The organism is Streptomyces sp. DSM 41931 (assembly GCF_050271085.1).
GTDB classification, from domain to species: Bacteria; Actinomycetota; Actinomycetes; order Streptomycetales; family Streptomycetaceae; genus Streptomyces; species Streptomyces albogriseolus.
Map to the genome: position 1 here is coordinate 230,686 of NZ_CP189903.1, position 57,671 is coordinate 288,356.

Annotated in this window: 38 protein-coding genes and 1 pseudogene (2 of these 39 only partly in view); 17 read left to right on the forward strand and 22 right to left on the reverse strand. The window is 75.0% G+C overall.

Going from position 1 to position 57,671, the window contains the following annotated elements:
- The 7 genes from ACP7TJ_RS32920 to ACP7TJ_RS32950 all read right to left on the reverse strand — a co-directional run.
- Positions 1-904, reverse strand: the 5' portion of a protein-coding gene (locus ACP7TJ_RS32920) for an SDR family NAD(P)-dependent oxidoreductase (RefSeq protein ID WP_427767775.1). Its footprint begins 1,322 nt before the window's first position; only the first 904 of its 2,226 coding nucleotides appear in the window; its start codon is at positions 902-904; the stop codon falls past the left edge of the window.
- Between the two features lie 83 nt (positions 905-987).
- Positions 988-5,175 carry a beta-ketoacyl synthase N-terminal-like domain-containing protein gene (locus tag ACP7TJ_RS32925; RefSeq protein ID WP_427767778.1) on the reverse strand — a complete coding sequence of 1,396 codons (4,188 nt, stop codon included), beginning with the start codon at positions 5,173-5,175 and terminating at the stop codon, positions 988-990.
- A gap of 135 nt (positions 5,176-5,310) precedes the next feature.
- Positions 5,311-6,189 carry a thioesterase domain-containing protein gene (locus ACP7TJ_RS32930; protein WP_266404887.1) on the reverse strand — a complete coding sequence of 293 codons (879 nt, stop codon included), beginning with the start codon at positions 6,187-6,189 and terminating at the stop codon, positions 5,311-5,313.
- Positions 6,179-6,466, reverse strand: coding sequence for an acyl carrier protein (locus ACP7TJ_RS32935; RefSeq protein WP_427767781.1), 288 nt, complete (start codon positions 6,464-6,466; stop codon positions 6,179-6,181). The genes ACP7TJ_RS32930 and ACP7TJ_RS32935 overlap by 11 nt, the downstream gene beginning before the upstream one ends.
- Before the next feature lie 61 nt (positions 6,467-6,527).
- Positions 6,528-7,862 (reverse strand): NAD(P)/FAD-dependent oxidoreductase, encoded by a 1,335-nt coding sequence (locus ACP7TJ_RS32940; RefSeq protein WP_255303939.1) that lies wholly within the window; start codon positions 7,860-7,862, stop codon positions 6,528-6,530.
- Positions 7,863-8,735: 873 nt separating this feature from the next.
- On the reverse strand, positions 8,736-9,575 hold the full coding sequence (locus ACP7TJ_RS32945) for an AfsR/SARP family transcriptional regulator (RefSeq protein ID WP_167741998.1): 840 nt from the start codon (positions 9,573-9,575) through the stop codon (positions 8,736-8,738).
- 260 nt (positions 9,576-9,835) lie between these two features.
- Positions 9,836-10,501 carry a MerR family transcriptional regulator gene (locus ACP7TJ_RS32950; RefSeq protein ID WP_093767698.1) on the reverse strand — a complete coding sequence of 222 codons (666 nt, stop codon included), beginning with the start codon at positions 10,499-10,501 and terminating at the stop codon, positions 9,836-9,838.
- A 116-nt stretch (positions 10,502-10,617) separates the two neighbouring features.
- Between ACP7TJ_RS32950 and ACP7TJ_RS32955 the strand changes: the two genes are divergently transcribed.
- Together ACP7TJ_RS32955 and ACP7TJ_RS32960 are read left to right on the forward strand one after the other, a co-directional pair.
- Complete coding sequence (locus tag ACP7TJ_RS32955) at positions 10,618-11,031, forward strand: DUF3291 domain-containing protein (RefSeq protein ID WP_093767699.1); 414 nt, start codon at positions 10,618-10,620, stop codon at positions 11,029-11,031.
- Positions 11,032-11,127: 96 nt separating this feature from the next.
- Entirely contained in the window at positions 11,128-12,579 is a 1,452-nt protein-coding gene (locus ACP7TJ_RS32960; protein ID WP_244353683.1) for an MFS transporter, read from the forward strand.
- Positions 12,580-12,629: 50 nt separating this feature from the next.
- On the opposite strand, the gene ACP7TJ_RS32965 is transcribed toward ACP7TJ_RS32960, so the two are convergent.
- Positions 12,630-15,920 carry a LuxR C-terminal-related transcriptional regulator gene (locus tag ACP7TJ_RS32965; RefSeq protein WP_427767787.1) on the reverse strand — a complete coding sequence of 1,097 codons (3,291 nt, stop codon included), beginning with the start codon at positions 15,918-15,920 and terminating at the stop codon, positions 12,630-12,632.
- A 170-nt stretch (positions 15,921-16,090) separates the two neighbouring features.
- On the opposite strand from ACP7TJ_RS32965, the gene ACP7TJ_RS32970 reads away from it, so the two are divergent.
- The 3 genes from ACP7TJ_RS32970 (at position 16,091) to abc-f (ending at position 19,106) form a co-directional block, all read left to right on the forward strand.
- Complete coding sequence (locus tag ACP7TJ_RS32970) at positions 16,091-16,819, forward strand: indole-3-glycerol phosphate synthase (protein WP_093767700.1); 729 nt, start codon at positions 16,091-16,093, stop codon at positions 16,817-16,819.
- Between the two features lie 31 nt (positions 16,820-16,850).
- Positions 16,851-17,276, forward strand: coding sequence for a nuclear transport factor 2 family protein (locus ACP7TJ_RS32975; RefSeq protein WP_167742001.1), 426 nt, complete (start codon positions 16,851-16,853; stop codon positions 17,274-17,276).
- 171 nt (positions 17,277-17,447) lie between these two features.
- Complete coding sequence (gene abc-f, locus ACP7TJ_RS32980) at positions 17,448-19,106, forward strand: ribosomal protection-like ABC-F family protein (protein ID WP_427767791.1); 1,659 nt, start codon at positions 17,448-17,450, stop codon at positions 19,104-19,106.
- 168 nt (positions 19,107-19,274) lie between these two features.
- On the opposite strand, the gene ACP7TJ_RS32985 is transcribed toward abc-f, so the two are convergent.
- Complete coding sequence (locus tag ACP7TJ_RS32985) at positions 19,275-20,939, reverse strand: TlrC/CarA/OleB/SrmB family ABC-F type ribosomal protection protein (RefSeq protein ID WP_367496097.1); 1,665 nt, start codon at positions 20,937-20,939, stop codon at positions 19,275-19,277.
- Positions 20,940-21,194: 255 nt separating this feature from the next.
- Here ACP7TJ_RS32985 and ACP7TJ_RS32990 point away from each other — a divergent pair, with 255 nt between their 5' ends.
- The 3 genes from ACP7TJ_RS32990 (at position 21,195) to ACP7TJ_RS33000 (ending at position 22,367) form a co-directional block, all read left to right on the forward strand.
- The gene (locus ACP7TJ_RS32990) at positions 21,195-21,452 is read left to right on the forward strand and encodes a hypothetical protein (RefSeq protein ID WP_093764672.1); all 258 of its coding nucleotides are present in this window, start codon (positions 21,195-21,197) and stop codon (positions 21,450-21,452) included.
- Positions 21,452-21,829: a hypothetical protein gene (locus ACP7TJ_RS32995; protein ID WP_048460604.1), complete on the forward strand. Its 378-nt coding sequence runs from the start codon at positions 21,452-21,454 to the stop codon at positions 21,827-21,829. The genes ACP7TJ_RS32990 and ACP7TJ_RS32995 overlap by 1 nt, the downstream gene beginning before the upstream one ends.
- A gap of 70 nt (positions 21,830-21,899) precedes the next feature.
- Entirely contained in the window at positions 21,900-22,367 is a 468-nt protein-coding gene (locus ACP7TJ_RS33000; RefSeq protein WP_427767796.1) for a helix-turn-helix transcriptional regulator, read from the forward strand.
- Positions 22,368-22,444: 77 nt separating this feature from the next.
- Here ACP7TJ_RS33000 and ACP7TJ_RS33005 read toward each other — a convergent pair whose 3' ends face one another.
- From ACP7TJ_RS33005 to ACP7TJ_RS33015, 3 genes are read right to left on the reverse strand one after another with little or no spacing between them, the layout of a single operon-like run.
- Complete coding sequence (locus tag ACP7TJ_RS33005) at positions 22,445-22,984, reverse strand: TetR/AcrR family transcriptional regulator (protein WP_189912293.1); 540 nt, start codon at positions 22,982-22,984, stop codon at positions 22,445-22,447.
- 22 nt (positions 22,985-23,006) lie between these two features.
- A complete protein-coding gene (locus ACP7TJ_RS33010) occupies positions 23,007-23,843 on the reverse strand; it encodes an alpha/beta fold hydrolase (RefSeq protein ID WP_093764674.1) in 837 nt (278 codons plus the stop codon).
- A gap of 60 nt (positions 23,844-23,903) precedes the next feature.
- On the reverse strand, positions 23,904-24,242 hold the full coding sequence (locus tag ACP7TJ_RS33015; protein ID WP_427767799.1) for an Atu4866 domain-containing protein: 339 nt from the start codon (positions 24,240-24,242) through the stop codon (positions 23,904-23,906).
- Between the two features lie 164 nt (positions 24,243-24,406).
- Here ACP7TJ_RS33015 and ACP7TJ_RS33020 point away from each other — a divergent pair.
- A pseudogene (locus ACP7TJ_RS33020) lies at positions 24,407-24,869 on the forward strand (amidohydrolase family protein); the annotation flags it as partial.
- Positions 24,870-24,989: 120 nt separating this feature from the next.
- Here the strand turns inward: ACP7TJ_RS33020 and ACP7TJ_RS33025 are convergent.
- Both ACP7TJ_RS33025 and ACP7TJ_RS33030 read right to left on the reverse strand, forming a co-directional pair.
- Positions 24,990-26,012, reverse strand: a complete 1,023-nt coding sequence (locus tag ACP7TJ_RS33025; RefSeq protein ID WP_427767802.1) for a universal stress protein — start codon at positions 26,010-26,012, stop codon at positions 24,990-24,992.
- Complete coding sequence (locus tag ACP7TJ_RS33030) at positions 26,009-26,908, reverse strand: DMT family transporter (protein WP_367462627.1); 900 nt, start codon at positions 26,906-26,908, stop codon at positions 26,009-26,011. Before ACP7TJ_RS33030 ends, ACP7TJ_RS33025 begins: the two co-directional genes overlap by 4 nt.
- Positions 26,909-27,097: 189 nt before the next feature.
- Here ACP7TJ_RS33030 and ACP7TJ_RS33035 point away from each other — a divergent pair, with 189 nt between their 5' ends.
- Together ACP7TJ_RS33035 and proS are read left to right on the forward strand one after the other, a co-directional pair.
- The gene (locus ACP7TJ_RS33035; protein ID WP_427767805.1) at positions 27,098-27,979 is read left to right on the forward strand and encodes a LysE family transporter; all 882 of its coding nucleotides are present in this window, start codon (positions 27,098-27,100) and stop codon (positions 27,977-27,979) included.
- Between the two features lie 146 nt (positions 27,980-28,125).
- The gene (proS, locus tag ACP7TJ_RS33040) at positions 28,126-29,538 is read left to right on the forward strand and encodes a proline--tRNA ligase (protein ID WP_427767808.1); all 1,413 of its coding nucleotides are present in this window, start codon (positions 28,126-28,128) and stop codon (positions 29,536-29,538) included.
- Positions 29,539-29,575: 37 nt separating this feature from the next.
- On the opposite strand, the gene ACP7TJ_RS33045 is transcribed toward proS, so the two are convergent.
- Positions 29,576-29,878 carry a hypothetical protein gene (locus tag ACP7TJ_RS33045; protein WP_367462623.1) on the reverse strand — a complete coding sequence of 101 codons (303 nt, stop codon included), beginning with the start codon at positions 29,876-29,878 and terminating at the stop codon, positions 29,576-29,578.
- Positions 29,879-30,012: 134 nt separating this feature from the next.
- On the reverse strand, positions 30,013-30,870 hold the full coding sequence (locus tag ACP7TJ_RS33050; protein WP_427767811.1) for a MerR family transcriptional regulator: 858 nt from the start codon (positions 30,868-30,870) through the stop codon (positions 30,013-30,015).
- 190 nt (positions 30,871-31,060) lie between these two features.
- On the opposite strand from ACP7TJ_RS33050, the gene ACP7TJ_RS33055 reads away from it, so the two are divergent.
- The 4 genes from ACP7TJ_RS33055 (at position 31,061) to ACP7TJ_RS33070 (ending at position 47,342) form a co-directional block, all read left to right on the forward strand.
- A complete protein-coding gene (locus tag ACP7TJ_RS33055; RefSeq protein WP_427767814.1) occupies positions 31,061-37,354 on the forward strand; it encodes an amino acid adenylation domain-containing protein in 6,294 nt (2,097 codons plus the stop codon).
- A gap of 147 nt (positions 37,355-37,501) precedes the next feature.
- On the forward strand, positions 37,502-44,833 hold the full coding sequence (locus tag ACP7TJ_RS33060; RefSeq protein WP_427767817.1) for an amino acid adenylation domain-containing protein: 7,332 nt from the start codon (positions 37,502-37,504) through the stop codon (positions 44,831-44,833).
- Positions 44,830-46,059, forward strand: coding sequence for a cytochrome P450 (locus ACP7TJ_RS33065; RefSeq protein WP_367535001.1), 1,230 nt, complete (start codon positions 44,830-44,832; stop codon positions 46,057-46,059). The genes ACP7TJ_RS33060 and ACP7TJ_RS33065 overlap by 4 nt, the downstream gene beginning before the upstream one ends.
- 35 nt (positions 46,060-46,094) lie before the next feature.
- Positions 46,095-47,342, forward strand: a complete 1,248-nt coding sequence (locus tag ACP7TJ_RS33070) for an MFS transporter (RefSeq protein WP_093764683.1) — start codon at positions 46,095-46,097, stop codon at positions 47,340-47,342.
- Between the two features lie 17 nt (positions 47,343-47,359).
- On the opposite strand, the gene ACP7TJ_RS33075 is transcribed toward ACP7TJ_RS33070, so the two are convergent.
- The 3 genes from ACP7TJ_RS33075 to ACP7TJ_RS33085 form a co-directional block, all read right to left on the reverse strand.
- Positions 47,360-50,275 carry a helix-turn-helix transcriptional regulator gene (locus ACP7TJ_RS33075; protein WP_367549806.1) on the reverse strand — a complete coding sequence of 972 codons (2,916 nt, stop codon included), beginning with the start codon at positions 50,273-50,275 and terminating at the stop codon, positions 47,360-47,362.
- Between the two features lie 131 nt (positions 50,276-50,406).
- Positions 50,407-50,619 (reverse strand): hypothetical protein, encoded by a 213-nt coding sequence (locus ACP7TJ_RS33080; RefSeq protein ID WP_093764685.1) that lies wholly within the window; start codon positions 50,617-50,619, stop codon positions 50,407-50,409.
- A 134-nt stretch (positions 50,620-50,753) separates the two neighbouring features.
- Positions 50,754-53,888 (reverse strand): type 2 lanthipeptide synthetase LanM family protein, encoded by a 3,135-nt coding sequence (locus ACP7TJ_RS33085; RefSeq protein ID WP_427767822.1) that lies wholly within the window; start codon positions 53,886-53,888, stop codon positions 50,754-50,756.
- 435 nt (positions 53,889-54,323) lie between these two features.
- On the opposite strand from ACP7TJ_RS33085, the gene ACP7TJ_RS33090 reads away from it, so the two are divergent.
- Together ACP7TJ_RS33090 and ACP7TJ_RS33095 are read left to right on the forward strand one after the other, a co-directional pair.
- Complete coding sequence (locus ACP7TJ_RS33090; RefSeq protein ID WP_367449558.1) at positions 54,324-54,935, forward strand: response regulator transcription factor; 612 nt, start codon at positions 54,324-54,326, stop codon at positions 54,933-54,935.
- Entirely contained in the window at positions 54,932-55,576 is a 645-nt protein-coding gene (locus tag ACP7TJ_RS33095; RefSeq protein ID WP_427767825.1) for a LuxR C-terminal-related transcriptional regulator, read from the forward strand. Before ACP7TJ_RS33090 ends, ACP7TJ_RS33095 begins: the two co-directional genes overlap by 4 nt.
- A 158-nt stretch (positions 55,577-55,734) precedes the next feature.
- Here ACP7TJ_RS33095 and ACP7TJ_RS33100 read toward each other — a convergent pair whose 3' ends face one another.
- The 3 genes from ACP7TJ_RS33100 to ACP7TJ_RS33110 all read right to left on the reverse strand — a co-directional run.
- Positions 55,735-56,469, reverse strand: a complete 735-nt coding sequence (locus ACP7TJ_RS33100; protein ID WP_387585745.1) for a Type 1 glutamine amidotransferase-like domain-containing protein — start codon at positions 56,467-56,469, stop codon at positions 55,735-55,737.
- 177 nt (positions 56,470-56,646) lie between these two features.
- On the reverse strand, positions 56,647-57,411 hold the full coding sequence (locus tag ACP7TJ_RS33105) for a 4'-phosphopantetheinyl transferase family protein (protein ID WP_387585747.1): 765 nt from the start codon (positions 57,409-57,411) through the stop codon (positions 56,647-56,649).
- Between the two features lie 115 nt (positions 57,412-57,526).
- Positions 57,527-57,671 carry the 3' portion of an MbtH family protein gene (locus ACP7TJ_RS33110; RefSeq protein ID WP_024888416.1) on the reverse strand. The gene runs 107 nt beyond the window's last position, so only the last 145 of its 252 coding nucleotides appear in the window; its start codon lies off the right edge, out of view — the gene reads right to left on this strand; its stop codon occupies positions 57,527-57,529.

Genomic DNA, 57,671 nt, shown 5'->3' on the forward strand with positions numbered 1-57,671 from the left:
CGCGCACGGCGTCCGCGTTGCTGACGTCCACCGCCAGGTACTCGGCCGCGGAGCCGGCCGCCCGCAGGTCCGCCAGCGTGCCGCGGATCTCGCGGACGGCGGTCACCTCGCGGGCCATCGCCTCCACGGCGCGCGGCGACGGCTTGGCGCCCGACCGCTTCAGCTCGGCCGCCGCGGCGGCCCGCAGACCGTCCTCCGCCACCCCGGACGCCCACCCGGGCTCCTCGGTCAGCGGGGTACGGCCCAGCAGCAGCAGGCCCGTGCGGTGGCGCCGGGCGAGCCCCAGCACGCAGGACGCCGTCACCCCGCGGGCTCCGCCGGTGACCACCAGCAGATCGTCCGCGCCGGGTGCGCCGGCGCCCGGCTCGCCCGGCGACGACGGGTCCGCCTCGTCGGCCGGCGTCACGGTCAGACGTGTCCCGTCCGCCGGGCGCCCGACCTCGGTCAGCGCACGCTCGGCGTCGTACAGCTCCGCCAGGAACACCTCCGCGCAGCGCTCGGCCGGCAGCTCCGGCGCCAGGTCCAGCGCCCGGCAGAACAGCGCCGGCGCCTCGATCGCGAGGGTCTTCACCAGCCCCGTGACACCGCCCAGCGCGGCCCGCTCCACGCCCGCCGTCCCCGCCAGGCCCAGCCGGCCGTCCAGCCGGGTCACGGTGACGAACGCGGCGCGCCCCTCGCCCGCGGCCCGCTCCAGCAGCGGCTGTGTCCGGCCAGCCAGCAGCAGCGTCTCCCGCAGCGCGGCGAGCTGCGCCTCGTGCCCGCCGGCCTCGACGCAGTCGACGACCAGGTCCAGCCGCTCGGCGCCCTCGGGCGCCTCCCGGCCGGTGTGCACCGTCCAGCCCCGCGCCCGCAACGCCCCGGCCAGCGGTTCGAGCAGCTCACCCGAGCCCGCCAGCAGCGCCACCGGGTCCGCCCGGTAGGCGCCGGACAGCTCGTCCGGCTCCGGTACGGCGGTCAGCGCGGCGTGGAAGCGTCCGAGGCCGGGCGTCAGGCTTTTGGGGCGGCCACCACCTCCGGCTGTGCGGTGGCGCCGGTGGCGTCGGTGATGAAGGTGATGATGTCGTCGAGGGTGCGGAGTTCGGCGAGTTGTTCGGGGGCGGCGTCGGCGGATCCGGGGAAGCGGTCGCGGAGGGTGCCCATGATCTCGACGCGTTTGATGGAGTCGATGCCGAGGTCGGCTTCGATGTCCATGCCGGTTTCGAGCATGTCGGCGGGGTAGCCGGTCTTGGCGGCGACGCTCTCCAGGAGCACCTTGCGCACCTCGTCGGCGGAGACGGCCGCGGGGGCGGAGGCGGGTTCGGAGGCGGCCTGCGGCTGGGCGGTGGCGCCGGTGGCGTCGGTGATGAAGGTGATGATGTCGTCGAGGGTGCGGAGTTCGGCGAGTTGTTCGGGGGCGGCGTCGGCGGATCCGGGGAAGCGGTCGCGGAGGGTGCCCATGATCTCGACGCGTTTGATGGAGTCGATGCCGAGGTCGGCTTCGATGTCCATGCCGGTTTCGAGCATGTCGGCGGGGTAGCCGGTCTTGGCGGCGACGCTCTCCAGGAGCACCCTGCGCACCTCGTCGACCGACGTGGCGGCGGGCGCGGGCACGGGCGCGGAGGCCGCGGGCGCGACGGCCGGTTCCGGCGCGGCGGGGACGACCGCCGGCTCGGGCGCGACGGGCGCCGGCGCCGGGGCGGCCGCCGGGGCGAGCGCGGGCGCGTAGGCGTCGTACGAGGGGGCCGCCTCCGCGTACGCGGCATGCCCGTTCCCGCCCGCCAGGGCGTACCCGTTGCCGTTCGCGCCGGCCGGGTACCCGTTGCCGTTGGCGAGCGCGTACGCGTGGCCGTTCCCGTTCCCGTTCGCCGGGAGGAAGCCCGCGGGTCCGTCGGCCGCGGTCCGGCCGTCGGCCACCGCCACGCCGCTCTCCATCTGGGCGAGGCTGCGCAGCACCTCGCTGGCCTGGACGTGGCTCTGCCCGATCGCCAGGCTGTGCTGGGTGACCGCGGTGATGCCCGCGACGACGTTCTCGCTGGGGCCGCCGCGCCCGGTCTCCTCCAGCAGCACCCCGCTGAGCCGGTCGGCCACCCGCAGCTGGCCGTCCAGGTACTCCCGGTGCATCGACAGGTGTTCGCCCGCGACCATGCCGGTCGTGACGTATCCGGTGGTGAACGGCATGGGCTGCCCGCCGGGCGGGACTTGCGGGGCGGCCGGGTACTGCGCCGCGGCCGCCTGCCCCGCGGCGGCCGGCACCGGCGCCGGCGCGGGAGCCGCGGGCAGCGGCGCGGCGGGTGCCCCGGACGGGGCGGCGTCGGGCGCGGGGGCGTCGGCCCCGGCGGCGGACGCGACGGTGTAGCCGTTCTCAAGAGCCTGCCGGTAGGCCTCTCGGCGAGCCTCGGGCACGTGGTTCACTCCATTCAGCGGGATGGTCATCCCCTCGGCCGGCGTTGCCGGTTCGATGTCTGCGAGGTGGCGGTTGACGCGGGTCAGCGGCAGACCCAGGACGAGCAGGTGGGCCGCGAGCTGCTTGAGCGCCCGGTCGCCGTCCCCGCCGGGGCCGGCGTCGGCGCTGAGCACGACGACGTCGTCACGGCCGGCGAGGGTGGCCCGGACCAGCCCGGAGAGCACCGACCGGGGGCCGAACTCGACGAAGACGCGGTAGCCGGCGTCGTACATCTCGTTCACCCGCGGCGCGAAGTGCACCGGCGCGGCCAACTGCCCCACCAGGACCTCGCGGTTGGCGGCGATCCGCTTGCCGTAGCTCGCGCCCGGCGTGTCGGCGAACACCGGCACCTTCGGCGCCCGCACCCGGGCGGAGGCCACCGCGGCGCCGAACCTCTCGACGGCGTGCGCCACGTACCGGGTGTGGAAGGCCGCGGCGACCGGCAGCTCCCGCGCCGTGACGCCCGCCTCGGCGCACGCGGCGACGAACGCGCGGACCGCCTCGGTGCCGCCGCCGACCACGATCTGCTCGGGCGCGTTGACGTTGCACACGACGACGTCGTCGTGGCCGGCGAGCAGTTCGGTGACCCGGTCGAGCCCCGCCTTGACGGAGGCCATCGTCCCCGGGTCCTCGGCGCCCTTGGGACGGGCCGCCATGGCCGCCCCGCGGGCCCGCGACAGGCGGAAGAAGTCCTCGTCGCCGAGGCTGCCGGCCGCCCACAGGGCGGTCAGCTCGCCGTAGCTGTGACCGAGGACGCCGTCCGGGGCGAAGCCCAGCCCGGCCAGGTAGCGGTACTGTCCGGCCGCCAGCGCGCCGATCGCGGGCTGCGCGTAGTCGGTGCGGCGAAGCTCCGCCTCGTGCCGTTCACGGGTCTCGTCGTCGAAGGCGGTCGGCGCGAACACCACCCTGCCGAGCGGCTGTTCACCGGCGAAGTGCCGGGCGGCGGCGTCGAAGGCCGCGGCGACCGGCGGCACCGCGAGCGCCGCACGGGCCCCCATGCCGACGTACTGGCTGCCCTGGCCCGCGAACAGCGCGGCCACCTTGCCGCCGTCGGCCGGTGCCGCACGCCGGTAGAACGCGCCGCGCGGCAGGGAGAAGCCGGACACCTGCGGGTCCTTGCGCAGCCGCTCCGCGGCCGCCCGCCGCAGCGCCGCCGCCTCCTCGTCGTCGCGGGCCACCAGGGCCAGCCGCGCGTGCGCCGCCGGCACCGGCTCGCCCGGGTCCTGCCCGGGCTCCCGCGACTCCAGCAGTTCCAGCAGGTCCTCCGGACCGGCGGCGTGCCACACGTGCACCCGGGCCGCGGGACCCAGCACCCGCCGCTCGGCGGCGTCGCCCGGGTCGTGCTCCTCCAGCACGCAGTGGAAGTTGGTCCCGCCGAACCCGAACGACGACACCGCCGCACGGCGCCGCTCGCGGGCCGGGTCGGCGATCCACGGCTTGGCCGTGGTGGTGAGGTAGAACGGCGAGTTCGGGAAGTCCACCGCCTCGCGCGGCCGTTCCACGTTGATCGTCGGCGGCAGCGTCCGCTCGTGCAGCGCCAGCGACACCTTGATCAGGCTCGCCGCGCCGGCCGCGGCCTTGGTGTGCCCGATCTGCGACTTGACGCTGCCCACGGCGGCGAACTGCCGCTCGTCGGTCGCCGCGCCGAACACGTCGCGCAGCGCCGTCAGCTCCGTCAGGTCGCCGACCGAGGTGCCCGTGCCGTGGCACTCCACGAGACCGACCTGCTCCGGCCCGAACCCGGCGTCCTCGTACGCCCGTTGCAGCGCGACGACCTGGCCCTCGCGGCGCGGCGCGTAGATGCTCTTGAAGCGGCCGTCGCTGGAGGAGCCCACGCCCTTCAGCACGGCGTAGATCCGGTCCCCGTCCCGCTCCGCGTCCTCCAGGCGCTTCAGGGCGAGCATGCCGATGCCCTCACCGATCAGCGTGCCGTCGCTGTCCTCGTCGAACGGGCGGATGCGCCCGCTGCGGGAGAAGGCCGGCGTCTTGGAGAAGCACAGGTACATCAGGATGGTGTTCTCCGCGTCGCAGCCGCCCGTGAGCATCAGGTCGGCGCGCCCGGACACCAGCTCGGACACCGCCATGCGCACGGCCGCCAGCGAGCTCGCGCAGGCCGCGTCCACGGTGCAGTTGGTGCCGCCCAGGTCGAACCGGTTCGCGATCCGGCCCGCGACGACGTTGCCCAGCATCCCGGGGAAGGAGTTCTCCTCCCAGGGCGCGAACGCCTTGGTGAACTTGTCCGCGATCTCCTCGGCGTCCCGCTCGCTCAGCCCGCAGGACCGTACGACCTCCTTGAGCACCGGCGTCTGCAGTCGCGTGGCCAGCGGCTGGGTCAGCGAGTTGGCGCCGGTGATGCCGAGCACCACACCGGTGCGGGAGGGGTCGTACCACCCGGAGCCGGTGGCGCCCGCGTCGCGCAGCGTCTGCTTGGCCACCGTGAGGCTCAGCAGCTGCAGGACGTCGGTCACCTCGAGGGTGTTCGGCGGCAGACCGAACTCCAGCGGGTTGAAGGGCACGGTGGGGACGAAACCGCCGTGCCTGGCGTAGGTCTTGTCCGGTGCCGCCGGGTCGGGGTCGTAGTAGTCGGAGATCTTCCAGTGGGTCTCGGGAACCTCCTCGATGCAGTCGGTTCCGTCGACGACGTTGTTCCAGAACTCACCGAGATCACCGGAGCGCGGATAGAGCGCGCCCAGGCCGATGATCGCGATCGGCGTGTCGGCGAGTCTCCGGCTGGTGGTGCTGTGCTGAACCATGACGACTCCATGCCGTGGGGCAGGGTGTGGAAGGGCGTGGGCGTTGCGGGGGAGTACGGGCCGTACGTGCTGTACGGGCCGGGGGGGGGCGGACGCGGGGCCGCGGGCGCCGCGCCGCGCTGCGGCCGGGCCGCCTCAGGTCCGGCTGTCGAGGACGCGCGCGGCGGTGGTCTTCACGGCCACCGGGTCGCGCAGCATCGTGTAGTGGTCGCCGGGCGTGTGCTCGACCGTCAGATCGCCGGCGAGCTCCTCCCAGCCCAGCGGGGCCGGGGTGTCCAGCAGGCCGCGCTCCGGGCGCAGCAAGGTCACGGGGACGCGGGCCGGGCCCGGCCGGAAGCCCCGTACCAGCCGGTTGTTGCGCAGCAGTCCGTCCACGTAGGCGTCGTAGACCTTGCGCAGTCCGGGCAGTGTCGTGCCGGGCCGCAGCACGCCGTGCTCCAGCGCCTCGCCGAGCACCGCGGTCAGCGGGCCGTCCACGTCGCCGGGTCCGGCCGGGCCCGGCACGGGAGCGGTGAGCGTCCCGCCGCGCTTGGCGGCCAGATACATGCAGAACCAGGGGACCACCAGGTCCGCGCCGACCTCCTCGTCGTCGCGGGTGTAGGCGGGCACCGGGGCGATGCTGTCCAGCAGCACGGCACGGCGGGGGAGTTCGTGCGTCGCGAGATGCGCGGTCAGGGCGTGACCCACGACGCCGCCGAAGGACCAGCCCACCAGCGTCCACGGCCGGTCGAACAGCCCCTGCGCGCGCAGGGCGTCCGCCGCCTGCCGGGCCAGCTCGGGCACGGTGACGCCGGCCCGGCCGCCGCGCAGGGCGGCCTGGAAGTACTCCGGCACCTGCTCCAGGTCCACCACGTGCAGCGCGGCGTCCGGGGGCAGCACGGCCGCCAGTTCCGCGTAGTGCCCGGCCGGCAGGGCGCCCGGGTGCACGACGAGCACCCGCCGCCGCGGCGTGCCGGCCGCGGGACCGAACGCCCGGACCAGCGGCGGGGCCGGGCGACGTGCGTCAGGCCGCATGCTCCGCCTGCCTCTCGACGATGTGGCGGGACAGCTCGGCGATCGTCGGGTGGTACCACAGGGCGGTGGTCTCGAGCTCGAACCCGAGCCAGTTCTCCAGCTCCCCGGAGAGCACCAGGGCCTCCGTGGAGTCGAGGTCGAACTCGTCGAAGTACTGGTCCGGATCGACGTCGGCGGGCGGCACGCCCAGCTTGTGGGCCACCTTCTCGACGAGCCAGGCCTGGACGGCCGCGGGCGTCAGCGGCGCGGAGCTGCGCCCCTCGATGGTTTTGGACACGGTCCACCTCTCAGATGCGGTGCGTTGTGGTGAAGGAGCGGGAAAGGAGGGGGACGGCCGGTCAGCCGGCGGCCGCCCGCGCGGACCGCCGGATCGATTCGGCCGCCGCGCTCCCGGAGTCGAAGGCGGACTCGTGCGAGCCGATGATGTCCGGCCCCATCTTCCGGGAGTGGAAGTACGACCCGGCGAACCGGACGCGGGACCCGGAGTCGTTGACCGAGTGGATGTCCGCCTGCAGCCGGCGGGCCGGCAGGGAGAACACCGGGTGCCGGTAGGAGATGTCCGCGACGACGCACTCCTCGCGGATCGGCACGCCGGAGTCCAGGGTCAGGAAGTAGTCGCGGGAGGCCGTCAGGCACTGCAGGTCGTTGAGGTAGTAGTTCACCCACGACGCCTGCTGCCCGTCCACCTGCCGGCGCCCGTAGTTCCAGCTGCGCCAGCCCGCCGTGTCCTTGGGCATCACGGCGGCGTCGGTGTGCAGCGTGGCGCGGGTGGGGTGGTAGCGGACGGCCTCGAGCCGGCGCTGCCGCTCGTCGGGGTTCTCCAGCACGCGCAGCGCGTCGTCGGCGTGCGTGGCCAGCACCACGTAGTCGTACCGGCCCAACTCCGCCGCGCCCGACCGTACTTCCACCCCGTCGTCGGTCTCCCGTACGCGGGTGACCGGCGTGCCCGTCCGCAGGTCCGCGCCCGCCTCGCGCAGCACCCGCTCGACGGCCCGCAGGTAGCTGATGCTTCCCCCGGTGACCGTCCGCCACGGGGCGGTGCGTCCGCCCAGGCCCTCGGCGCCGTGCGCGTAGAAGAACGCGATCACCGTGCTCGCCGGCATCTCCCAGATCTGCTCGGCAGGAACCGACCAGGCGGCGGTGGAGATGAGCACGATGAACCCGTACCGGAAGTCGTCCGAATAGCCGTGCCGGTCCAGGTACTCGCCCAGCGGGATGTCCGCCTGCCTGCGCATGAAGTGCCGCGGCGACTCCCGCAGGAAGCGCCGCGCCTCCTGCCACAGCTGGACGAAGTCGTCCGGGTAGCGTGCCCGGATCTCCTCCTCCGGCAGCTCGAAGTCGTCGGACACGTACGTCGTCTGCGCGTCCAGGTCGAAGAAGGAGAACTTCCCCGGATGGCTCTGGGTGGCCACCCCCAGGTCCGCGAAGAACCGCGTCAGCGTGGGGTAGTGCGGTTCGTTGTACACGATGAACGCCGTGTCGAGGCCCAGCGTGCGGCCCGAGTCCTCGACCTCGATGGTGTTGGCGTGGCCTCCCAGCCGGGCTTCCGACTCGAACAACGTGACCTGTGCGTCGTCACGCAGGTGGTAGGCGGCGGAGACGCCGGCCACGCCACCTCCCACGACCGCCACTCGTGCTTTCACAGTCAGCCTCCGACCGGCATTGATGAACACGTCGTGCTGTCTCGAAACGAGACCGTCGATTCAGACAGAGGCGGCGGCGGCCTCCCGGATACACGGAATCGAAAACCGCCTGCTGCCTCGGGGATCCGCGGCTCCCGGACAACCCGGAAACCGGCCACCCGGCACCACCGGGTTACGGCCGCCGGAACTCCGCGTGGCCGGTACTCGTCGCAAAGCACCCACGCGCACGGGCCCGCCCACACGGCGCCCACACACCGCCGGGGCGGCACGCGACCGGGAAACCCACGGCGACCACCCTGGGGGACCACCGCCGTTCCGCCGCCTCGCGGCGGGGCTCGACGCGCTCGGCGGGCCTGCCGTGGCACGTCGGGGCGGTGCGCGGGCGCAGGGGTCCTTGGCGGCGCGCCGAGGGGACCGCCGCCGGTCCGACATGCTCGGCGGGCCTGCCGTGCCCTGTAGGGAGGGTGTGGGGCGGGGAGCCGTGGTGGTCGGGCGGGGAGGTCGCGGTCGGTCCGACGTGCTCAGCGGGCCTGCCACGCCTCGTAGGGACGGTGCGGGGCGGGGAGCCGTGGTCGTCGGGCGGGGAGGTCAGGGTTGGGCCGCCACCCTCGGCGGGCCTGCCGTGCCCTGTGGGGACGGTGCGGGGCGGGGCGCCTGTGGTGGCGGTCGGGGAGATCCCGGTCGTTTTCGGCGCGCTCCGCCGGACCCGCCGTCCTACGCCGGGGGGCGCTCGGGCGGGAGCCCGTGGCGGCCGGTCGCGGGGACCGCCGTGAGTCCGAGGTGCTCGGCAGGCCTGCCGAGCCACGTCGGGACGGTGTGCGGGCGCAGGGGCCCGTGGTGGCGCGTCGAGGGGGCCGCCACGGGCCCCCACCCTCGGCGGCTCCGCGGGCCCGCCCGCGGAGCCTACGCGGCGGTCCGCCCCACCAGCTCGCTCAGCTGGGCGATCGCCGACCGCAGGGCGTGCTGGTCCGACGCGATCCGCTCCACGAGGGCCCGCAGCCGGTCCAGTTCACCGCTGCCGGCGCCGCCGTCCCCGCCGGAGCGGGCGTCACCCGGGGCCGGGGGGACCGGCCGCAGGGCCCGTCCGCCGCCGGCCGGCGGCGGCGTCACGCGCGGGCCCGCCAGGGCCCGGCCCAGCTGCTCGCGGAACCGCGGGCGCGCCGGGTGCGCGAGAACCGCCTCACGCAGTTCCGGCACGATCCGCCGGTGCTGCCCGGTGAGCAGCGACAGGTCGAACACGGCCTCCAGCGCGCCGAGCCGTTCCTGCTCCAGTACGACGGCCAGCGCGTCCCCGGCGGGTCCGCGGGGGCCCGCCAGCGCGGCCCCCCGCCACCGGCTCAGCGCCTGACGGAGCAGCAGACCGGCTTCCTCGGGGTCGCTCCCGGCCAGGGCCCGCGCCCGGCGCACCCCGAGGCGGAAACGCGCGCTGTCCAGCTCCTCGGGACCCACCCGCAGCAGGTATCCCGCGTCGCGGGCCACGAGCCGGGCCGCTCCCGGGCCGCCGGGCTCCGCCCGCTCCATGGCCCGGCGCAGCCGGGAGGCGTGGGCCTGCAGGGCGTTGCCCGCCTTCTGCGGAGGCCGGCCGCCCCACAGCTCCCGCACCAGGACGGAGGCGGGGACGAGGGTGTTGGGATGCGCCAGCAGCGCCTTCAGCAGCCGCTGCTGCAGGGGGCTGGTCAGCTCCGTGGCCGCTCGCCGCCTGTCGTCGTACATCTGCAGCGGTCCGAGCATCCTGAACTGCATGGCTGCCTCCCCCGTACGGCGTGCGGGCCTGGCCCGCCCTCGACGCCGAGTCCACCACGCAGCCGGCGCCCGCGCCTGAGTGGCGGGCACTCATCACCCGGCGCCCGCGCCGCCCCGCGGCCGGGCCGAAGCTGAGTGACGTCCACTCAGGCGCGGGCGGGGGAGCCCCTGCTTTCCTGACGCCATGCCCCTGTCCCGCTCCCGCACCCCGCACCCGCGCCCGCACCCGCGCGCCGAGGCGCACGGCGCCGGCGGCCGCGTCAGCCGTTGCCGAAGCGCAGCGCCGAGTGGTGCTCCTGCGCGAGCCGCCGCAGGGCCAGCAGCGCGGGCTCCAGCAGCACGGTCAGCAGGACGGCCCGTTCGGCCTGCTGGAGCGGGTCGCCCGCGTCCCGCAGCTGGTCGAGGTCGAGCCGCGCCGCCCGGTCGGCGAGTTCGGCGTACGGGACGAGGGAGCGCCAGTCGTAGTCCACCCCGAGCGCCCGCATCGTCTCCAGCGTCTCGGCGACCACCTGCGCGGCGGGCGGGTTCGGGGACGTCTTCCAGCCCATCTCGGCGGTCAGCGCGGCCACGTCCTCGGCGGCGTCCCCCGCAGCGGCCCCGGCGCCGGCCGGTTCCGCGGCGCCGTCGCGGCGAGGCGGCCTGCCGGACCGCTCCACGGGCAGCGCGCCGAGCACCAGCCCGAGCAGCAGATGCACGTCGCCCTGCTGTTCGTCCACCGCGGCCAGGACGTCCTTGGTGGCGCTGACGGACAGCCCGCGGACCCCGATCAGGGAGCGGATCAGCCGCAGCCGGCGCACATGGTCCTCGTCGTACTCGGCCTGGTTGGCGGCGGTGGGGCGGCCCGCGGGCAGCAGACCGTCCCGCAGGTAGTACTTGATCGTGGGGATGGAGACCCCGCTGCGGCGGCTCAGCTCGGAGATACGCATCGGTCCGCTTCCTGCTCGTCCTGTTTTCCATTGTCCGTCGGATAACGGCTAGTGCCACTGTCCATAACCGACTACAATGGATAGTGCCACTCACCACTCCTGAAGGCGAGACCACGGTGCCCACACTTCCCTGGACCGTCCCGAATCCGCCCCCGCCGCACGGCACGGCGTTCGTCATGGCGTCCCGCTTCGAAGTGCGGACGCTCAAGGACGTGCCCCGCTTCTTCCTCCGCTCCCTGGCCGCCTGGAAACAGGTCCGCTCGGCCCCCGGCGCGTACGGCGCCTCGCTGATCGCGCAGCCCGCCCGCCGCGTCTTCTACACGCTGTCCGCCTGGCAGGACCGCGACGCCCTCTACGCCTACGCCAGGACCGAACCGCACCGCGGCATCATGACGTCGCTGCGCTCCACGATGCGCGCCTCCACCTTCACCTTCTGGGAAGTCGACACCACCGGCCTGCCCATCACCTGGGACGACGCCAGGCGCCGCCTGACGGAGCAGGCGCGCACCGACGCGGCGGGCGACGCCTGAGCCGCGACAAGACCTCCGGCCCGGGGCGCCCCCGTCCCCGGGCCGGACCCCCCTTCCCGAAGGCCGCACCGAGCCCCGCCTCCCCGAGGAGTCCTCTTGAGCACCGCACCGCTCAGCGCGGCCGAGCGCCGCCGCCCGCCCCTGTGGCTGTCCATCGTCGCGTGCAGCGTCCCCATGTTCATGGTCGCCCTCGACAACCTGGTCGTCTCCACGGCACTGCGCACCTTCGCCGCCGAGTTCCAGGCCGACACCACCGACCTCCAGTGGTTCGTCAACGCCTACGTCCTCAGCTTCGCCTGCCTGCTGCTGACCGGCGCCGCCCTCGGCGACCGCTTCGGCAGGCGACGCCTGTTCGTCCTCGGCATCGCCGCCTTCACCCTCGCCTCGCTCGCCTGCGCCTTCGCCGACACCAGCGGCGAGCTCATCGCCGGCCGGGCCGCCCAGGGCGTCGGCGCCGCGGCCGTGATGCCGCTGTCCCTGACGCTGCTGGCGCAGGCGGTGCCCGACCGGCTGCGCAGCCTGGCCCTCGGACTGTGGTCCGCCGTCAGCGGCCTGGCCGTCGCCCTCGGACCGGTCGTGGGCGGCGCGGTCGCCGACGGCCTCGGCTGGCAGTGGATCTTCTGGATCAACGTGCCCGTCGGCCTCGTCGCCGTCCCGCTCGCCCTCGCCGTGCTGCGCGAGAGCAGCCTGCCCGGCACCCGCATCGACCTGCTCGGCATGGCCCTCGCCACCGGCGGCCTGATCGCCGTCGTCTGGGCCATCGTCCACGGCGAGTCCGACGGCTGGACCTCCGGCACGGTCCTCGGCGCCTTCGCCGCCGGAGCCGTCCTGCTGACCGCGTTCGTCCTGTGGGAACGCCGCGCCCGGCAGCCGCTGCTGCCGCTGTCCTTCTACCGGATCCGCCCGTTCGTCCTGTCCAACGTCGTCTCCGTGGCGATGTACTTCGGCGTCTTCGGGTCGATCTTCCTGCTCGCCCAGTACCTCCAGGTCGCCCCGGAACGCAGCCCGCTTCACGCCGGCGTCCTCACCCTGGCCTGGACGCTGATGCCGATGTTCATCGCCCCGCTGGCCGGCGCGCTCACCGACCGGGTGGGCGGCGGACGGCTGATGGCGCTCGGCCTGTTCCTCCAGGCCGCCGGACTGGCCTGGCTCGCCCTGGTGGCCGGCCCGGACACCCCCTACTCCCGGCTGGTCGGCGGCATGGTGATCGCCGGGGCGGGCATGGGCTTCGCCTTCGCGCCCACGGCGGCCGTCGTCCTCGGCTCGGTCGCCAAGGAACACCACGGCAAGGCCTCCGGCGCCAACACCACCGTCCGCGAGATCGGCGGCGCTCTCGGCATCGCCGTGCTGAGCACGGTCTTCCTCCACCACGGCAGCGACCACGGCGGCCCCCAGCAGTTCGTCGACGGCCTGCGCCCCGCCGTCTGGACGGGCGTCGCCGTCGTCCTCGCCGGCGCCCTCTGCGCCCTCGCCATCCCCCGCCCCGCCCACGACACCACCCCGGAAGCGGCCGCCCCCGACCAGGACAGGACTCCGGCTCCGGCCTGACGGGAGGCCCGGGGCACCCTCCCCGCCGGAACCCTCCGGGTTCCGGCGGCTCACCCCGCGGAGCCCAGCGGCTGCGCGCACATCGCGCACCGCCCCCGCTCCTCGCCGCCCGCCGGCCGGGGACGGGGGCGCGCCGCCCGCCCGGCCTGCGCCGTCCTCCCGGCGCCCACGGCCTCCGCGTCCCCGCCCTCGGGGACCGGACGGGTCACCAGCAGCTCCGCCAGAGCGGCACGCTGCACCACGCCCAGCTTGTGGTACACGCGGTGCAGATGGTTCTCCACCGTCCGCACCGACACCACCAGCCGGTCCGCTATCTCCCGGTTGGACAGCCCGCCCGCCGCCAGCGCGGCCACCTCCCGCTCCCGGGTCGTCAGCGCCGCCGTGGCGTCCGTACCCCGCTCCCCGGGCTCCGCCCACGGCGGCAGCGCACCCCCGAACCGCGCGCACAGCTCCTGCGCCGCCGCACTCGCCAGCCGCCCCTTGCGCCGCCGCCCCGCCGCCCGGTGCACGCGGCCCGCCTGCTCGGCCGCCTCGGCCGCGGCCGGCAGCGCCGCCAGCGACCGGAACCGGCCGGCCACCGCCACCAGCGCCTCGGCGTCGCCCCGGGCCAGCGCCCGTACCTGCTCCGCCTGCAACCGCGCCTCCTCCGCCCGGCACCGCAGCGCCAGCCGCTGTACCCGGGCCGCCGACGGCGCCGCGTCCGTCGCCCGCGCCGCCAGATGCAGCGCCGCGATCGCGGCCGGCAGCCGCCCGCCCGCCTCCGCCCGGTCGGCGACCTCCAGCGCCTGCGCCGCGGCCCCCGACCGGTCCCCCGCGTGCGCGAGCACCACCGCACGTTCAAAGCCGATCGCGTCGTCCAGCACCGGCCTGCGCACCCCGGCCCGCTGCGCGGAGCGCGCCTCCGCGAGCGTCCGCAGCGCCTCACCGTTCCGCCCCGCCTCCGCCAGCGCCCCGGCCAGCAGCGCCAGCACCCACGACGGCGACGTCAGCCAGTCGTACCCCGCCCGCACCGCGCCGGCCTGCCACAGCAGCGCCGCCGCGTCCTCCGGGCGTCCGCGCCGGCGCAGCAGCCGCGCCTGGTACACCCACGCCCGCAGCTGCCCCAGCCGGCCGGCCCCCGCGGCCCCGCGGACCAGGCGGGCGACCGCCGTGCCCGCCGCCCGCAGATCGCCCTGCACCAGCGCGCAGTGCGCCGCCACCGAACGGAAGTCCAGCAGCGCCTGCTCCGGCCACGCCTCGGCCTGCCGGGCCCAGGACGCCAGCAACGCCGACGCGCCGCCCGGATCGCCGAGTTCGGCGCGGGCGAACGCCACCACCGGCAGCAGCCCGGCCACACCGGCCCCGTCGCCCGCCTCCGTCCCGCCGGACGGCCGGCCCGCCGCCCCCTCGCCCCGTCCGGCCGGGGCCGCACCCCCGCCCCCTCCGATCGGCGCCGGACCCGGCCCACCCAGGCCCGCGACCGCCTCCCCGGCCACCACCGCCCCGTCCCCTCCGGCCGGCACCCGACCCGCGTCCCCTCCGGCCGGCACCCGACCCGCGCCCCCTCCGGCCGACGCCGGACCCGGCCCACCCAGGCCCGCGACCGCCTCCCCGGCCACCACCGCCCCGTCCCCTCCGGCCGGCACCCGACCCGCGTCCCCTCCGGCCGGCACCCGACCCGCGCCCCCTCCGGCCGACGCCGGACCCGGCCCACCCAGGCCCACGACCGCCTCCCCGGCCACCACCGCCCCGTCCCCTCCGGCCGACGCCCGACCCGCGTCCCCTCCGGCCGGCACCCGACCCCCGTCCCCTCCGGCCGACGCCGGACCCGGCCCACCCAGGCCCACGACCGCCTCCCCGGCCGCCACTGCCTCCGGCAGCCGGTCGGCCAGCACGGCGAGCACCGCACGGGCGGTCAGCAGCGACCCGGCGCCCGCAGCGCCCAGCCGGTCTCGTTCCTCCTCCAGCACCGCCGCGGCCGTCTCGACGCGCCCCAGTCCGAAGGCGATGTTCGCCACCCGCGCCGCGACCGCCTCGGCCCGCCCGGCCGCGCCGCCGGGGCGACCCCGCACGGAGGCGAACACCTCCTCGGCCTCCTCGTGGCGGCCCTGCCCGGCCAGTACCTGGCCCAGCAGCAGCGCCACCTCCCCGTCCCCGCCCGCCGCCGTGCGGCCGGCCCCGCGCTCCTCACCGCCTCCGCGCTCCTCACCGCCTCCGCGCTCCTCACCGCCCTCGCGGTCCTCGTCCGTCACCAGCCGGCACAACTGCTCGGCCCGGGCGAACTCCTGACGCCGTACCGCCGTACGCGCCGCCTCCAGCAGCAGGCGCCGCTCCGGCACGAGCCCCGCCGCGACCCGCAGGGTGACCGTGCGCAGCACCTCGTCCGGGCCGGTGCGCTCACCGTCCTCGATCGCCTCGGCGGCCTGGAGCCGCAGCCGGCGCGCGGTCAGCGCGGGCATCCGCGACACGACCGTCCGGCCGGCCAGCGGCAGCGCCAGCCGCAGCCGCACCCGCCGCCCCGTCTGCTCCACCCGTACGACGCCCCGCCGGCTCAGCGCCTCTGCGGCGGACGCCAGCCCGCGCCGCGCGACGGCGTCCGCCTCCAGCGGCTCGGCGACCGCCAGCATGCCGACCAGCTCCTCCTCCCGCGCCGACAGATCCCGCAGCCACAGCAGCAGCACGTCGGCCAGCCGCCGGGGCGGGTCGCCCGCCAGGCCCGACCAGCTCCACACCTCCCGCTCCCGCCGCAACGAGCCGTCATCCAGGGCGTGTTCCACCAGCTCACGCAGGACCAGCGCATTGCCCTGCGTCGCCGACCACAGCCGCTCCAGCGAGCCGGCGTCCAGCCGGCCGCCCAGCCGGGCCCGCAGCACCGCCGCCGTCGCGGTCCGGTCGAAGGGGGCCACCTCGACCCGCTCCACCAGCTGCTCCACCCACAGCCGGTCCACGCCCACCGGATGCCGGGCGTCCTGCCGCACCGTCGCGGCCACCGCCAACTGCCCCGCCGCGGCGGTCCGGTACACCCGGTGGGCGTCCGCCTCGTCGAGCAGATGGGCGTCGTCGCAGCCGAGCACCATCCGCTGCCCGCCCCCGGACTGCCGCAGCCACCGCAGGCACTCCGCGACCGAGCCGAACGCCCGCACCCCACCGGACCCCCGCCGGCCGCCCACCCCGCCGACCGTCACCACCGTGCGCCCCGCCGCCGCGGCCTCCTCCAGCACGGCGGCCAGCAGCCGGGTCCTGCCCACACCGGAGCCTCCCGTCAGCAGCACCCCCCCGCCCTGCCGCAACGCCGCGCCCGCCGCGCCGAGTTCGCTCTCGCGTCCCGCCAGCACCCACTGCTGCCCCGTGTCGATCGGCATGTTTCTCCCCGTCCGGTGAACCGGCGTCAGCGGCACGGGTGACGGCCCACGGACACACCCGCCCGGACCCTGACTAAGCGCCCCCGCTCTCGGCCCGCTCGAGAACCCCTCGACCCCCGGGCCGCCACACACTCCACCGGCACACCAACGCCGCGCCGTACAACGGCGTCATGGACTCCGCATTCGTCGAGGCACTGCTCGGGGCGCGACGCCCGCTGGTGATGGAGATCAAACCGCGCGACGCGCACGGCGCCGACCTCGTCGCGGGCCGCACCCCCGCCGACCTCGTGGCCGCCTACGAGGAGGCGGGCGCGCCCTGCCTGTCGGTGGTGACCGGCCGCTGGTTCGGCGGCACCCCCGCCCTGCTGGGCGAGGTCGCCCGCCACGCCTCCGTGCCCCTGCTGCAGAAGGATTTCATCACCCGCCGCGCCCAGCTGACCGACGCCCGCGAGCTCGGCGCCTCCGCCGTCCTGCTCACCGCGGGCCTGCTCCCGGTGTCGGCCCTGCGCACCCTGGTCGACGCGGCGCTGCGCGAGGGGCTCACCCCGTTCGTCGAGATCACCTCCGAGGCGGAGCTGGAGCGGGTGCCCCGGCCCGGTGACTGCGTGATCGCCGTCAACAACAAGGACATCAGGGCCCGGGAACGCGATCCGGCCGACCTCTCCCGCAGTCACGCCCTGCTGCCGGCCCTGCGGGCGTCGGGCACGCCCTGCCCGGTCAGCGCCAGCGGCATCGACACGCCGTCGGCCGCGGCCGGGCTGCTCGCGGCCGGCTACCGGGGCCTGCTGATCGGCACGGCGCTCCTGCGTTCCGAGGACCTCGACGCCTGGTCCGCGGCCGGGTCCGGACTTTTGGCGGAGCGCCGAGTTCCGTCTAGGGTGGCCTGTAGTCAAACTTGAACAGCTGGACCGCACCACCCGGGAGCCCTGCGTGACCCTGCCCCAGACCGGCTACACCCCCACCGCCGAGGACCGCGCGAGCCTCGACGCCTGGTTCGAGCAGTACGACCTGCTGTGCACCAAGTGCGACGTCGAACGCATGGCGGACCAGGCGGTGTTCCCGCTCAACCTGATCAGCGACGACTCGGCGGGCAACGGCAGGTCGGCCCAGTGGGACCGCCGCCAGTTCGTCGAGACCATGGCCCACGTCATGGGCGACGGCACCCAGGAGGTCACCTTCCGCAACACCCGCACCCCGGTCTTCCTCTCCGCCTCCATGGCGGTGGTCTTCACCCACTCCGTCGTCACCGCGGGCGACCAGACCTACGAGACCGACTACGCCGACGTGCTCGTCCGCAAGGACGGCGCCTGGGCGTTCCAGACCATGATCCAGGGCGGCTGGGGCGACAACCTCTGACCGCCGGGCCCCCCGGGCCCCTCCCGCTCCGGCAGGGCCGCGTCACCCCCCGTCCGCGGCCCTGCCGGACCCTCCCTCCGCCGCACGCTCGAGAACCACTCGAGACGCGTCATCCGCATGCCGCGCACCGCGTTTGACTATGTGTGGGGGTCATCGTCAGGGAGGTTCTTGTTGCCCACGCAGATCACCGTCCGCTCGGTCTCGAAGTCGTACAACGGCCGTCTCGTCCTGGACGCGGTCTCCTGCACCCTGGCCGCGGGTGAACGTACCGGGATCATCGGGGAGAACGGTTCGGGCAAGTCGACCTTGCTCCGCCTGCTGGCGGGTGCCGAGCTGCCGGACGGCGGTGAGGTGACGGTGCGGGCGGACGGCGGCGTCGGCTACCTCCCCCAGGACGGCACCCTGCCCGCGCGTCACACGGTTCAGCAGGCGGTGGACGAGGCGCTGAGCGACCTGCGCGCGATGCAGGCCCGCATGCGCGACCTCGAAGCCGCCATGGCCGACGGCACAGGGGACAACGCCCAGGTGCTGGCCGAGTACGGCGACCTGCTGACCGCGTTCGAGTTACGAGGTGGCTACGAGGCCGACGCCCGTGTCGAACGCGCCCTGCACGGTCTGGGCCTGGCCCACCTGCCCCGTACCCGCGCGATCGGCGACCTCTCCGGAGGCGAGCAAATCCGCCTGCGCCTGGCCGCCCTCCTCGCCGCGTCTCCGGAGGTCCTGCTGCTGGACGAGCCGACCAACCACCTCGACGACCAGGCCCTGACCTGGCTCGAGGACCACCTGCGCACCCGCCGGGGCACCACGATCGCGGTCTCCCACGACCGGGTCTTCCTGGACCGCGTGGCCACCACGCTGCTGGAGGTGGACGCCGACCGCCGCACGGTCACCCGCTACGGCAACGGCTACACCGGCTACCTCGCCGAGAAGGCCGCGGCCCGCCGCCGCTGGGAGCAGGAGTACGCCCGCTGGGAATCAGACGTAGCCGCCCAGCGTGAAGCCGCCGCGGTCACCGCCCGCCGCGTCGCCCCCGGCCGGGCGATGAAGGACGGCAACAAGATGGCCTACGACCGCGCCGCGGGCCGCGTCCAGCAGTCCGTGGCCGGCCGCATCCGCAACGCGGAAGAACGCCTGCGCCGCCTTCTCGCGGACCCGGTTCCGAAACCCCCGGAGCCCCTGCGCTTCACGCTTGCCTCACCCAAGGGCGGCAGCCTGCACGGCACGGTCCTGGAAGCAACGGGCGTCACGGTGACCGGCCGCCTGGCCCCGACCGATGTGACGGTGAAGGCGGGGGAGCGCCTGCTGATCACGGGCCCGAACGGCACCGGCAAGAGCACGCTGCTGACGGTCCTGGCCGGCCGCCTCGCCCCCGACACCGGCCAGGTCACCCGCCGAGGCCGGATCGGCCACCTGCCCCAGGAACCGGCACCCGGCCGGCCGGGGGAGACGGTGCTCCAGGCGTTCGCCCGCGGCCTGCCCGGCCACCCGGACGAGCACACCGAGACCCTCCTCGCCCTGGGCCTGTTCACCCCGGACCGCCTCACCGCCCGGGTCACGGACCTGTCCACCGGCCAGCGTCAACGCCTCTCCCTGGCACGCCTGCTGAGCCGCCCGAGCGACGTCCTCCTGCTGGACGAGCCCACCAACCACCTGTCCCCCTCGCTGATCGAAGATGTGGAACAGGCCCTGGCCGACTACCCGGGCACGATCCTCCTGGTCTCCCACGACCGCCGCCTCCGCACCCACTGGACCGGCACCCACCTCCCCCTCCCACTCCACTCACCGGCTGATCCCCCGGGGAACGCGAACGGCGAACCGACCCCGGCCTGAGTGCCTCCGACACCTGCGCCAACGTCTACGACCCGGCACCGGCGGACGACGCCGGCTCCTTCTGGACCCGCGCGGCGACCAGGACGTGCACAGTCTGATCGAACGCCCGACGCCTCCGCCCGCCCACTGACCGGCCGGGCCCCTGCCGTACCGGCAGGGGCCCGCTCGTCAGCCCACCCGGACCCCCTGAACTCCCGCCTCCCGCCGCGGCAGTTCCAGCCGCTCGCCCTCGAACCGCGCCCGGAGCGAACGGTCGTGGGTGACCAGCACGATCGCCCCCGGGTATCCGCTCAGCGCCTCTTCCAGTTGCTCGACCAGCGCCGGCGACAGGTGGTTCGTCGGCTCGTCGAGCAGCAGGAGATCGGCGGGTTCCGTGACCAGCCGGGCCAGATCCACCCGTCGGCGCTGCCCGTAGGACAGCTCGCCCACGCGCGAGCGCAGGTCCGCGGGGCCGAAGAGGCCGAGGGCGAGCAGGGCGTCGGCGTGTTCGTCGGGCGAGCCCACACGGCCCAGCCCGAACGCCTCGGCCACCGTCAGGCCGGGCGGCCACGGCGTCTCGTCCTGGCGCAGGTGCCCCACCCGGCCGGGCACCCGCACCGTGCCCTCGTCCGGCCGCAGTTCACCGGCGAGCACCTTCAGCAGCGTGGTCTTCCCCGCCCCGTTGGGACCGGTGACGAGAAGCCTGCCGCCGCGGCCGAGGGTGAGCGCGTCCAGCCGCAGACGGTCGCCCACCCGCACGTCCGACAGGTGCACGGCGGGCAGGTCCGCCGGGACGGCCCCGGCACCCCCCTCCGGGACGGCGCCCGGCGCCGCCATGCGGGGTGTGAAGGCCAGCGGCTCGGGCGGCGGCGCCACCGGGTCGGCGGTCAGCCGCTGGACCCGCTCACGGGCGTTGCGGATGCGGGCCATCGCGCCGTGCGCCCGGCCGCGGGCCCGGAAGCCGCCGTGGCCGAAGTTGGCCAGCGGCGCCTTGCGCGGGATGACGCCGAGGCGGGCGGCGTGTCCGGCGGCCAGCCGCTCGTTGCGGGCCAGCTCCGAGCGCCACTCCTCGTACTCCTGGATCCGGCGGCGCCGTTCGGCCGCCTTCGCGGTGCGGTAACCGTCGTAACCGTCGCCGTAGCGGGTGACCTTCCCCTCCTCGGCCTCCAGGACCGTGGTGGTCAGGCGCTCCAGGAAGACACGGTCGTGGGTGACCGCGAGTACCGTGCCGCGGTGCGCCCGCAGCTGCGCCTCCAGCCACTCGACCGCCCGGTCGTCGAGGTCGTTGGTCGGCTCGTCCAGGAGCAGCAGCTCCGGCCGGCCGGCCAGGACCCCCGCGAGGGCGAGCCGGGAGCGCTCACCGCCGGAGAGGGTGCCCAGCGGGCGTTCGCGGCGCAGCCCGGGCAGGCCGAGGTGGTGCAGCGCGATGTCCACCCGGTGGTCGGCGTCGTACCCCTCCCGGGCCTCGTAGCGGGCGAGGAGCGCCTCGTACGCGGCGAGCGCCGCCGGGTCGTCGCCGTCCTCGAGCGCCCGCCCGGCCCGGTGCAGCTCGGCCTCCAGGGCGCGCAGGTCCGCGAGGGCCAGGTCGACGGCGTCCTGGACGGTGGCGGCCGGCGGCAGGGGGACGGACTGGGGCAGATACCCGACACCGCCGGCGGCGCTCACGGTCACCTCCCCGCCGTCGGGGCGTTCCTGACCGGCGATCAGCCGCAGCAGCGTGGACTTGCCGGCGCCGTTGTCGCCGATCAGCCCGGCCTTCTCGCCGGGTCCGAGGGTGAAGGAGACGTCGTCCAGCACGGTACGGCCGGGGTAGGCCTTGGTGACGTGGGACAGGGTGAGTTGCGGTGTGTGCACGTTGAGTTCCCTCCTGGCCGCACGGGGTGGGACCCGGGCCGGATCGGGGCGGACGGCTGCGCGGCGGGGCGCGACGACGGCGGAGCACAGCTCTACGCGGTCGGCGCCGGCGATCTCACAGGGAACCCATGTGCAGGACAGTACGCGAGGTCCGGCCCCTTGGCAAGACGATACGTATCGTTCCGTTGGAGGGGTCATGCGCACCACCCGGTCCGTCCGTCCCCAGCTCCCGGTAACACCTGTTACCATGCATCCATGGCGAAGACACAACTGGGTGCGCGCGTGGACGAGGACGTCGCGGAACTCGCGCGGAAGCGCGCCGCCGACCTGGGAATGAGCGTCGGGGACTACCTCGCCCGACTGGTACAGGACGATGCCAGCGGCCTGCGCGCCCGAGCCGTGGACGCAGCCGCACGCTTCCTGGCCGAACACCAGGCGATCTTCGACGAAGCCGAAGCCGAAGCCGAGGACGGCCGCCGGCCGGACAGCTCGCGGGGAGCTCGCGCCGCCTGATGAACCTGCACATCGACGTCCCCTGGATCCTTCAGGTGGCCGAAGCCGCCGGCGCGGACGACCCGGCCCCCGACGACTACGGCGTCCCCGTCTCCGCGGTCGCCCGCCACCGGGCCGAACTGTTCGAGCAGCCCGTCTACGACGGTCCCTACGCCAAGGCCGCCGCCCTGGTCCACACCCTGGGCCGCTGCCGCTGGCTGGAGCGCTCCAACCTGGCGGTCGCCGCCGCCACCGGCGTCATGTACCTCGAGGCCGCCGGCATCACCGTCAAGCCGACCCGCGAGAACGCCCTGGCCCTCAAGGACCTCCTCCTGGACCCGTCCTGCACCGCCGGAAAGATCGCCGCCCTGCTCCGGACCTGGCCCACCGCAACCTGATCCGGCCCGGTGGCCGCCCGCACAGTCCCTCCGACCGCAGGCTGGGGCCGGCAGGGTGGGTGCGTTCTCGGTGGTGACGACGGTTCTGGTCACGGCGCGTGTGTCCGGGCGGCGAGGTCCGGACCCCGACGACTGGCGCGTCTTCCGTCTCGACCGGGTCCGCCCCCGCATCCCCACCGGACCTCGCTTCACCCCGCGTGACATCCCCGGAGGAGACGTCGGCGTCTTCATCACCAGCCGATTCCGCGGCAACGACGGCACCCGCACCGACGCGCCCTGCCAGGGCCAGGTCATCCTCGACCTCCCCGCCACCGTCGCCGCCCCCTTCGCCCAGGACGGCGTCGTCGAAGCACTCGGCCCCGACCGTTGCCGCCTCACCCTCGGCTCCTGGTCATGGACCGGCCTGGCCGCCGCCCTCGGCCGTTTCGACACGGACATCGAAGTCGTCGGCCCACCCGAGCTCAAGGACGCATGCTCACAGCTCGCCACCCGCTACGCCAACGCCGCCCGCGACACCCGTCACCCTTTCCCGCGGTAGCGGTGCTCGTCACTCGGCAACTCCGCCGCCGGCGGCGTGGCAGGGGGGCCGATGACGTCGAAGCGACCGGCGCGGCATCATCGTCGGACAGCCCGCAGGCCCTGGTCGGCGAAAGCGATCAGCCACTCGAAGCTCTCGTCGATGTCGGCGCTCCACTGGAAGGCATGGCCCGCCTGCAACGTGGCGAAGCCGTGGCAGAGGCTGCGGAGCATGCGCAGGGCGTGGTCCACGTCGGACTCCGCGATCTCGTAGCCGCGCAGGACCGCCGTGAACACGTCGTGCAGTCGGCGGCCCGCGGTCGCCAGCGGATCGTCCGGGCCGGACGGTTCCATGCCGATCGTCGCGGCGTACCGGCCGGGGTGCTCCAGCACGAAGGCGCGGAAGGCGCGCGCCGCGGCGGCCAGGGCGTCGCGGCCCGCGTATCCCTGGACCGCGCTGCCGACGGCGTCGGCGGCCTGGTTCAACGCCAGGGCCGCGATGCGCCGGTTGAGGTCGTCCTGGCCGCCGACGTGCTTGTAGAGGGACGGGGTGCGCACGCCCACCCGCTCGGCCAGCGACCCCATCGTCAGGCCGGCCAGGCCCACCTCGTCGGCGAGGGCGGCACCGGCAGCGACCACGGCCGCCTGGTTCAGGCCGGCCCTAGGCACGAGCGACATCCGATCGGAGGAAGGAAAGCATGAGCGACACCACCTGGTCGGGGAACTGGTCGTGCGGGTAGTGCCCCGCGCCCTCGATCATCTCGAGGCGACCGAGGCCGGCGGGCAGGGCCTCGACGATCGCCGAGCCCTCGGCGTGCGGATCGGCCCAGTCGGGGTCGAGCGTCCCCATCACGACCAGGACCGGACAGCGGACGCCTGCGAGCTGTGCGCCGGCGTCGGCCGGAGCGCTGCGGCCCATGCCCTGCATGGCCTTCATCCGGCCCGGTTCGCGCAGCAGGGAGTCGACACGGCCGAGCCGCTCGGCCCATCCGGCCGGCTTCACGCCGGGGTGGGCCAGGTCGAAGTACGAGCGCCAGAGCGGCACACTGCCGAACACGCCCGCGCCGAGCAGCCGCAGCATGCCCTGCCGGAAGCGCTTCACCCGCAGGTCGCCGAGGCGGATCGACTGCTTGCGGGTGAACGGCGCCAACTCGACAACCGCGTCGATCAGCGAGGGTTCCTGCGCCGCGGCGATGGTGGCGGCGCCGCCGGAGATCGAGTGGCCGACGAGTACGGCCGGGCCGCCCAGGTGGCGGATCACGGCGAGCAGGTCGCCGGCTATGGCGGTGCGGCTCCAGGCCGACCAGCCGACGCTGGACTCGCCGCAGCCGCGCAGATCGATCGCGGCGACCCGGTAGCCCGCCGCCACCAGCGGCGGGATCACAGCACCGTACGCGGCGCGGCTGTCGCCCATGCCGTGCGCGAGAACGATCAGCGGGCCGGAACCCGCCACCTCGTACGCGATCGTGCCGCCGTCGACGGCAAGGTACTCGGTCATGACATCCCCTCGCTTAAGCTAACCGAATTAGCCAAAAGCTAACCTTATTAGCCTCACCTGTCAATCGACCATGGGAGCACCGGGGTAAGTGCTGCCACCGCGGCCGAGCGGCCGGGTGCCTCCTTGCCGGGCGCGTTCGTCGTCCTCGCGGTAGAGCACCAGGTGCTCGTGGAAGAGAACGCCGTCGCGGATGTCGCCGGTGGCGGTGAAGCCGGTGTCGTCGACGTAGCCGAGGTGGTCGCCGGTGACGGTGTAGCTGCCGGTGTAGGCGCTCTGACGGTTTCCGCGGGCCTCGTCGTAGCGGCCGTTCGGCAGCAGTTCCTGGCGGATGAATCCGTCCGCGGTCACCCACATCCCGACGTACGGGTGAGGGTCGCGGGGCGTGTCGTTGCTGGTCATGCCTCCATGGTTGGCCCGGCGGCCGATGGCAGCCAGGCCGCCGTCTCCCCAGGTGCGGGTTTCCTGGGTGCCGCGCACCTGGGGACACGGCGGCCTGGTTCCGATTCCGCAGCGCGACGAACCTGATGGTCACGCGGCTGCCGGCCCCGGCCGGACCACCGGCCCTGACCCTGCTCCTGGCGACGCTCGCCACCGACGAGATCGCCGGACCGGCGCTCGCCTACGGCCCTGAACTCGCCCGCGTCGCCGCGGACTTGGGCATCGGTGTGAGCGTGGACGCCGTCTTCGGACGGCATCCTCAACCCCGACGTCACCCTCATCCACTCCACCGGACTGACCCCCGAGGCGTGGAAGGCGATGGGGGAGACCGGCACCACCGTGGCGCTCGCCCCCACCTCCGACGCCCAGATCGGCCTGGAGACCGCGATCCCCGCCGTCGACGAGGCCCTGTCCGCCGGCATCCGTCCCGGCCTGAGCATCGACGTCGAAGTCGCCCTGGCCGGCGACACGTTCACGCAGATGCGGGCCCTGCACGCCATCCAGCGGATGCGCGCCGTCAACGCCGCCTACGGGACCGACCGGCAGCCCCAGCGCATGACCACCCACGACGTCCTGGACTTCGCCACCACGTCCTTGACGTCGACCTGTCCGCTTTGCGCGCCGAGGTCAACGCCTCGCGCGCGTACGTGCTGAACACCCCGACTGCCTGAGCATCCCCCTCCATCGTGTCCGCCCGCACGGCGTGGATCAGTGGTGGGCCACGACGGCGACGGGCACGACAGAGTGCTGTATCACGGCATGGGTCACGAGACCGATGCGTCCGCCGTGCGCGGCCGGGTGGACGCGCCGGCCGACCACTACGAGGTCTGCGCGGTCCGATGCGTGGACGAGCAGGTGCGCGGGGGATCCGATCGGCGTCAGCTCCGCCACGTCGACCGATGGGAACTTCTCACGCCAGGGGGCCAGGATCCGGGTGAGGCGCCGTGCGACGTCCGAGCCCATGTCGCGCTGTGCTGCGACGAGTGCTCCCGCGTCACGGACCACGGGCCAGATGGACCATCCGTGCAACGCCACCAAGCGGTCGCCACGCCGGGCGGCCTCTGCGAAACCGAAGTCGAGGAGGGAGGCGCAGTCGTGGTGGATGTCCAGGCCCACGATCACGTCGCGAGTCGGAACGTCGGGGGCTGACTGCCGGGGCGCGGCCGGCTGACCGGTGACCCGTACCAGCACGACGGGCGTCTGCGTCGAGCTGACCGTCTCCCTCGCGACCGACCCGAGCAGGAAGCCCATGGTGCCGCTCAGGCCACGCGAGCCGAGAACCAGGAGGCCGGTCCCGGCGGCCGCGCCGGTCAGGGCGGTGGCCGCCCGCCCGAGCAGCAGCCGTGTGCTGACCCGCAAGGAGGGGTGGTTCCGCCGCACTGTACGGGCGGTATCGGCCAGGAACTCCTCTGCCTGATGACGTACGGCACCGGCGTCGACGGCATCCGCAGCCGCTGGACGCGGCCCCTCGTGAACGTGGACGAGGCACAGGGGTACACCGCGCAGCAGTGATTCCAGTGCCGCCCACTCGGCAACGACGCCGCTCCCAGGCGACCCGTCGATACCGGCAGTCACACCACGGATCACTGCGGGACTCCTTCGGCACGTGACGTAGTAGTGGCGGTCGAACCGTCGTTCCCGGCTTGAGGCAACCCAGGGCGGGCCGGTGCTCGGGGGGTCGTGTCCACCCGGTTCTGCGCCGCCGAGCCGCTTCGCAGATGCCGCAATCATCCCGCATCGTCCGGTCCGGTGCTGGGCTGCGGGGAGGATTTGAGGTCCCGTGCCAGGGGCGACCGCGCCAGGAGCACAATGCCGACGACGGCGACCAGCGCTCCGAACGCCTGCGTGAGGAGCGCACCGGTGGAGGAGGCGAGCCGCTCGTCGAACACGACGATGCCGATCAGGACTCCGCCGATCGGCTCGATGGTGTCGATCAGCGGGAGACTGATCGCCAGGGAGCCGGCCTGGAAAGAGCTCTGGGACAGGACAAGGCCCGTGATTCCGACTCCGAGCAGCGCATAGGGCTCCCAGTGGGCGAGGGCATCAGGACCGTCCGTCCGAAGCCGTCCCGAGGTGCCTTTCGTCAGGCTGTCCAGCAGAGCGAACATCGATGCCGCGGCCGCGGCGTACAGGCCCGTCCGCCACCTGCCGCTGCTTCTGACACCCGCGGCGACGAGCAGCGTCACCGTGCCCGCGACGATGAGGAGCACCGGGATCCAGTCCTGCAGGGGTGCCACCGGTGTCCCGGCGGAGGCAGGCGGCAGCACGGTGACGAAGGCGGCCACCCCGCCGGCCGTGCAGGCGATGCCGGTGAGCTCAGGGCGGGTCAGGCGCTCCGAGCGGCGCCAGGCGAGCAGAGGCAGGGCGAAGGCCAGATCGGTGGCCGCCACCGGCTGCACGAGAACCAGCGGTCCGAAGGCGAGGGCGAGGCCCTGCATGATGTAGGAGAAGACGGTCAGGGCCATGCCCGCCAGCCACAGCGGCTGCCGGGCCAGGTCGAGCAACAGCCGAAGGCGCAGGGACTCCTCCCGCGGCGCCTTGCTTGCCGCGTACTGCTGCACGACCGATGCGACGCCGAAGCACCCGGCGGACATCAGGGCGGCGAGTACCGCGACGAGGATGTTCATGCGCCTAGTCTTGCCGCCGGAACCGTACCCGTCCTGCAGACACGCGCCCTCGCACGGTGCCTCCTGCCGCCGCTGCGGCGTCCGGCGGCGCGCGTGCGTGCCGGGTAGCGTGCACCCCGTCTGCCTGTCCACGTCCCTCAGCGGGTACGGGATGCCCATGGCCCTGACGCTGCTGCGCCCGAGTACGACGTGGGGAAGCCCGGCGAGCGCAACGGCACCTTCCGCGGCCACAACCCGGCGTTCGTCACCGCCGCCCGGACGCTGGAGCTGTGCGACGAGGCGGCCAAGCTCCTGCCGCCGCCGACCGTCGGCGGCCTGACCGGACGGGGGCGCCTCCGCTCCCGGACCAACTCCCCGGCGGCGCACCGGCCGACGGGCCCGATGAACGGAGAGCGGATGTCGGTCGACCTCGTCGGCTTCCTCGGCGTCGTCCTGGTGGCGTACGTGGTGCCCGGGCCGGACTTCCTCGTGGTGGTGCGGTCGGCGACCGAGCACCCGGCGAAGGGACGGGCGGCGGCGCTCGGCGCGCAGGCCGGGCTGTGCGTGCACATGCTCGCCGCGGCGGCCGGACTGTCGGTGATCGCCGCGCGTTCCCCCCTGGTGTACGACGCCATCAAGCTTCTGGGCGCCGCCTACCTGGTCCACCTGGGGGTGCGGGCGGTTGTGGCGGCCCGCCGGTCCGCCCGCGCACGGACGCACGGGCGGGGGACGGGCGGCGATCCCCAGGACGGTCCGGCCCCGCCCCTCTCACCTCGGGGCGGGCCGGAGCCGCACCGGTGGCGGGCCGGCTTCACCCAGGGGTTCCTCACCAACGTGCTCAACCCCAAGGCGGCACTGTTCTTCCTCAGCGTCCTGCCCCAGTTCGTGGACGGCGGGGGCTCGACGGCCCGGCAGATCTTCTTCCTCGGCATCCTCGACGTCGTCATCGGCGTCGTCTACTGGTTCGCCCTCGTCACCGTCGCCGCCCGACTGGGCGCCCTTCTCGCCCGTCCGACGGTCCGCCACCGCTGGGAGCTGACCACCGGCTGGCTGTTCATCGGCATCGGCATCGGCGTCGCCACGACGACCTGACACCTCCGAGCGACTCATCCGCCTCACCTCGCAGGACACGGCCTCAACCCGCCATCGCAGCTGACGAACCGGACCGGCCGGCGTCCTGACGTCTGGGCAGTAATCGAGTCGCGCCTTGGTGGAGCCGCGTCCTACTCTGCGGCGTCATGGCAAAAGCACCCGTTCTCACCCCCCGGGCGGACGACTTCCCCCGCTGGTACCAGGACCTGGTCGGCAAGGCCGAACTGGCCGACAACGGGCCGGTGCGCGGCACCATGGTCATCCGACCGTACGGCTACGGCCTGTGGGAGCGGATGCAGCAGGAGCTGGACGCCCGGATCAAGGCGGCCGGCGCGCAGAACGCGTACTTTCCGCTCTTCATCCCGCAGTCGTACCTGACGAAGGAGGCCGAGCACGTCGAGGGCTTCGCGCCCGAACTGGCCGTGGTCACACATGGCGGCGGCAAGGAGCTGGAAGAGCCCGTCGTCGTCCGCCCCACGTCCGAGACGATCGTCAACGACTACTTCTCCAAGTGGGTGCAGAGCTACCGCGACCTTCCGCTGCTGATCAACCAGTGGGCGAACGTGGTCCGCTGGGAGCTGAGGCCGCGCGTGTTCCTTCGTACGACGGAATTCCTGTGGCAGGAAGGGCACACGGCACACGCCACCTACGAGGACGCCCGGGACTACGCCGCACACATCCACCGGGAGGTGTACGCCGACTTCCTGGAGAACGTCCTCGCCATGGATGTCGTACCGGGCCGCAAGACGGTCAGGGAGCGGTTCGCCGGCGCGGTCAACACGCTCACGCTGGAAGGCATGATGGGCGACGGCAAGGCCCTCCAGCTGACCACGAGCCACGAACTGGGCCAGAACTTCGCCAAGGCGTTCGAGACGCGCTACCTGTCGAAGGACGGCCGTGAGGAATACGTCTGGCAGACGTCGTGGGGTTCCACGACCCGGATGGTCGGCGCACTGGTGATGATGCACGGCGACGATGACGGCCTTCGCGTCCCGCCGCGTCTGGCACCGGTTCAGGTGGTCGTCGTGGCCGTCAAGGGCGACGACGCGGTCCTGGACACGGTCCGCGGGATCGGTGACCGGCTGAAGGCGGCCGGTGTCCGCGTACACGTCGACGACCGCACCGACACGCCGTTCGGCCGCCGCGCGGTCGACTGGGAGCTCAAGGGGGTGCCGGTACGCATCGAGGTCGGGCCACGTGACGTGGAGAACGGGACGGCCGTGCTGGTCCGCCGCGTAGCGGGAAGCAAGGAGCCGACGCCGGTCGGAGCACTGCCCGAGATCCTTCCCACGATACTGGAGGACGACCAGGCGCTTCTGCTGGCGCAGTCCCGTAAGCGTCGCAACGACCGCACCGTCGAGGTGACCACGGTCGAGGACGCCGCGGAGGCGGCGAGCACCGGCTGGGCGCGCATTGCCTGGGAAACGCTGGGCGTGGAGGGCGAGGCCAAGCTCGCCGAACAGGGCGTCACCGTGCGGTGCCTGGTCGCCGCGGACGGCTCCGTTCCCGACAGCGACGACCAGCCCGGCAACATCGCCGTCGTGGCACGCGCCTACTGACCCTGGCGGCCCGCCTCACGGTGCTGTGCCGTCGAGTTCAGCGGATGAGTCCGCCGTTCACGGCGCGGTTGTGGAGGCGCTGGTGCCACTCGTTGGCGTCCGGTCCGGGGTCGGTGGTCAGGACGGGGTTCGGGCCCGTCTCGATGAGGTGAAGGAGCGTCCAGGCGACGCCGTAGCAGTCGTCGGGGCCGAAGCAGGAAACGAGCGCACGGGCTTCTTCTCCGGTGACCGGCTTCGAGATCGCTTCGAGTTGCTGAACGCGCCTGTCGATCTCTTCTTCGCTCGCGTCGCCGTCGGGAAGTGGGCCGGCGGCGACGAACACCTGCACTTCGGGTCTCATGGGCGAATGATCGGCTGCCTTCGTCACTGCGGGCAAGGCGTCTTGGCTGGGTCAGGCTGCCGCCGCCTCGGCGTCCGCATCATGCGACCGTTCCAGGCCGCTCGTGTCGGGCTCGCCCCGAGCGCCGATGCCGGTCAGCAGGTCCGTGGGGTATCGCCGTCCTGATCGGCCGGGTGAAACAGCTCGATGACGCGTTTCTCGTACCGGACGCGGGCCGGGGAGAAGTCGTACGGCATCTTGCCGATGGCCTCCACCACGCTCGTCCTCGCCTCGCCTTGCTCCTCACCGGTGTGCTCGTCGTCCTGGTCCAGGAGGTCGTCGAGGGCCTCGTCCAGGCCGGATCTGTCGATGGCGGCTCCCAAGGCGGTCTCATGAGCACAGCGCCGGGCAGCCAGGTCTTCGATGCCGGGGTCGTCGGGGGACATGGTGTCGTCCAGGGCCTCCTCGGCCTCGGCCAGGCGGTCTTCCTCGGCCCGCAGTTCGGGGTGGGTGGCCAGGGCGATGAACCGGTTGGCCTGGGCGGCGGCCCCCTGGGGGCCGAAGACACGCTCCGTGACCAGGAGGGTGTCGAGATCGGCCTGGCGCAGGGACCCGGGTGGCAGATCATGCAGGCGGCCACTGACCAGCGGTGAGAGCAGGCCCAGGGGGCTGCCCGCCTCGCGGAGGCGGTGCACGGCGGCCTGCTGGGCTTCGATGGCGGCCGCCTTGGAGGCGAGGGTTTCCTCCAGCCGGGCCAGGGACTGCTCGATGCCGGTGGCGCCCTCGAAGCCGGCCCGGATGTCGTCCAGGGAGATCCCCGCATCAGCCATCTTGCGGATCCACAGCAGGCGGATCATGTCGTCGTATCCGTAGCGGCGGCGGTTGTCACTGCCGCGTTCCGGTTCGGCGAGGAGCCCGATGGCGTGGTAGTGGCGGATGGCGCGGGGTGTGGTCCCGGCGAACGCGGCAGCATCGCCGATCTTGACCCGGCGGGGAATCGCAGGAAGGGGCATGCGAGGGAACCTCTCCATGTCGTGCGTGCCGCCTACTGGACCATGTGCCGCTACGGCACATGCAACCCCGCTGCCGCCCGCCGGACCCCGCTCCGGCAACCCGGTCTGCGTCCGGTGCTGCGTCTTCTTCCCTATGGAGCCCCGCCCCGCCGGCGGCAGTCTGCTGGAAAACACGGCTTGGAGGCTCACAGTGACAGCAGGACCGGCCCCGGAGAGGGCCCTGGACGGCCTCGACATCCGCACCGCATCCTTCGCCCAGCGCCGACTGTGGTTCATGGACCAGCTCGCCGGTTCCTCCACCGGGTCGATGCTGCCGCTGGTGCTGAGGTTGAGCGGGGCCCTGGACGTGGAGCGGCTGCACGGCTCGCTGTCGGCGATCGTGGACCGGCACGAGGTGCTGCGCTCGCGGTTCACCGCCGTCGACGGCGAACCCGTGCAGGTGGTCGACGCCCCGGCCGGCGTCGCACTGGAGCGCGTCGAGGTCAGCGGCCCGCAGGAGCTGTACGACCGGTTCCTCGGGCGCCCCGTCGACCTCGCCGCGCAGCACCCGGTCCGCGCCGTCCTCGCCCGCGTCGCCCCCGACGAGCACCTGCTGCTCGTCGAGGTGCACCACATCGCCGTGGACGGCTGGTCCTGGGGCGTGCTGCTGGAGGAGCTGGCCGCCGGGTACCGGGGGGACGCCGTCGCCGCGCCCGCCGTCTCCTACAGCGACCTCGCCCGGGCCCAGACGGAGCGCCTGAGCGGGCCGCGTCTGGAGCGGATGCTCGCGCACTGGCGTGAACGGCTGAACGGGCTCACGCCGCTGGACCTGCCGACCGACCGCCCGCGACCGCGCACCTGGGACGGATCCGGCGACGTCGTCCGGTTCGACCTGCCCGCCGACGTGGTCGCCGCCGTCGACACCCACGCCCGCTCCCGCCGCGCCACCCGCTACATGTTCCTGCTCACCGCCTACCAGGTGCTGCTCGGACACTGGGCGGGCCGCGACGACGTCGCCGTGTGCAGCACCCTCGCCGAACGCTCCCGGCCCGGCGCCGCCGGACTCATCGGCCCTCTGGTGAACACCGTCGTCCTGCGCACCCACCTCGCCGGCGCCCCGGACTTCGACGGACTGCTCGACCGGGTGCGCGGCCGGGTCCCCGTCGACCTCGCCCACGCCGAGGCGCCCTTCGACCTCGTCGTCGGCGCCGTCGGCGGATCCCGGGACCTGTCCCGACACCCTCTGGCGCAGGCCTCGTTCACCCTCCTCAACGCGCCGATCCAGCCGGTGCGGATGCCCGGCCTGGACGTCGGCCTGGTCGAACCGCCGCTGTCCGAGACGCCGTTGGACGTCTTCCTCGACCTCACCCTGCGCGCCGACGGCAGCATCGCCGCCCTGCTCCAGTACGCCACCGCCCTGTTCGACACCGCCACCATGCGCGCCTTCGCCCAGGCGTACGTCGCCCTGGTACGGGCGGTGCCGGCCGCCCCCGAGACCCCCCTGCGGGAGCTGCTCCGCGCGCTTCCCACGCGACCGGGCGCCCTCGCCCGGCCCCGCCCCGACTGGCACCGCGCCCCCGACCGCCCCGCCGGCCCGGCGCCCGGCCTCGCCTTCTCCGGCGACCCCGCGGCGATCGCGCTGAGCTGCGGGGACCAGAACGTCACCTACGCCGAACTCGACGCCATGAGCGGAGGACTGGCCGCCGCCCTGCGGGAGGCGGGGGTCGAACCCGGCGGCGCCGTGGGCGTGCTGCTGCGCCGGGGGCCGTGGTCGGTCGCCGCCGTCGAGGGCATCTGGCGCGCCGGCTGCGCCTATGTGCCCCTCGACCCCGAACTTCCCCCCGAGCGCCTGCGGTACATGGCGCGACAGGCCCGCCTCGCCTGCGTCCTCACCGACGCGGCGACCGCGGCCGGCGCCGACGGTCTCGCCCCCGTCCTCCTCGACACCGGCGCCGTCGCCCCCGACGCCGACGGTCCCCGGCGCCGGCCCCATCCGAGGGAGCTGGCCCACGTCATCTTCACCTCCGGCTCCACCGGCCGCCCCAAGGCCGTCGGCGTCGAGCACGCCGCCCTCGCCTCGCACGTGGCCGCCGCCCGCGAACGCCTCGGCATCACCGCCGCCGACCGCGTCCTGGCCTTCGCCTCGTTCTCCTTCGACGCCTCCCTCGACCAGGTCCTGCCCGCCCTCACCACCGGCGCACGCGTCGTCATGCGGCCCGACGAACCGTGGCTGCCCACCCAGGTCCCCGAGATCGTCGAGCGGCACGGCCTGACCGTCGTCAACGTGCCGCCCACCTACTGGGCGGAGCTGACCCTCTCCCTCGACCGCCGGCTCGCCGCCCGGCTGCGCGGCCTGCGGCTGCTGGTCCTCGGCGGCGAGAGCGTCCCGCCCGACACCCTCGCCGCGTGGCGTGCCGCCGTCCCCCACGTCCGCGTCTGCAACGCCTACGGCCCGACCGAGACCACCGTCACCGCCACGACCTACGACGCCGACGACCCGCCCGCCCACACCGTGCCCATCGGCCGGCCGCTGGGGGAGCGGCGCGTGTACGTCGTCGACGGCGACGGCGAACCCGTGCCCGTCGGCGTCGGAGGCGAACTCCTCATCGGCGGCACCGAGGTGGCACGCGGCTACCTCGGCATGCCCGCCCTGACCGCCGACCGCTTCGTGCCCGACCCGTTCGGCCCGCCCGGCGGACGCCTCTACCGCACCGGCGACATCGTGCGCTGGACCGCGAGCGGGGAACTGGAGTTCCTCGGGCGCCGCGACGACCAGGTCAAGATCCGCGGCTTCCGCATCGAACTCGGCGAAGTCGAGACGGTGCTGCGGGCCTGCCCCGAGGTCGCCCAGGCCGCCGCCCGCCCCGACCGCGCCACCGGCCGCAGCCTGATCGGCTACGTCGTGCCCGCCGAGGGCGCCGGCCCGGCCCCCGACCGCGCCGCCCTGCGCGCCTGGTGCGCCCGCCACCTCCCGCAGCACGCCGTCCCCTCGGACTTCGTCGTCCTGGACGCGCTGCCCGTCGGCGTCTCCGGCAAGCTCGACCGCTCCGCGCTGCCCGACCCCGCGCACACCCGCGGCGCCTCCGGGCCCGCCTACGCCGCGCCGCGCGACGAGACCGAGCGGGTCGTCGCCGAGGTGTGGGCCGACGTCCTCGGCCTGGACCGGGTCGGACTCGACGACAGCTTCTTCGACCTCGGCGGACACTCCCTGCTCGCCACCATGGCCGTCTCCCGGATCGCCCAGCGCCTGGGCCGCGAGGTGGAGCTGCGCACCGTCTTCGAACACCCCACCGTCCGCGGCTTCGCGCCCGTCGTGGCCGGCGCCCGGGTCCCGGGGGCCGCCGACGTGACGCCCGTCGACCGCCACCGGCCCCTGCCGCTGTCCTTCGCACAGGAGCGGCTGTGGTTCCTGGACCGCACCTCCGACACCGGCGAGTCCTATCTCCTCTGGTACTGCTGGCGGGTGCGCGGCGGACTGGACCGCACCGCCTGGCAGCAGGCCCTGGACGACCTGGTCGCCCGCCACGAGGTGCTGCGCACCGCCCTCATCGAGCGCGAGGGCCGCCCCGTCCAGGAGGTGTGCCCGCCGGTCGGCGTCCCGCTGCACTGGGAGCGGGCGCCCGAGGCCGCCGAGGGACGCGACCGCGTGGCCGGACTGCGCCCGCGCGCCGCGGCCTTCGCCACCCGCCGCTTCGACCTCGCCCGGCCGCCCCTGCTGCGCTCGGGCGTGTGGGAACTCGCCGATGACGACCACGTCGTCCTGATCAGCCTGCACCACGCGGTGACCGACGGCTGGTCCAAGAACGTCCTGCTCGACGAACTCGCCCGGCACTACCACGCCCGCCTGCGGGGCGAGAGCGCCGCGCTGCCGCCGCTGCGCGTGCAGTACGGCGACTTCGCCGTCTGGCAGCGCGACCGCGCCGACAGCGGCGCCATGGAGCCCCAACTCGCCTACTGGGAAGCCGCGCTCGACGGCGCGCCCGTGCTCGACCTGCCCACCGACCGGCCCCGCCCCGCCGCGTTCACCGGCCGGGGAGGAGCCGTCGAGATCGACCTGCCCCACGACCTCGTCGGCCGGGTCGACGACCTGGCGCGGGAGCACGGGGCCAGCCGCTTCATGGTGCTGCTCGCCGCCGCGCAGGCCGTGCTCGCCCGCTGGACCGGACAGGACGACATCTGCGTCGGCACCCCCGTCGCGGGCCGCGACCGGCTCGAACTGGAGCCGCTGGTCGGCTTCTTCGTCAACACGGTCGTCCTGCGCACCGACCTGTCCGGACGGCCGACCCTCGCCGGTCTCGTCGACCGCGTGCGGGACGTCGTCCTCGGCGCCTTCGGTCACCAGGAGGTGCCGTTCGAGAAGGTCGTGGAACGGCTGCGGCCCGAACGCGACCTCTCCCGCAACCCGCTCTTCCAGGTCATGGTCGACGTCCAGGACTCCGCGGGCGGCGGCCCGGCGCTGCCGGGCCTGGACGCCACCGACCTCGCCCTGCCGTGGAGTTCGGCCAAGTTCGACCTCACCGCGACCTTCGTGGTCCGGGACGCCGGGTTCGCCCTCAACGTGGAGTACGCGGCCGACCTGTTCGAACCGGCCACCGCGGTCCGCTTCGCCGAACACGTCGGACGCCTCCTGCGGACCCTCGTCGACGCCCCGCACACCCGCGTCGACGAAGCGCCCCTGCTCTCGCCGGAGGAGCGCCGCGACCTGCTCGCCGCCGCGGGCCAGGACGCCCCGCCGGCGCCGGCCTTCGCGGTGGAGGGCCGACCGGAGGCGACGGCCCTCGCCTGCGAGGGGACCACCCTCACCTACCGCGCGCTCGACGCCCGCAGCGGGGGGATCGCGGCCGCGCTCGTGGCCGCGGGCGTCTCCCCTGCCGATCCGGTCGGCGTGTGCGTGAGCCGGGGTGTCGGAGCGGTCACGGCCATGCTCGCCGTCTGGCGGGCGGGCGGCGTCTACGTCCCGCTCGACCCCCGGCTGCCGGCCCGGCGGCTGGAGCACATGCTCCGGGAGGCAGGGGTGCGGCACGTCCTGTGCGACGCGGCCACCCGCGCCACCGTGGACGCCCTGGACGCGCACCGCGTCGACCTCGACGACGCGCCGCCCCGCACCGACGGCCCGCGCCACACCCCCGGGCCCGACGACCTCGCCTACGTCATCTTCACCTCGGGCTCCACCGGCAGGCCCAAGGCCGTCGGCGTCGCACACCACGCCCTGGACGCCCATGTCGCCGCCGCTCGCGCACTGTTCGCGCTGACCGACCGGGACCGGGTGCTCACCTTCGCCTCGACCTCCTTCGACGCCTCGCTCGAACAGATCCTGCCCGCGCTGAGCGTCGGAGCGAGCGTGCAGGTGCGGCCCGACGAGATCTGGGCCCCCGAGGAGCTGGCCGAACGCGTCGCCGAGGCCGGGATCACCGTCATGGAGCTCACCCCGTCGTACTGGGCCGAGGTCGTCGCCCGCCTGGACAGCCTGGCGCCCCGGCTGCGCACCCTGCGGCTGCTGGTGACCGGCGGGGAGGCGCTGCCCGCCGACCCGCTCGAGCGCTGGTTCGCCCATCTGCCCGGCGTCGCGGTCGTCAACACCTACGGGCCCACCGAGGCCGTCGTCTCCGCCACCGCGCACACGCTGCGGGCCCGGCCGGACGGCCGGGTGCCCATCGGACGGGCGCTGGGCAGCCGGCGCACCTACGTCGTCGACGCGCGCGGCGACCTGGCCCCCCACGGCGTGCCCGGCGAACTCCTCGTCGGTGGACCGGAGCTGGCGCGCGGTTATCTCGGCAGGCCCGCCCTGACGGCCGAGCGGTTCGTGCCGGACCCGCACGGCGGACCCGGCGCCCGGGCCTACCGCACCGGTGACGTGGTGCGCCGACTGCCCGACGGGGAGCTGGAGTTCCTCGGCCGTAACGACGACCAGGTCAAGATCCGGGGCTTCCGCGTCGAACCCGGCGAGGCCGAGGCCGTCCTGCGCGCCCACCCCGGCGTGCGCGGCGCGGCCGTCGTCGTGCGCACCCTGCACGGCGAACCCGCGCTGGTCGGCTACGTCGCCGGGGACGGCCTGCTGGAGGAGTCCCTGGCCGCCCACTGCCGGGCCCAGCTGCCCCACTACCTCGTCCCCTCGGCGTTCGTCCTGCTCGACGCCCTGCCGCTGACCGTCCAGGGCAAGCTGGACGCCAAGGCGCTGCCCGAGCCGGAGCCCCGCGAGGCGCCCACCCTGGTGCCGCCGCGGACGCCGGCCGAGACCGTGGTCGCCCAGATCTGGTGCGAGGTCCTCGACCTGCCCCGGGTCGGCGTCCACGACGACTTCTTCGCGCTGGGCGGCCACTCCCTGCGCGCGGTGTCGGTCGCCTCCCGGCTGCGGACCGCCTTCGACTGCCCCTTCCAGGTCCGCGACCTGTTCGAACACCCCACGGTGGAGCGGCTCGCCTCCGAGGTGGAACGCCGTCTGCTGGAGCTGATCTCGCAGATGAGCGACGACGAGATCGACCTGTCCCTGACCGCCGAACTCTGACCGCCGAACTCTGACAACCGGACTCTGCCCGTCGAACTCTGACCACCGGACTCCGCCGCCGAACCCGGACGGCCGCCCGCCGACGCCCGTCCGGTTCGCCGCCCGGCCCGCAGCTCTGCCCCAGACCCTGAGATTCGGAGTGCCCTCATGACCACGTCCGACGTGCGCCCCGGCCCCCAGCCCGCAGGCGGTGGCCTCTCCCCGGCCGCCCGGCGACTGCTGGAGCAGCGGCTGCGCGGCCGGTCGGCCGTCCGCGACGACGGCCCCGTCCGCGTCCGGCCCCGCCCGGAACGAACCCCGCTGTCCCCGGCCCAGCAGCGCCTGTACTTCCTGGACCGCCTCGACCCCGGCGCCGCGACCTACCTGCTGCCCGCCGCGTGGCGGCTGCGCGGCCCCCTGGACGTGCCGGCCCTGCGCGCCGCCCTCGCCGACCTCGTCGTACGGCACGAGCAGCTGCGCGTCGTCTTCCCCGAGCACGAGGGCGTCCCGTACCAGCGCGTCCTGCCGGCCGGCGACGCCGTGCTCGACGTCGTCGACGCGGCCGCGGGCGGAGAGACGGACGCCGGCGCGGTCCGCGAGGCGGATGCCGTATCCGTCGGCGAGGCGGATGCCGTCCCCGTAGGCGAGGCCGCCGCCCGGCAGGTGGACGCCGCCGTACACGCCGCCGCCCTGCGCCCCTTCGACCTCGCCCGCGAACCCGCCTTCCGGGCCACCCTGGTGCGCGCGGCCGACGACGACCACGTCCTCGTCCTCGCCATGCACCACATCGTCTCCGACGGCTGGTCCCTCGACGTCCTCGTGCGGGACCTCGCCGAGCTGTACCGGGCCAGGCGCGAGGGCCGCGACGCCGACCTGCCCGAACTGCCCCTGGACTACGCCGACTACGCCCTCTGGCAGCGCGCCGCCGACCAGGGCCCGGCCCTGGACCACTGGACCTCCCGGCTCGCCGGACTGACCCCGCTCGACCTGCCCACCGACCGTCCGCGCCCCGACACGCCCGCCGGCCACGGCGCCGTGCACACCGTCACCCTGCCGGCCGCCCTGACCGACGGCCTCGCCGCCCTCGGCCGCACCGCCGGGACGACGCCCTACATGACCGTGCTCGCCGCCTTCCAGGCAGCGCTCGCCTTCCACAGCGGACAGCACGACATCGCCGTGGGCACCGTCGTCGCCAACCGCGAGCGGGCCGAGACCGAACAGATCGTCGGGTTCTTCGTCAACACCCTCGTGATGCGCGGCGACTTCTCCGACGACCCGACCCCGGCCACGCTCCTCGCCCGCACCCGCGACCGGGTCCTGGAGGCGTTCACCCACCAGTCGCTGCCCTTCGAGAAGGTCGTCGAGGCCCTCAGCCCCGAACGCGACCTCGCCCGCAACCCGCTGGTGCAGGTGCTCTACACGCACACCGAGACCGGCGCGGGCGCCCTGGCCCTCGGGCAGGCCGAGGGCGCGCCGTACCGCATCGGGCTCACCACCGCGAAGTTCGACCTCACCCTCGACCTGCGCGAGGGCGCCGGGCGCACCGAACTCGCCTTCGTCTACCGCCCCGACCTGTTCGAGGAGGAGACCGTCGCCGCGCTGGCCCGGCACACCGTGGCCTGCCTGGAGGCGTTCCGCACGCGCCCCGACGCACCCCTGAGCACCGTCGACCCCCTCACCGCCGCCGAACGCGCCCGCCTGCTCGGCCCGGACGGCCCCGCCCGCAGGACCGACACGCCCGCCGCCTTGCCGCGCACCGCCGCCGACCGGCTCGCCGGACACATCGCCCGCACCCCCGACGCGCGAGCCGTCACCGGCTCGGGCCGGGGCCTGACCTACGCCGAACTCGACATCCAGGCATCCGCGTTGGCGCGGCGACTGCGCGCGGCCGGCGTCACCCCTGGCGCCCTTGTCGGCGTCTGCCTCGACCGCACCCCCGACCTCGCCGTCGCCCTCCTGGCCGTCTGGCGGACCGGAGCCGCGTACCTGCCGCTGGACCCGACGCACCCCAAGGCGCGCCGTGAGTACACCGTCACCGACTCCGGCATCGAACTCATCGTGACCGACGCGGCCACCCGCGACGCGGTGGAGGGCCTGCCGGCCCGGCTGCTCGAACTGAACGCCACCGAGCGGGACACCGCCGGAGCGGGCGCCGCGCCGTCGCCGGAGGACGCCGTCCCCGCCCACGACGACCTCGCCTACGTCATCTACACCTCCGGCTCCACCGGCCGCCCGAAGGGCGTCGAGATCACCCACGGCAACCTGGCCTGGCTGCTGGGCGCCGCCGACCGGCACTTCGACTTCGGTCCCGACGACGTGTGGACCCTGATGCACTCGCCCGCCTTCGACTTCTCCGTGTGGGAGCTGTGGGCGCCCCTCGCCACCGGCGGACGCGTCGTCGTCCTCACCGGGGACGAGGTGCGCGACCCGGCCGCCGTGCACCGGGTGCTGCGCGAGGAGGGCGTCACCGTCCTCAACCAGACGCCGGCCGCCTTCAAGGGGCTGCGCGCCCATCTCGCCCAGAACGGGGCCGACTTCACCGACCTGGCCCTGCGGACGGTGGTCTTCGGCGGCGACGCCTTCGACGTGCGCGACTACCGCGACTGGTTCACCGCCCCCGGGCCCCGCCCGGACCTGGTCAACATGTACGGCATCACCGAGACCACCGTCCACGTCACGATCCGCACCATCACCGAGGACGACGTCCACGGCGACGTCCGCTCACCCGTCGGCCGCCCGCTCACCGCCGCCCACGGCTACGTGCTGGACGCCTGGGGCCGCCTCGTCCCGCACGGCGCCGTCGGCGAACTCCACGTGGCCGGCGGGGGAGTGGCCCGCGGCTACCGCAACCGGCCCGAGCTGACCGCGGAGCGCTTCCTCGACGACCCCTTCGGCGCCCCCGGCTCCCGCATGTACCGCACCGGCGACCTCGTGCGCGTCCTGCCCGACGGACAGCTCGCCTACGTCGGCCGCGCCGACCACCAGGTCAAGATCCGCGGCTACCGGATCGAGCCCGGCGAGATCGAGACCGCCCTGCGCGCCCTTCCCGGCGTCGCGGACACCGCCGTGGTGGCCCGGCGCGACGGCGGCGCCGCCCGCCTCGTCGCCCACGTCGTCACCCCCGAGGGCCGCCCCCTGGACGCGCCCGCCCTGCGCGAGGGACTGCGGCTGACGCTTCCGGAGTACATGGTCCCCGCCCTGTTCGTCCGCCACGACCGCCTGCCGCTGACCGCCAACGGCAAGGTGGACCGCGCCGCCCTGACCGCCGTGCGCCCCACCACCGCCCAGGATGCGGCGCACGTCCCCCCGCAGGGACCGACCGAGCAGGCCCTGGCGGAGGTGTTCGGTCAGGTCCTGAGCGTGGAGCGGGTCGCCCGCACCGACAACTTCTTCGACCTCGGCGGCGACTCCATCCTCGCCCTGCGCCTGGTCGGCGTCGGCCGGCTCGCCGGGCTCGGCTTCTCCGTCGCCGACGTCTTCCGCGCCCGCACCCTCGCCGACCTCGCCGAACTGGTCACCGACGCCGCCGACACCCCCGAGCCGGTCGCCCCGTTCTCCCTCGTCGACCCCGCCGACCGGGGCCGGCTGCCCGACGGCCTCGCCGACGCCTACCCGCTCACCATGCTCCAGGCCGGCATGCTCCACGAGATGCTCGCCGACCACCGGCGCGGCGCCTACCACAACGTCACCGACCTGAAGATCACCGTCCCCGAGGGCTTCGACGCCGCCGCCTTCCAGTCCGCCGTCGACGCCGTCGTCGCCGCCCACCCGATCCTGCGGACCTCCGTCGACCTCGTCGGCCACCGCGAACCCCTCCAGCTCGTCCACCGCACCGCCCACCTGCCCGTCGGCTACACCGACCTGCGCGGACTGCCCCGCGAGGAGCAGCGCGAGCGGCTGCGCCGGTTCGTCGACGCCGAGTTCGACCGCCGCTTCGACCTCGCCGCCGCCCCCCTCGTCCGCATCCACCTGCACCACGTCACCGACCACGACCTGCGCCTGGTCCTCACCGACTGCCATGTCGTCCTCGACGGCTGGAGCCTGACCTCCCTCGTCGCCGACCTGCTGGCCCTGCACCGCGAGGCGGTCACCCGGCGCACCGCGCCGCGCCCCCCGAGCGTCCCGGCCTTCGCCGAGTACGTCGCCCTGGAGCGGGCCGCGCTCGCCGACGAGGACTCCCTGGCCTACTGGCGCGACCGGCTCGCCGCGCTGCGCCCGGTCACCCTGCGCCGGCGCACCGACACGGCCGCCGTGGACGGACCGCCGGTGCACGAGGTGCGCCGCTCCTACGCCCACCTCGCGACACGCATCGGACGCCTCGCCAAGGAGGCGGGCGTGCCCCGCCGCACCGTGCTGCTGGCCGCCTTCCACCACACCATGAGCCTGTTCGCCGACCGCGACGACAGCGTGCGCGGCCACAGCATCGGTCTGGTCACCAACGGCCGCCCCGAGGTGCCCGGCGCCGACCGGATGCGCGGACTGTTCCTCAACACCGTGCCGTTCGGCGTGGACCGCCCGCGCGGCGACTGGCTGACCTACCTGAGGGACGTGTTCGGCGCCGAGCAGGAGATGCTGCCGCACCGCCGGGTCCCGCTGGTCCGCATCGCCCAACTGCGGCCCACCGAACCGAACCTGACCGACACCGTTTTCAACTACGTCAACTTCCACCGCCTGGCGCACGACTCCTGGGACGACTCCCTGGAGATCGCCCGCACGATGTTCCCGCTGCTGGTCAACGCCAGTGTCAACGCCTTCACCCTCGACGCCGACCCCGCGTACGTGGCGCCGGCCACCGCCGAACAGGTCGCCGACGTCTTCGTGGCCCAGCTCGAGGCCATGACCGCCGACCCGCACGCCCGGATCCGCCCGCCCGCCGCCACCGGCGCCGCCCGTGAGACGGTCCTCGGCTGGGCCGCGGGCCCGGACCTGCCCTCCTCGCCGCTGCTGTTCCACGAGCACGTCGCCGCATGGGCCGCCCGCACCCCGCACGCCGTCGCCGTCGAGCACCGCGGCCGGACCCTGACCTACGCCGAACTCCACGAGCAGGCCGAACAGATCGCCCGCCGTCTGCGGCTGCTCGGCGTCGGACCCGAGAGCGTCGTCGGCATCTGCGTCGACCGGGGGCCGGACTGGGTCCGCGCCGCGCTCGGCGTGCTGCGCTCCGGCGGCGCGTTCGTCCCGCTGGACCCCCAACACCCCACCGACCGGCTCGCGTTCATGGCCGAGGACAGCGGCATGCGGGTGCTGCTGACCCAGCGGGCGCTGGACGGCGCCGTCCCCTTCGACGGCCCCACCCTCCACCTGGACATGCCCGCCGAGCCGGTCGGACCGGTGCCGGGCCGCGAGCCCGACGCCGACACCTTCGCCTACCTGATCTACACCTCCGGCTCCACCGGCGTCCCCAAGGGCGTCGCCATCGCGCACGGCGGCCTGTCCAACATGCTCGAAGGCCAGCGCGACCTGGTCGGCCCCACCCCCGAGGACCGCGTCCTGCAGTTCGCGTCCTTCGGCTTCGACGCCTCCATCCTGGAACTGACCTGGGCCCTCGCCAACGGCGGCCGCCTGGTCACCGCACCCAAGGAGGACCTGCGCCCCGGCCCCGACCTGGCCCGCACCCTGCGCGAGGCCCGCGTCACCGGCGGCATGCTCCCGCCCAGCGCCCTGGCCGTCCTCGGCGAGGACACCTTCCCCGACCTGCGCGTCCTCCAGGTCGCGGGCGAGGCCTGCCCCGCCGAACTCGCCGACCGCTGGTCACGGGGCCGCCGCTTCCAGAACGTGTACGGCCTCACCGAGACCACCGTGTGGTCCGTCGCCGCGGACCTCGCCCCCGGCCAGGGCCGGCCGCCCGTCGGCACCCCGATGCGCAACACCCGCGTCCACGTCCTCGACGACGACCTCCAGCCCGTCCCGGTCGGCGTCCCCGGCGAGATCCACCTCGGCGGACGGGCCGTCGGCCGCGGCTACCTCGGCCGCCCCGGCCTCACCGCCGCCACCTACGTCCCCGACCCCTACGGCGGCCCCGGCGAGCGGCTGTGCCGCACCGGCGACCTCGGCGCCTACCGGCCCGACGGCACCGTCGAATGGCTCGGCCGCCGCGACGCCCAGGTGAAACTGCGCGGCTTCCGCATCGAACTCGGCGAGATCGAGCACGCCCTGCGGCGGCTGCCCGGCGTCCGCCAGGCCGTCGTCCTGCACCGCACCGACCTGCCCGGGGGCGAACCCGCCCTCGTCGCCTACCTGGTCACCGACGACACCGGCCGGCACACCCCCGAGGAGCTGCGCGGCGCCCTGCGCACCGCACTGCCCGCCTACATGGTGCCCTCGCGCTTCGTCCTCCTCGACGAGATGCCCGTCAACCGCAGCGGAAAGATCGACCGGCGGGCGCTGCCCCTGCCGCCCGCCGAACTCGACCAGGACGAGACCGCGTACGTCGCCCCCTCCACCCCCGCCGAGCGGATCCTCGCCGAGATCTGGCGCGAGGTGCTGGGCTTGTCCCGGATCGGCGTCCACGACGACTTCTTCCGGATCGGCGGCAGCTCCCTGTCCACCGTCCGCGTGTCCCTGATGGCCGCGGGACGCGGACTGCCCGTCACCGTCGGCGACCTGATCGAACACCCCACCCTCGCCCGCCTCGCCGCCCACGCCACCCGCGCGGTCGGCGCGGGACTGCCCCGGACCGTCACCTCCGAGGTGCGGCTGCGCCAGGGCGACGGCGAACCCCTGTGGTGCGTGCACCCCACCGGCGGCAGCGCCGCCTGGTTCGTGCCGCTCGCCCGCGCCCTGCCGCCCGGCCGCCCCGTCCACGCCTTCCAGGCCCGCGGACTGCTCGGCGGCGTCGACCCCAGCACCGTGACCGGCATCGCCGCCAACTACGCCGCCGAGATCACCGACCGCGCGGCGCCCGGCCCGCACGCCCTGCTCGGCTGGTCCATGGGCGCCAACATCGCCCTGGAGATGGCCACCCAGCTGCACCAGTCCGGCCACCGAGTCGCCCCGCTCGTCCTCATCGAGCCCTACCTGCCCAACCCCGCAGCCCGCGCCCGCCTCGAAGGCGTCACCCGCGACCTGCGCGAGGCCCAGCGCCAGCGCGACCGGCTGCGCGAGATGCCCGACTCCCCGCAGCGCGACCGCGCCACCGCCGAACTCACCGCCACCCTCCTCGGCGCCGGCATGAGCCCGGCCGAGGCCGCCCTCGTCGAAGGCGCCCCCATCGAGGTCTGGCACTCCCTGCTCGCCGCACTCGCCGCCTACGAGGTCCGCCCCTACCCCGGCCACCTCCACCTCGTGGTCGGCAGCGAGGCCGCGAACCTGCCCCGCGGCGTCCCGATGCCCGGCCTCGACGTCGACTTCGACACCTACGTCGAACGCTGGCGGGCCACCGCACGCGACGGGCTCACCCTGCACATCAGCGAGGGCGACCACATGTCGATGATGGCCGAGCCCCAGGTCACCGGCATCGCCGGCCTGCTCGCCGCCCTGGAGACCGGAGACGCCCGATGACCACGTTCGCCCCCGCCCCCACCGAGCGCCATCTTCTCGCCCCCGACCTGGTCGCCGACCCCTACGGCCACCTCGACGCCCTGCGCGAGAGCGACCCCGTGCAGTGGAGCCCGCTCCACCACGCCTGGCTCGTCACCGGCTACGACGAGGTCATGCGCTGCCTGCGCGACCGCGCCGTCTCCGCCGACCGGGTCCGCCCCCTGATGGACGCCGTGCCGCAAGGAGCCCGCGAGGACGCCGAGCGCGCCTTCTCCATCCTGTCCCGCTGGATGGTCTTCAACGACCCGCCCCAGCACCGCCGGCTGCGCCAGGTCTTCCAGGAGGCCTTCGCCGCCCGCGCCGTCGCCCGCTACAGCGCCTTCACCGAGAAGGTCACCCGGGCCGTCCTCACCCGCAGGGCAGCTCCCGGCCACAGCGGCGACCTCATGGCCGACGTCGCCAAACCGCTGCCCGCCCTCGTCTTCGCCCGCTGGCTCGGCATCCCGCCCACCGACGGCCCCTCCTTCTGGTACTGGAACGCCCGCGTCGCCGACCTCGTGCTCGGCACCGCCCAGGAGGAGAGCGAGTACCGGGCCTCCCTCCAGGCACTGGTGAGCCTGGAGGACTACCTCGGCGCGCTCGTCGAACGGCGGCGCGCCGAGCCCGGCGACGACCTGATCAGCCAGGTCCTCGCCGAGGGCCGCGTCGGCGACACCGTCAGCGAGCAGGAGTTCGTCGGCATGCTCACCCAGATGGCGTTCGCCGGCGGGGAGACCACCAGCAACCTCATCGCCAACACCGTCCTGGCCCTGCACACCCGACCCGACCAGCTCGCCGCCGTCCGCGCCGAACCGGACCTGGCCCAGGGCGCCGTGGAGGAGACCCTGCGCCTGGACGGGCCGTCGAAGATGTCCATCCGCACCGCCGCCCAGGACCTCGAACTCGGCGGCCACACCCTGCGCGCGGGCGACCGGATCTTCCTCGTCACCGCCGCCGCCAACCGCGACCCCGCCCGCTTCCCCGACCCGGGCCGCTTCGACGTCACCCGCGGCGGCGCGACCCACCTCGGCTTCGGCTTCGGCGCCCACTTCTGCATCGGCGCCGCGCTCGCCCGCCTCGTCGCCGTGTGCGCCGTGCGCACGCTCGTGTGCGAGCGGCCGGGCCTGGCCCTCGCCGACCCCGCACGGCTCTCCTGGCAGCCGTCCCTGCTCAACCGCAGCCTCACCGCCCTGCCCGTCCACTACTGACCGGACCGCACACGTCCCCCGAAGAGAGGCACCCCATGGCCACGACCCTCGCCGCGGACCGCCCGCGGCTGTGGGCGCCCGCCCGGCACCGTTCCTTCCGCCTGCTGTGGACGGGGCAGGCGCTCTCCCTGCTCGGCGACGGATTCACCGTCGTCGCCTTCTCCTGGATCACCCTGAGCCTGACCGGCTCCACCCTCACCCTGGGCTACGTCCTGGCCTTCCAGGCCGTGCCCCGCGCCCTGCTCACCCTGGTCGGCGGCACCCTCGGCGACACCTGGTCCACCCGCACCCTCATGGTGGCCTCCAGCTGGACCCGCAGCGCCCTGATGGCCGCCGTCGGCATCGCCGGACTCACCGGACACCTCACCGTGTGGATGCTGTGCGCGGCGGCCGCCGCGTTCGGCGCCGTCGACGCCTTCTTCCAGCCCGCCCGCGTCTCCATCCTGCCGTCGGTCGTCGACGAGGACCTGCTCGCCCCGGCCAACGCCCTGCTCGGCGCCGGCGCGCGCACCGCCGCCGTCCTCGGCCCCGCCGTCGGCGGCACGGTCATCGCCCTCACCGAGGCGCCGGTCGCCTTCCTCGTCGACGCCGTCTGCTTCGCGCTGTGCGGACTGTGCGTCGCCCGCATCCGCACCCGCCCCCGGCCCGACGCGCCCAAGGCCGCGCCGGAGGAGAAGGGGCCCTCCCTCGGCGCCCGCATCCGCGAAGGCGTCACCTTCACGCTGCGCGACCCGCGTCTGCGCACCGTCGTCGCCCTCGACACCGCGGTCAACTTCTGTTACGCGGGCCCCTTCACGGTCGGCTTCGCCACCCTCGCCGACCAGGTGCTGCGCGGCGGCTCGGCCACCCTCGGCGTCCTCAACGGCGCCCTGGCCGGCGGCGCGGTCCTCGGCACCCTCGTCGGCGGGGCGGTCGGCGGACGGCCCCGCGTCGGCCTCCTGGTCGCCGGCCTCGCCGGCTGGCTGGGCGCCGGAATGGCCGTCCTCGGCCTCGCCCAGAACACCCCGGTCGTCATCGCGACCGTCCTCGCCATGGGCTTCGCCATCGGCTACCAGGGCGTGTTCGGACTGAGCTGGATCCAGCGCAACATCCCGCAGGACGTCCTCACCCGCGTCGTCTCCGTCGACATGGTCCTCGGCTACGCCGCCGCCCCCCTGTCGCTGATCCTGTGCGGCGCCCTCGCCGGGACGGGGCACCTCGCCCTGTTCGGGGTCGTGGCCGCGGTCCTCGCGGTCACCGGGCTCGCGGTGCTCGGATCCCGGGCGGTGCGGGAGATGCGCTGAACCCGCCCTCGGCCCGTTCAGCCCGAGCGCAGGGCGGCCGACCGCGCGCACAGGTCCGCGCGGTTGGCCGCCCCCGTCTTGGTGATCAGGCTGGCGATGTGCTTCTCCGCCGTCCGGGGCGAGATGAACAGCCGGTCCGCGATGTCCTTGTTGCTGAGCCGCTCCGCCAGCAGCCGGAACACGTCGAACTCCCGGACCGTCACCCCTTGCGTGCGCAGCTGCTCGGGAATGCCGCTGGTGCCGCTGCGGTGCTGGTGCACCGGGGCGCCCAGACGGCGCAGCCCCGCCCGGCAGGCGCCGGTGACGGCCGCGATGTCCCGCTCGTGGAAGTGGTGTTCGGCGCGCCGCAGCCAGCCCACCGGATCGCCCCAGCCGTCCTGGTGCGCGGCGTCCGCGACCAGCCGCAGCCCCAGGTGCTGGGCCAGCGGATACGGCTCCGCCGCCGCCAGCGCCCGCTCCACGGCGGCCGCCGCGTCCGCGCCGGCCCCCTCCCGGCCCAGCAGGACGGCCTCGGCGAGGTGGACGAACTGCCGGTTCCAGCGCATGCGGGCCATCGCCGTCGCCGTGATCTCCGCATGCCGGGCCCGGTCGGCGTCACCCTCCAGCACGTCCAGCAGGAGCCCCAGTCCGTGGGTGCCGCCGAGATGGTACGTGGAGGGGTTGTCCGCCTCCATGGCCTGCACCGCCGCCAGCTCCTCGCGGGCCAGCTCCCGGTTCTCCTCGAGCAGCGCGCAGAACGCGCCCGCCAGGCCCCTGGTGAGCGGCTCCTCCTGCGAACCGGCCCCGTCCCACTCGGTGAACGCCGCCAGCGTCGCCTCCATGGCCTGCCGGTCACCGCGGTGGGCCTCCAGCGTCGCCTGCGCCATCACCACGTACCGCACGGCCGGGGCCATCCGCAGCCGGCGCACGACGGCCAGGCACTCCGCGGCGGCGGAACGCGCCACGTCGTCCCGGCCGCGCAGCACGGCGTCCAGGACGAGGATGCCGTCGACGGTGTGCACGATGTTCACCGAGCCCAGCCGCAGCGCCTCCGCACGGGCCGACAGCAGCCCGCCGGTGTCGCCCTCGGCCAGCCAGGCGTTGCCGCCCATGCGGGTCGCCGCGTACATGCGCTGCAACGGCAGCCGGTGCCGCTCGGCCGCGGACATCGCCTGTCCGAGCATGGCCTCCGACTCCTGCGGATCCCGCTCGCGGGCGACCGTGGCGAGCAGTTCCCAGGCCTGGCAGGCGACGATCGGCAGCCCGTGGCGCTCGGCCGTGTCGGCGGCGGAACGCGCCAGCTTCTCCGCGTGCTGGGTCCGGTCGGGGCCGGGGGTGTCCAGGGCGAGGTAGGCGGCGGTGACGTCGACGGCCGCCGCGGTGGCCTCGTCGGGGGTGCCCGCCAGCACCTCGCGGGCGCGGTCGACCTGCCGGTTGCCGTCGCTCCACCGCCCCGCCGTGTGCGCCACCTTGGCCAGCCGGGCGTGCAGCGTCGCCAGCCGGACGGGGCTCAGCCCTTCGCCGCCGAGCGCGTGCAGGTCGTCGGCCAGGTCGAAAGCGCGCGCGAAGTCGCCGGCCTCGGCGAGCGCGGGGAGCAGGTTCTCCAGGGCGGCGGCCCGCGCCTGCGGATCGCCGCCCTCGGCGAGCAGCGACTCGGCCCGGCTGAGCAGGGTCACCGCCGAGTTCAGGGCGCCCGCGGCCAGGGCGCGACCACCGGCGTCGGCGTAGAGCAGCCCCGCCTCGACCCGGTCGCCTGCCTCGCAGCGCAGACCGGCCGCCAGCGCGCACCAGTCGCCCTCCAGCGCCGGGTGCAGCTCTTCCACGGCCTGGGCGCCGCGCCGGGCCAGCTCCGCGCGCCGGCCCGGCGTCATGTGCGTGAACAGGGCCTTCAGCGTGGGGGAGTGGCGGAAGGAGTACCAGTCGGGCGCGGGTTCGTCGGGGACCACCAGGCGGGCGGCGACACCTGCGTGGAGATGGCCGAGCAGGGTCCGGTCGTCGACCCCGGTGACACGCTGGAGCACCGAGAGCGGGAAACGGCGGCCCAGGACCGCGGCGGCCGACATCAGCGTCAGCCCCTGTGCGCCGAGCCGGTCGATCCGGCGCAGGATGCCGCGCGCCAGCGTCGAGGGAACGTCACGGCGCGGATCGCCGACGGCACGCCAGCCACCGGGACCCTGCACCAGGGTGCCCGAGCCGATCATGGACTGGAGCAGTTCCTCGACGAGGTAAGGGCTGCCCGCACTGTCCTCCCACAGTCGGTCGAGGACCTCGGCGGGGACGTCGCCGCGGCTGTCCACGCCGAGCTGGGCGGCGACCATCTCGTGCACCTGCGGCCGGGACAGCGGCGGCAGTTCCACCACGGTGGCGGCCCCGCGGCGGCGGGCCGACTGCGCGAGGTCCAGCGCGTCGCTGATGTCGGTGCGCACCGTCGCCACCAGGAGCACGGGCGTGTAGGCCAGGTTGTCGACCAGGTACTCCAGGACGCCGAGCGTCTCGGGGTCGGCGTCGTGCAGGTCCTCCAGGAGCAGCAGCTGCCCCTGGCCGCGGCCGGCCGCGATGAGCAGCCGCAGCACGGCCTCGCCGAGGATGACCATGGACGTGCTGTCGCGCTCCCCGGTGTCCCAGTCCGGGATCAGCCGCCCCAGCACCGGACGGTAGGGGCCGAGCGCGAGGTCGTCCATGGGATCGCCGCCGCGGAACAGCGACATCAACGCCTCGGTGAGCGGCCTGAACGGCACGGCGGGACCGGTGGTGCTGCTCCGGCCGCGCAGCACCCGCATCCCGGAGCCCACGGCCTGGCCCACCGCCTCCGCCGCGAGCCGGGACTTGCCGACCCCGGCCTCGCCGACCAGGAAGACGACGCTGCCCATGCCCTGCCTGGCGTCGGCCAGGGAGCGCTCGAGCTGGGTGAGGTGGAGGTCCCGCCCGACCAGGGAAGGCGCATGGGAACGCATGAACGCTGATGATAATCGGCCGAGTCGGCCGGGGGCAGGTGGCGCCGGGGTCGAGGTCGACCGCGACGCCGCGGCGCGGGCCCGCCGTGGCGAGCCCGCGCCATCACGGGGAACAGCCGGTGGAAGCGGGGTCAGTTGGGGGCGGAGACCGAGGTGTCGAGGCTGCTCAGCGTGATGACGATGCCGCTGGTGAGGACCATGCCGGCCAGCACCCGGGCGCGGGCGCAGGCGCGGTTGCGGCCGGAGAGGGTGATGCCGCCCACGACGTCCCGCTCGGTGTGCGTCTCGGCGGACTCGACGGCGGTGAACTCGGCGGAGTCGGCGGCGGCGAGGTGCTGGTCCATGACGGTGGTCCCTTCTGGTGTCCCGTGTGGGCGCGCGGGTTCGGATCCGGGGAGGTGCCGTGGTGCTGACGAGCGCGGGTGCGGGTGGTGCGGGTGTGACGGGTGGAGCGAGCGGCACGGAAGGTGCGGGCGGGTCAGTGGTCCGGGTGGTGCAGGAGCAGGACCGACGGGACGGTCCCGGGGTGGGCCAGGCGGAGCAGTCCGTAGCCGATGCCGGCCAGGCCGGTCAGCAGACCGGGGGAGGGGACATGGTCGGGGGTGGCGCAGCGGTGGCCCTGTGCCTCGACGAGGGCGAGGACGTGACCGGTGTGCCGTCGCAGCGCCGAACGGGCCGTGCTGTCGCCCTGCCCGGCCAGGACGGTCAGGGCCTCCAGCCGGCCGAGGACGCCCTGGGCGAGGCTGAGGTCGGGACCGATGGGCGCGTCCGCGAGCCGCACGGAGGCTTCGAACAGGCTCGCGTCGTCCGGCGGTCCGACCGGGTTCGGCAGCCCGGCGACGGCCCGTCCGGCCAGCCCGTGCGACCAGGACAGGTCCGCCGGATCGCCGTGGTGCGCACCGGAGTCCAGCAGGGCGACGGCCGTGCGCTCGGCGTGGGCGGCGCGCTCGGGGCGGTGGCCCGCGTAGCGCCGCAGCGCCCAGGCGATGCCGGCGGCGCCGTCGGCGAAACCGGCGGACGACGGGAGGCCGGAACCGGCCACGGCGGGCGTGACCGGGCCGTCCCCGAGCGCCTGCACCAGCAGCAGGTCCGCGACCTGGTCCGCCAGCCGCAGCGCCGCCGGATCACCGGTGGCCTCGTACGCGGCGACCGAGGCGGCCAGGGCTCCCGCCCGCCCCTGGGCCAGACCGGGGTCGGCGCAGGCCGCCGCCGCGTGCCCCAGGGCGGTGAGCGCGTCCGGCAGACACGCCCGCAGTCCCTCGTCGAGGAGCCCCGCCAGCCGGACCAGGGCGTACACGATCCCGCCGAGTCCGTCGTAGGCGCCGGGGCCGGCGGCCTCGCTCAGCTGGGGGTCCTCGGCGAGCGCCTTGAGCAGGGCCGGCAGCGGACGCACCGCCTCGCGGGCCGCCGCGCCGTAGCGTCCCGAGCCGGTGAGCGCCTCGGTGTGGGCGAGGAACAGGGCGACTCCGCAGTAGCCCTGGGCCAGGCCCGCCCCCATCGGCAGGACGGCCCAGTGGTCGCCCGACACCCGCTCCAGACCGATCCAGTTGGTGCGGCTGCCGCCGCGGACCGCGCGGGCCGCGATCTCGTCGGCGATCCCGCAGGCGGCGGCCAGCAGCCGGGACGGGTCCGGCGCCACCGGCGGCACGGGGGCCGGTGCCAGCTCCGACCGGGGGCGGTCCGGCGGGGAACCCGCCCCGCGCACCGCGAGGGTGGCCGAGATGACCCACTCCTGGTCGAGGCAGTCGACCTCGTCCATGCGGCCGATCTTCTCGCGCACCGCGGTCACGGCGGCCACCGGCAGGAGGTCGGGCACGCGGGCACCGCCGTCGGCGGTCACGGCCGTGCCGGTGGGCCGGTGGGTGAAGAAGGGGACGTCACCGCGCCACAGCGCCGCCGTCTCGTGCTCGATGAGCCGCTCGCGCGCCGGGTCCTGCGCGGACTCCGACCACAGCACCGCGAACACCCCTTCCCGGGCCAGGGCGTCGCCCAGCAGCGCGGGGTGGGTGGACTCCTCCAGCAGGGTGGCGTACAGCCGGGTCGCACGGGCGATGAGCCGCGCCGGACGGTCGCCCCAGCGGGTCAACGGGCCGTCATCGCCAACCAGTTCGCCGCGGTGGGCGGCGATCGCCGCGTAGGCGGCGCGGAACCCCTCCAGCAGGGCCGCCGTGTGGTCGGTGACGGAGAGGGAAGTGCCGTGCGGCAGCGGGTGGTTCTGGGCGGCGGGGCTGGCCAGCGGCCCGCGCACCGCCCGCATGGTGTCCAGTCCGCTGTCCTCCCAGCGCAGGCCCTCGCTGGGGAAGGTGCCGTCGGTGTCCCGGCCGAGCGCGGAGATGTCCAGCGCGCCGTGCTCCCCGATGAGCAGGTGCGGGAGCAGGCAGGTGCGGTGGACGGAGGCGGCCAGCGCGTCCGCCGCCGGGTCGGCGCCCGCCGTGAGGGCCTGGCCGAGACCGGTGTGCAGCAGCGTCTCGGCGTCCACCAGGACCGGCTGGTCACCGTACGCGATGACGTTCTCGTAGTGCATGTCGGCGCCGTCCACCGCGTACAGCAGGGCGAGCAGGGCGCCTTGGCGGCGGTAGAAGGTGTCGGTCTCGGTCACCGAGGAGCACCAGCGGTGCTCGACGAACTCCAGCCAGCCGTGGGACTCCCGGCGCAGCGTGCGCGGGGTGCGCAGGCCCAGACCGGGGACCTTCGCGTTGAGCCAGCAGACCAGGTCGTCGAGGAGGGCGTGCTGGTCGAGCGGACGGGGCTTGTGGACGAGGCGGCGGCCGTCCGCGAAGTGCAGGATCGCCACCGACCGGTTGCCCTGGTGGGCGTCGCCGCGGCCGAGGTCGACGCGGACCAGCCGGCCCGGCGTCCGGCCGTCGAGGAGAGCGGCGACCAGGTCCGCGCGGTCGGACCGGAAGCGGGCGACGAGTTCGGCCGTGGCCTCCGTCGCGTCCAGCGCGGTCCGGCTCAGCATCCGCGCCAGGACCGGGTAGGCGGTGAACAGGTCCGACAGTCCGCGCCGGGTGCCGGCCGCCGCGACGAAGGAGGCGAACCGCTCGCGCGGGCCGGCGCCCGCCAGGCGCCGGGAGCGCCGGGCCCGGTGCAGCTCCTGGGCCAGCGTGCGGGCGGCGAGCCGGACCAGCTGGTGGGTCAGACGGCGGGTGAACGCGTCCCGCCACACGGTGGCCTCGGCGTCCGGGACGCCGGCCGTCCGGTCCGCGAGGCGGGCGGCGGCCACGGCGACCAGCGGGCGCACGGCGGGCGCGAACGCGTCGGGACCCTCGCCGCCGACCTCGACCTCCGGCAGCCCTTCGGGGGCCGCGGCCAGCACCTCCTCCGCGTACGACGCCCAGTCGGGCTCGACGGCCCGCTCCGCCAGACGCTCCGCGGGCTCGGCGGCCAGGGCCGCCGCCGTGGCGCCGTCCACACCCAGCCGGTCCAGCCGCAGGGCGAAGCCCTCCGCGTCGCCGACCGTCCAGGGCAGCGGCCCGGCGGCGCCGGTCGCGGCGGCCGGCCCGGGGAGCCCGGGGGCGGCGAGCCGCTCTGCGAGGGTCAGCGCCGGGGCCCACCAGGCGGCGGGGAGTCCGGTGCTCCGGGAGGTCGGGAGGCTGGCGGTGTCGGTCACGGGAAAAAGGTCCCAGACCTCCCGCGCCCCCCACATGGGTAACCGTCCCCCATATTCTCCCCGGCCCCCTCCCCACGGGCGGGGGCATGGGGGACGGCACGAGAAACCGCGGAGGGGAGGGCATCCCCTACGGGCGCGCGTGACGCGCGGCCCGCGGACGCGACGGGCCGTGCGGGCACGGGACGGGTACCCGGAGGGGCGCGCCCCCCATGCCCACCCCGAAGGGCCGGTCGGCGCCGCCGCTGGGCCCCCACCGGGCCGTCGCCCCCGCCCGACCGCCCGCCCCACCCCCACGACCCGGGCGCGCCCGGCGCGCAAATGTGGGGTCCGTCTACCGATGCCCCGGCGGTCACGGGGACGGCACGGTGTTCCCGAGTCCCCACGCCAGACCGCCCGCTCAGTCGAAGGGGCGCACGAACCTCCAAGGAGCAGCAGATGGGAGCACCCGTACCTGTCAGTGTGGTCGCACTCGACCCGGTGCTGGAGGCAGGCATCCGCGCGACCCTGCTCGTCCGGCCCGAACTGACCGTGTGCGAGCCCGCCGACGCGCGGGTCGCCGTCCTCACCGTCGACCGCCTCGGCCCCGCCGAGCTGGACACGGTGCGCGCCACCCGCACCCAGCCCCACCGCCCCGCCGTCGTCCTGGTCGCGGGCGCCCTCGCCTCCGGAGACGTCCTGCACGCCCTTGCCGCCGGCGCCCGGGGCCTGCTGCTGCGCCGCGAGGCCGACGCCTCCCGCCTCGCCCACGCGGTGCTGGCGGCCGCGCGCGACGACTGCACCCTGCCCCCCGGCCTGCTGGAGGAGCTGCTGGACCAGCCGGAAGCTCCCGTGCGCGGCTCCGGCGGCTGGAGCGCGGGCATGCTGTCCGAGCGGGAACGGTCGGTGCTGCGCCTGGTGGCCGACGGCCACGAGACGGCGGAGATCGCCCAGCGGCTCGCCTACTCGCCCCGCACCGTCACCACCGTCGTGCACGACATCACCCAGCGCTTCCGGCTGCGCAACCGCGCCCACGCGGTCGCCTACGCGCTCCGGGCGGGCCTGCTGTGACCGCCACCCTGACGGCGTCGCCCGTCACCGCGACGTCCTCCGGCGCCACGGTCACGACCGCCCCCGCCGTCGTGGTGCGGGTCGTGCCGGCGCCGGGCGCGGAACGGGTCCGCGCGCTCGCCAAACGCGCCGGCCTCCGGTCCGCCGCCGACGAGCCGGCCCCCTGCGCCACGGTCACCGTGCTCGTCGCCGCCGACGCGGACCAGGCGTTGCGCGCGCCGCGCCCGCCCGGGCCCGTCCTGTTCGTCTGCGACAGCGTCGCCCCCGAGGACCGGCGGCGGATCCTGCGCGCCGGAGCGGTCGTCATCGGCGCGGCCGAACTGGACGAGGAGAGCCTGCTCAGGGCCGTCCACCGGGCCGCGTACCCCCATCCGAGCATCCCCTACCCGGAGTTGTCCGGAGCGCTGAGCACCCGAGGCCGTGCGGACGGTCCGGCCCGCCGGAGACCGCCGGCCCTGACCGCACGGCAGACGTCCGTCCTGCGGCTCATGGCCGAGGGCCACGGCAACGCGGACATCGCGCTGCTCCTCGGCTGTTCCGAACACACCGTCAAGAACGTCATCTACGAGCTGATGACCCGGCTCCAGGCCCGCAACCGCGCCCACGCGGTCGCCCACGCGGTACGCCAGGGCCTGGTCTGATCCCGGTCCGACCCCGGTCTCCGAACCCCGTCGGGGGGACGGGGTGGCTCACGACGCGGGGCACGGGAACGCGCGGACCCGGTGCGGGGGCGCCGGGGGCCGACCGCCCGTCGCCCCGCGCGGTCGTGCGAGCGGCGGTGACCGGTACGGGGCCGGGGTCACGCCGACGGAAGCAGACGCGGCTCGATCCGCTCCTCCACGGCCCGGCCGTCCTCCCGCCGCACCACGTACGCCGCCTTGCGCGGCACCTCCGCCACGGCCTCGACGAGTCGGGTGCCGCGGTAGACCAGGCCCACCCCGTCGTCGGTGCAGTGGGCCTCGGTGAACGTGCCGTCGGCGACCAGCCGGTGGAGCAGCGGGCGGCGGCCCTCGTCGGAGTCGTAGTGGACGCCGTTGCCGTAGGGGAGCAGCGCGAGTCCGTCGGTGACGGCGCGCAGGTCGGGGCCGAAGGAGTCGGTGGTGCCGCCCTGGTACCAGCAGATGGAGCCGGCGCTCACCCCGGCGAGCACCACCCCGGACCGCCAGGCGCGCCGCATGATCGCGTCCAGGCCGTGGACCCGCCACACCGCGAGCAGGTTGGCCACCGAACCGCCCCCCACCCACACCACGTCGTGGTCGAGCACCGTGGCCTCGACGTCCTCGACGTTGGGCATCGGGAACAGCTGGAGCGGAGTGAGGTCGTAGCCCGCCACCCGGGCCGCCTCGGCGACCCGTGCCGCGACCATCTCGGCGTCGCCCGCCGCCGTCCCCACATGGAGGACGCGCGGCCGTCGGCCGTGCACGCCGGAGAGGTCGACCGCGTGGTGCACCAGGGCGTCGAAGAGCACCCGCGTACGTCGGCCGGGGCGGAAGCCGCCTGAGGTGGCGACGATGGTGGGTTCGGGCGCTGTCACGGGCGTGATCGTATCCCGGTCGCCACGGTGGAAGGCGTGCGTTGTCCGTGAAGGCGGCGCGCGGGCCGGACCTCTCGGGGCGCACCGCCCGGGCGCTTGCGCACGGCTCCGAGGAGACGCCAACAGCGCGGCGAGGGAACGGAGTTGCCCGTTCCCCCGCCGCGCTGCCGTGCGCGGTCAGCACGTGCGCAGTCCCACCGCGGCCGCATAGCCGGAGGGCACCAGGACGTCGCGCACCGCCCAGCCCGGCGCCGGGTCCGCGGGCGCCGGACCCGTGCCCAGGTAGTCGAGCGCGGGGTTGCGCACCAGGCCCGTGCCCAGACCCTTGAGGTAGGCCTCCTTGCGCACCCAGGCACGGGTGAACGCGGCCGGCCTGCCGTAGGCGGGCAGTCGCGCCAGCTCGTCCGCCTCCGCCCGGTGCAGCGCCGACTGCGCGCTGAGCATGACCTTGACGGTGGCCAGCTCCTCCACGTCGACCCCGACCGGCGCCGGCGCGAGCGCCACCAGCACCAGACCGCCGCTGTGCGACAGGGAGAAGTGCACCCCCGAGGCGGAGAGCACCGGCCGCCCGTGCGGCCCGCCGCAGCCCGCGCAGGGCTCACGGGTCAGCGCCAGCGCGTCGGCCCGCACCCCCGTCACGACGCTCAGCACGTTCCGCAGCGCCGCGTGGGCGACCACGTAGGCGTCGCGGTCCCGGTCGTGCCGGAAGGCGCGGGCACGGGCCCGCTCCTCCGCGTCGAGGACCTCGCGGGCGTACCGCAGGGTCTGCGCGTCCTGCTCCGCGACCCGGGCCAGATACAGCTCCACCGGGGCCCGCAGGGCCCGCGGGCCCCGCGCGACGCGTCCGTCCCGCAGTCCCGACAGGTCCAGCACCGCCGGACACAGCCGCTGCGGCAGCACCGGCGGCGCGCCGGACCCGGACAGCGGCGCTCCCGGCGGCACGGCGGCCGTCGTCGGGGCTCGTGCCGGCTGGACTCCTGACATCAGGGTGCCGGGCGTCAGGCCCCCTGGTGGCGGGTCGTGGGCCGAGGGTCCCGGGAGCCTGCCCGGGAGCCCCTCAGGCATCTGCCCCGGCCAGCCGCCGGCGCAGGCTCAGCGGACGCATGTCCGTCCAGATCACGCCGATGTGGTCCAGGCACGCCTGCCGGCCGCCGCGCACCCCCTCCGGGTACCAGCCCGCGGGCAGCTCACGGTCCGCCCGC

Excerpts from the sequence above, each read along its gene's own strand:
- ACP7TJ_RS32925 (WP_427767778.1), bottom strand. The coding sequence starts at position 5,175 with ATGGTTCAGCACAGCACCACCAGCCGGAGACTCGCCGACACGCCGATC.
- ACP7TJ_RS32930 (WP_266404887.1), bottom strand. The coding sequence starts at position 6,189 with ATGCGGCCTGACGCACGTCGCCCGGCCCCGCCGCTGGTCCGGGCGTTC.
- ACP7TJ_RS32945 (WP_167741998.1), bottom strand. The coding sequence starts at position 9,575 with ATGCAGTTCAGGATGCTCGGACCGCTGCAGATGTACGACGACAGGCGG.
- ACP7TJ_RS32950 (WP_093767698.1), bottom strand. The coding sequence starts at position 10,501 with ATGCGTATCTCCGAGCTGAGCCGCCGCAGCGGGGTCTCCATCCCCACG.
- ACP7TJ_RS32965 (WP_427767787.1), bottom strand. The coding sequence starts at position 15,920 with ATGCCGATCGACACGGGGCAGCAGTGGGTGCTGGCGGGACGCGAGAGC.
- ACP7TJ_RS32970 (WP_093767700.1), top strand. The coding sequence starts at position 16,091 with ATGGACTCCGCATTCGTCGAGGCACTGCTCGGGGCGCGACGCCCGCTG.
- ACP7TJ_RS32990 (WP_093764672.1), top strand. The coding sequence starts at position 21,195 with ATGGCGAAGACACAACTGGGTGCGCGCGTGGACGAGGACGTCGCGGAA.
- ACP7TJ_RS32995 (WP_048460604.1), top strand. The coding sequence starts at position 21,452 with ATGAACCTGCACATCGACGTCCCCTGGATCCTTCAGGTGGCCGAAGCC.
- ACP7TJ_RS33010 (WP_093764674.1), bottom strand. The coding sequence starts at position 23,843 with ATGACCGAGTACCTTGCCGTCGACGGCGGCACGATCGCGTACGAGGTG.
- ACP7TJ_RS33015 (WP_427767799.1), bottom strand. The coding sequence starts at position 24,242 with ATGACCAGCAACGACACGCCCCGCGACCCTCACCCGTACGTCGGGATG.
- ACP7TJ_RS33025 (WP_427767802.1), bottom strand. The coding sequence starts at position 26,012 with ATGATTGCGGCATCTGCGAAGCGGCTCGGCGGCGCAGAACCGGGTGGA.
- ACP7TJ_RS33030 (WP_367462627.1), bottom strand. The coding sequence starts at position 26,908 with ATGAACATCCTCGTCGCGGTACTCGCCGCCCTGATGTCCGCCGGGTGC.
- proS (WP_427767808.1), top strand. The coding sequence starts at position 28,126 with ATGGCAAAAGCACCCGTTCTCACCCCCCGGGCGGACGACTTCCCCCGC.
- ACP7TJ_RS33045 (WP_367462623.1), bottom strand. The coding sequence starts at position 29,878 with ATGAGACCCGAAGTGCAGGTGTTCGTCGCCGCCGGCCCACTTCCCGAC.
- ACP7TJ_RS33050 (WP_427767811.1), bottom strand. The coding sequence starts at position 30,870 with ATGCCCCTTCCTGCGATTCCCCGCCGGGTCAAGATCGGCGATGCTGCC.
- ACP7TJ_RS33060 (WP_427767817.1), top strand. The coding sequence starts at position 37,502 with ATGACCACGTCCGACGTGCGCCCCGGCCCCCAGCCCGCAGGCGGTGGC.
- ACP7TJ_RS33065 (WP_367535001.1), top strand. The coding sequence starts at position 44,830 with ATGACCACGTTCGCCCCCGCCCCCACCGAGCGCCATCTTCTCGCCCCC.
- ACP7TJ_RS33070 (WP_093764683.1), top strand. The coding sequence starts at position 46,095 with ATGGCCACGACCCTCGCCGCGGACCGCCCGCGGCTGTGGGCGCCCGCC.
- ACP7TJ_RS33075 (WP_367549806.1), bottom strand. The coding sequence starts at position 50,275 with ATGCGTTCCCATGCGCCTTCCCTGGTCGGGCGGGACCTCCACCTCACC.
- ACP7TJ_RS33080 (WP_093764685.1), bottom strand. The coding sequence starts at position 50,619 with ATGGACCAGCACCTCGCCGCCGCCGACTCCGCCGAGTTCACCGCCGTC.
- ACP7TJ_RS33090 (WP_367449558.1), top strand. The coding sequence starts at position 54,324 with ATGGGAGCACCCGTACCTGTCAGTGTGGTCGCACTCGACCCGGTGCTG.